Source organism: Pseudomonas sp. Gutcm_11s (genome assembly GCF_028649395.1).
In the GTDB taxonomy this organism is placed as follows: Bacteria; Pseudomonadota; Gammaproteobacteria; order Pseudomonadales; family Pseudomonadaceae; genus Aquipseudomonas.
Map to the genome: position 1 here is coordinate 72,493 of NZ_JAQSUW010000009.1, position 57,671 is coordinate 130,163.

Annotated in this window: 45 protein-coding genes and 2 pseudogenes (2 of these 47 only partly in view); 14 read left to right on the forward strand and 33 right to left on the reverse strand. The window is 66.5% G+C overall.

Going from position 1 to position 57,671, the window contains the following annotated elements:
- From atzF to PTT45_RS02990, 3 genes are all read right to left on the reverse strand, one after another.
- Positions 1-1,701: the 5' portion of an allophanate hydrolase gene (gene atzF, locus PTT45_RS02980; protein WP_273811456.1), read on the reverse strand. It extends 96 nt beyond the left edge of the window; the window shows 1,701 of its 1,797 coding nt (coding positions 1-1,701); it begins with the start codon at positions 1,699-1,701; its stop codon lies off the left edge, out of view.
- Positions 1,702-1,858: 157 nt separating this feature from the next.
- Positions 1,859-2,455 carry a MarC family protein gene (locus PTT45_RS02985; RefSeq protein ID WP_273811457.1) on the reverse strand — a complete coding sequence of 199 codons (597 nt, stop codon included), beginning with the start codon at positions 2,453-2,455 and terminating at the stop codon, positions 1,859-1,861.
- A 65-nt stretch (positions 2,456-2,520) separates the two neighbouring features.
- Complete coding sequence (locus PTT45_RS02990) at positions 2,521-5,289, reverse strand: response regulator (protein WP_443218143.1); 2,769 nt, start codon at positions 5,287-5,289, stop codon at positions 2,521-2,523.
- Between the two features lie 319 nt (positions 5,290-5,608).
- On the opposite strand from PTT45_RS02990, the gene PTT45_RS02995 reads away from it, so the two are divergent.
- Entirely contained in the window at positions 5,609-7,285 is a 1,677-nt protein-coding gene (locus PTT45_RS02995; RefSeq protein ID WP_273811458.1) for an MFS transporter, read from the forward strand.
- Positions 7,286-7,343: 58 nt separating this feature from the next.
- Here PTT45_RS02995 and purD read toward each other — a convergent pair whose 3' ends face one another.
- The 12 genes and pseudogenes from purD to PTT45_RS03055 form a co-directional block, all read right to left on the reverse strand.
- Positions 7,344-8,636: a phosphoribosylamine--glycine ligase gene (gene purD, locus PTT45_RS03000; protein WP_273811459.1), complete on the reverse strand. Its 1,293-nt coding sequence runs from the start codon at positions 8,634-8,636 to the stop codon at positions 7,344-7,346.
- A 266-nt stretch (positions 8,637-8,902) separates the two neighbouring features.
- Positions 8,903-10,510 (reverse strand): bifunctional phosphoribosylaminoimidazolecarboxamide formyltransferase/IMP cyclohydrolase, encoded by a 1,608-nt coding sequence (gene purH, locus PTT45_RS03005; RefSeq protein ID WP_273811460.1) that lies wholly within the window; start codon positions 10,508-10,510, stop codon positions 8,903-8,905.
- 86 nt (positions 10,511-10,596) lie between these two features.
- The gene (gene fis, locus PTT45_RS03010; RefSeq protein WP_043307105.1) at positions 10,597-10,932 is read right to left on the reverse strand and encodes a DNA-binding transcriptional regulator Fis; all 336 of its coding nucleotides are present in this window, start codon (positions 10,930-10,932) and stop codon (positions 10,597-10,599) included.
- Positions 10,929-11,927: a tRNA dihydrouridine synthase DusB gene (gene dusB, locus PTT45_RS03015; RefSeq protein ID WP_273811461.1), complete on the reverse strand. Its 999-nt coding sequence runs from the start codon at positions 11,925-11,927 to the stop codon at positions 10,929-10,931. The genes fis and dusB overlap by 4 nt, the downstream gene beginning before the upstream one ends.
- Positions 11,928-12,139: 212 nt before the next feature.
- Positions 12,140-13,495 carry a DUF3426 domain-containing protein gene (locus tag PTT45_RS03020; RefSeq protein ID WP_273811462.1) on the reverse strand — a complete coding sequence of 452 codons (1,356 nt, stop codon included), beginning with the start codon at positions 13,493-13,495 and terminating at the stop codon, positions 12,140-12,142.
- A gap of 64 nt (positions 13,496-13,559) precedes the next feature.
- A complete protein-coding gene (gene prmA / locus PTT45_RS03025; protein WP_273811463.1) occupies positions 13,560-14,438 on the reverse strand; it encodes a 50S ribosomal protein L11 methyltransferase in 879 nt (292 codons plus the stop codon).
- Positions 14,439-14,572: 134 nt separating this feature from the next.
- Complete coding sequence (gene accC, locus PTT45_RS03030) at positions 14,573-15,928, reverse strand: acetyl-CoA carboxylase biotin carboxylase subunit (protein ID WP_273811464.1); 1,356 nt, start codon at positions 15,926-15,928, stop codon at positions 14,573-14,575.
- 16 nt (positions 15,929-15,944) lie between these two features.
- A complete protein-coding gene (accB, locus tag PTT45_RS03035; protein WP_043307100.1) occupies positions 15,945-16,403 on the reverse strand; it encodes an acetyl-CoA carboxylase biotin carboxyl carrier protein in 459 nt (152 codons plus the stop codon).
- Positions 16,404-16,428: 25 nt separating this feature from the next.
- A complete protein-coding gene (aroQ, locus tag PTT45_RS03040) occupies positions 16,429-16,872 on the reverse strand; it encodes a type II 3-dehydroquinate dehydratase (RefSeq protein ID WP_273811465.1) in 444 nt (147 codons plus the stop codon).
- Positions 16,873-16,994: 122 nt separating this feature from the next.
- Positions 16,995-18,794, reverse strand: a complete 1,800-nt coding sequence (locus tag PTT45_RS03045) for a protein-disulfide reductase DsbD (RefSeq protein ID WP_273811466.1) — start codon at positions 18,792-18,794, stop codon at positions 16,995-16,997.
- 120 nt (positions 18,795-18,914) lie between these two features.
- Positions 18,915-19,424 (reverse strand): annotated as a pseudogene (locus PTT45_RS22280) (methyl-accepting chemotaxis protein); the annotation flags it as partial.
- 1,534 nt (positions 19,425-20,958) lie between these two features.
- Entirely contained in the window at positions 20,959-22,590 is a 1,632-nt protein-coding gene (locus tag PTT45_RS03055) for a PleD family two-component system response regulator (protein ID WP_273811468.1), read from the reverse strand.
- 230 nt (positions 22,591-22,820) lie between these two features.
- Here PTT45_RS03055 and PTT45_RS03060 point away from each other — a divergent pair, with 230 nt between their 5' ends.
- The 4 genes from PTT45_RS03060 to speA all read left to right on the forward strand — a co-directional run bounded on the left by PTT45_RS03060 (position 22,821) and on the right by speA (position 27,138).
- Positions 22,821-23,891 carry a DUF2333 family protein gene (locus tag PTT45_RS03060; protein WP_273811469.1) on the forward strand — a complete coding sequence of 357 codons (1,071 nt, stop codon included), beginning with the start codon at positions 22,821-22,823 and terminating at the stop codon, positions 23,889-23,891.
- Entirely contained in the window at positions 23,891-24,424 is a 534-nt protein-coding gene (locus tag PTT45_RS03065; RefSeq protein WP_273811470.1) for an NUDIX hydrolase, read from the forward strand. Before PTT45_RS03060 ends, PTT45_RS03065 begins: the two co-directional genes overlap by 1 nt.
- A 310-nt stretch (positions 24,425-24,734) precedes the next feature.
- Positions 24,735-25,106, forward strand: coding sequence for a translation initiation factor Sui1 (locus tag PTT45_RS03070; protein ID WP_043307094.1), 372 nt, complete (start codon positions 24,735-24,737; stop codon positions 25,104-25,106).
- A gap of 118 nt (positions 25,107-25,224) precedes the next feature.
- Complete coding sequence (gene speA / locus PTT45_RS03075) at positions 25,225-27,138, forward strand: arginine decarboxylase (RefSeq protein WP_273811471.1); 1,914 nt, start codon at positions 25,225-25,227, stop codon at positions 27,136-27,138.
- 56 nt (positions 27,139-27,194) lie between these two features.
- Here speA and PTT45_RS03080 read toward each other — a convergent pair whose 3' ends face one another.
- Entirely contained in the window at positions 27,195-27,650 is a 456-nt protein-coding gene (locus tag PTT45_RS03080) for a DUF2214 family protein (protein WP_273811472.1), read from the reverse strand.
- A gap of 570 nt (positions 27,651-28,220) precedes the next feature.
- Here PTT45_RS03080 and PTT45_RS22285 point away from each other — a divergent pair.
- Positions 28,221-29,237, forward strand: a pseudogene (locus tag PTT45_RS22285) (cache domain-containing protein); the annotation flags it as partial.
- Between the two features lie 138 nt (positions 29,238-29,375).
- On the forward strand, positions 29,376-30,104 hold the full coding sequence (locus PTT45_RS22290) for a methyl-accepting chemotaxis protein (RefSeq protein ID WP_443218148.1): 729 nt from the start codon (positions 29,376-29,378) through the stop codon (positions 30,102-30,104).
- Positions 30,105-30,133: 29 nt separating this feature from the next.
- Here the strand turns inward: PTT45_RS22290 and PTT45_RS03090 are convergent, their stop codons facing one another.
- The 9 genes from PTT45_RS03090 to ada form a co-directional block, all read right to left on the reverse strand.
- Entirely contained in the window at positions 30,134-31,168 is a 1,035-nt protein-coding gene (locus PTT45_RS03090; protein WP_273811474.1) for a sensor domain-containing diguanylate cyclase, read from the reverse strand.
- An 11-nt stretch (positions 31,169-31,179) separates the two neighbouring features.
- Positions 31,180-32,526: an MATE family efflux transporter gene (locus tag PTT45_RS03095; RefSeq protein WP_273811475.1), complete on the reverse strand. Its 1,347-nt coding sequence runs from the start codon at positions 32,524-32,526 to the stop codon at positions 31,180-31,182.
- A 74-nt stretch (positions 32,527-32,600) separates the two neighbouring features.
- Complete coding sequence (locus PTT45_RS03100) at positions 32,601-33,728, reverse strand: GGDEF domain-containing protein (RefSeq protein WP_273811476.1); 1,128 nt, start codon at positions 33,726-33,728, stop codon at positions 32,601-32,603.
- 84 nt (positions 33,729-33,812) lie between these two features.
- Positions 33,813-34,256: a DMT family transporter gene (locus PTT45_RS03105; RefSeq protein ID WP_273811477.1), complete on the reverse strand. Its 444-nt coding sequence runs from the start codon at positions 34,254-34,256 to the stop codon at positions 33,813-33,815.
- Between the two features lie 155 nt (positions 34,257-34,411).
- Positions 34,412-34,975 (reverse strand): DUF4136 domain-containing protein, encoded by a 564-nt coding sequence (locus tag PTT45_RS03110; protein WP_273811478.1) that lies wholly within the window; start codon positions 34,973-34,975, stop codon positions 34,412-34,414.
- 64 nt (positions 34,976-35,039) lie between these two features.
- Positions 35,040-35,633, reverse strand: coding sequence for a DUF4136 domain-containing protein (locus PTT45_RS03115; protein WP_273811479.1), 594 nt, complete (start codon positions 35,631-35,633; stop codon positions 35,040-35,042).
- A 54-nt stretch (positions 35,634-35,687) separates the two neighbouring features.
- A complete protein-coding gene (locus tag PTT45_RS03120) occupies positions 35,688-36,437 on the reverse strand; it encodes a methyltransferase domain-containing protein (protein WP_273811480.1) in 750 nt (249 codons plus the stop codon).
- Positions 36,434-36,736, reverse strand: coding sequence for a nucleotide pyrophosphohydrolase (locus tag PTT45_RS03125; protein ID WP_273811481.1), 303 nt, complete (start codon positions 36,734-36,736; stop codon positions 36,434-36,436). The genes PTT45_RS03120 and PTT45_RS03125 overlap by 4 nt, the downstream gene beginning before the upstream one ends.
- Positions 36,737-36,791: 55 nt before the next feature.
- A complete protein-coding gene (ada, locus tag PTT45_RS03130; protein WP_273811482.1) occupies positions 36,792-37,826 on the reverse strand; it encodes a bifunctional DNA-binding transcriptional regulator/O6-methylguanine-DNA methyltransferase Ada in 1,035 nt (344 codons plus the stop codon).
- Positions 37,827-37,942: 116 nt separating this feature from the next.
- Here ada and PTT45_RS03135 point away from each other — a divergent pair, with 116 nt between their 5' ends.
- Entirely contained in the window at positions 37,943-41,434 is a 3,492-nt protein-coding gene (locus PTT45_RS03135) for a response regulator (protein WP_273811483.1), read from the forward strand.
- Positions 41,435-41,447: 13 nt separating this feature from the next.
- Positions 41,448-42,632: a response regulator gene (locus PTT45_RS03140; protein ID WP_273811484.1), complete on the forward strand. Its 1,185-nt coding sequence runs from the start codon at positions 41,448-41,450 to the stop codon at positions 42,630-42,632.
- A 40-nt stretch (positions 42,633-42,672) separates the two neighbouring features.
- Here the strand turns inward: PTT45_RS03140 and PTT45_RS03145 are convergent, their stop codons facing one another.
- The 3 genes from PTT45_RS03145 to PTT45_RS03155 form a co-directional block, all read right to left on the reverse strand.
- Positions 42,673-45,318: a bifunctional diguanylate cyclase/phosphodiesterase gene (locus PTT45_RS03145; RefSeq protein ID WP_273811485.1), complete on the reverse strand. Its 2,646-nt coding sequence runs from the start codon at positions 45,316-45,318 to the stop codon at positions 42,673-42,675.
- A 77-nt stretch (positions 45,319-45,395) separates the two neighbouring features.
- The gene (locus PTT45_RS03150; protein WP_273811486.1) at positions 45,396-45,680 is read right to left on the reverse strand and encodes a DUF2218 domain-containing protein; all 285 of its coding nucleotides are present in this window, start codon (positions 45,678-45,680) and stop codon (positions 45,396-45,398) included.
- A 47-nt stretch (positions 45,681-45,727) separates the two neighbouring features.
- Positions 45,728-46,369: an NAD(P)-dependent oxidoreductase gene (locus tag PTT45_RS03155; RefSeq protein WP_273811487.1), complete on the reverse strand. Its 642-nt coding sequence runs from the start codon at positions 46,367-46,369 to the stop codon at positions 45,728-45,730.
- Positions 46,370-46,470: 101 nt separating this feature from the next.
- Here PTT45_RS03155 and PTT45_RS03160 point away from each other — a divergent pair, with 101 nt between their 5' ends.
- Both PTT45_RS03160 and PTT45_RS03165 read left to right on the forward strand, forming a co-directional pair.
- Positions 46,471-47,358 (forward strand): LysR family transcriptional regulator, encoded by an 888-nt coding sequence (locus PTT45_RS03160; protein WP_273811488.1) that lies wholly within the window; start codon positions 46,471-46,473, stop codon positions 47,356-47,358.
- 56 nt (positions 47,359-47,414) lie between these two features.
- Complete coding sequence (locus PTT45_RS03165) at positions 47,415-48,302, forward strand: PA4780 family RIO1-like protein kinase (RefSeq protein ID WP_273811489.1); 888 nt, start codon at positions 47,415-47,417, stop codon at positions 48,300-48,302.
- 57 nt (positions 48,303-48,359) lie between these two features.
- On the opposite strand, the gene PTT45_RS03170 is transcribed toward PTT45_RS03165, so the two are convergent.
- From PTT45_RS03170 to PTT45_RS03185, 4 genes are all read right to left on the reverse strand, one after another.
- The gene (locus PTT45_RS03170; RefSeq protein ID WP_273811490.1) at positions 48,360-50,723 is read right to left on the reverse strand and encodes a TonB-dependent siderophore receptor; all 2,364 of its coding nucleotides are present in this window, start codon (positions 50,721-50,723) and stop codon (positions 48,360-48,362) included.
- 107 nt (positions 50,724-50,830) lie between these two features.
- A complete protein-coding gene (locus tag PTT45_RS03175) occupies positions 50,831-51,778 on the reverse strand; it encodes a FecR family protein (protein ID WP_273811491.1) in 948 nt (315 codons plus the stop codon).
- Between the two features lie 54 nt (positions 51,779-51,832).
- Entirely contained in the window at positions 51,833-52,312 is a 480-nt protein-coding gene (locus PTT45_RS03180) for an RNA polymerase sigma factor (RefSeq protein WP_273811492.1), read from the reverse strand.
- A gap of 155 nt (positions 52,313-52,467) precedes the next feature.
- The gene (locus PTT45_RS03185; protein ID WP_273811493.1) at positions 52,468-53,391 is read right to left on the reverse strand and encodes a LysR family transcriptional regulator; all 924 of its coding nucleotides are present in this window, start codon (positions 53,389-53,391) and stop codon (positions 52,468-52,470) included.
- 117 nt (positions 53,392-53,508) lie between these two features.
- On the opposite strand from PTT45_RS03185, the gene PTT45_RS03190 reads away from it, so the two are divergent.
- The 3 genes from PTT45_RS03190 (at position 53,509) to PTT45_RS03200 (ending at position 57,415) form a co-directional block, all read left to right on the forward strand.
- Positions 53,509-54,267, forward strand: a complete 759-nt coding sequence (locus PTT45_RS03190) for an SDR family NAD(P)-dependent oxidoreductase (protein WP_273811494.1) — start codon at positions 53,509-53,511, stop codon at positions 54,265-54,267.
- Between the two features lie 218 nt (positions 54,268-54,485).
- A complete protein-coding gene (gene bfr / locus PTT45_RS03195) occupies positions 54,486-54,950 on the forward strand; it encodes a bacterioferritin (RefSeq protein WP_273811495.1) in 465 nt (154 codons plus the stop codon).
- 278 nt (positions 54,951-55,228) lie between these two features.
- Entirely contained in the window at positions 55,229-57,415 is a 2,187-nt protein-coding gene (locus PTT45_RS03200; protein ID WP_273811496.1) for a TonB-dependent siderophore receptor, read from the forward strand.
- Positions 57,416-57,502: 87 nt separating this feature from the next.
- Here the strand turns inward: PTT45_RS03200 and cueR are convergent, their stop codons facing one another.
- A protein-coding gene (cueR, locus tag PTT45_RS03205; protein WP_273811497.1) for a Cu(I)-responsive transcriptional regulator crosses the window boundary here: on the reverse strand, positions 57,503-57,671 show its final stretch. 257 nt of this gene lie beyond the right edge of the window; the window shows 169 of its 426 coding nt (coding positions 258-426); the start codon falls outside the window, past its right edge — the gene reads right to left on this strand; it ends in the stop codon at positions 57,503-57,505.

Genomic DNA, 57,671 nt, shown 5'->3' on the forward strand with positions numbered 1-57,671 from the left:
GACCCAGCGCCCGTCGGCCAGCTGCAGGTTGCCGATGCCCAGTGGCGGCGGGATCTCGGCGACGAGCTCGCCGAAGCGCGCCTGCGGCACGTCCCATAGCTCGACGATGATCTGCGCGCCATCCTCGGCGACCCGCGCCAGCCCCGGCTTGGGCGGCACGGTGCCGGGCAGGGCGTAGAGCCGGTAGTCGGCCGAACTGGTGGTCTGCTCGACCAGCACCGCGTCGCGGGTGGCGAGCTGGAAGTTCAGCGGCATGCCGGTGAGGTGCGCACCGACCACGGCCACGCGGATGCAGCCCGGCGCCTGGGGCGCTGCGGCTTGGGCCGGCAGCGGCCGGCCGGTGGCGCCCAGCGGCAGAGCGAGGAGCTCCTGCCAGCGCCGGCCGAGCGCGGCCAGGGCCTGGTCGTGCCAGGCCGGGGCGATCAGGGTGATGCCGGCCGGCAGGCCGTCTTCGCGGAAGCCGGCGGGCAGGGCCAGGGCGGAGAGGTCGGCGAGGTTGGTGAAGTTGGTGTAGGTGCCGAACTGGCTGTTGAACAGCACCGGCTCGGCTTCCATCTCGGCCAGGGTGCGAATGGTCGGCGAGGTCGGCACCAGCAGGGCGTCGAAGCCGGCCAGGGCCTCGTTGATGGTGCGGCTCAGCTCGGCGCGGATGTACTCGGCCTTGTAGGCGTCGCAGGCGCTGTACTTGTAGCCGTTCTCGACGATGCCGCGTACCACCGGGTTGATGTGCGCCGCGTCGACGTCTTCCACCGCCACCGTACGCTCGGCGACCCAGGAGCCGTAGTAGAGCTGCTCGGCCAGTTGCTGGAAGGGCGTGAAGTCGATCTCCACCAGCTCGGCGCCCAGCTCGCGCAGCTTGCCCAGCGCCTGCTCGAAGACCAGCTGGTTCTGCGCATCGCCGAAGAACTCGGGCGTGGCCGGCACGGCCAGGCGAGGTTTGGCCGGCATGCCGACCTTGGCGCTGACCGGGTTCTTGCGACTGTAGGCGTCGCTGGCATCGAAGCCGCCGGCGATGTTGGCCACGGCCTGGGCGTCGGCCACGGTCAGGGCGAATACCGAGATGCAATCCAGGGTGCGGCAGGCCGGGACCAGGCCGCTGTTGGACAGCCAACCCTTGGTCGGCTTGAGCCCGACGATGTTGTTGAAACCGGCCGGCACGCGGCCGGAGCCGGCGGTGTCGGTGCCCAGGGCGAACACCACCAGGCCGCGCGCCACGCTGCTGGCCGAGCCCGAGCTGGAGCCGCCGCTGACATAGTCCGCATTGAAGCTGTTGGGCACTGCGCCATAGGGCGAGCGGGTGCCGACCAGGCCGGTGGCGAACTGGTCGAGGTTGGTCTTGCTGATCAGGATGGCGCCGGCGGCGCGCAGCTTGGCGACCACCGTGGCGTCGTGCTCGGCGACGTAGGCGAACTCGGGGCAGGCGGCGGTGGTGGGCCAGCCGGCGGCATCGATGTTGTCCTTGATGGCGAAGGGCACGCCATACAGCGGCAGCTTGTTCAGGTCACCGCCGGCGGCGGCCAGGCGCTCGGCCAGCTGGTCGAGCTGCGCCTGCAGCTGGGCCGGGGTGGCCAGGCTGATCCAGGCCGGATCGTCGCTGCTCAGTTCGGCGAGGAGCTCGGCGAGCGCCTCGGGTTGCAGGTTGTCGGTGCGATAGGCCGCTTGCCATTCGCCCAGGGTCCAGCCGAATCCGCGATGGGACATCTTCCTAGATTCCTTCTTGTATCCAAGTTGATGTCCGAGAAGCGAAAGCTATGCCATGTTCGTAAGTGGCTGACGTGGAAGGATTTGTTGCGAGGGGAAGGTGGGGCGGCGAGGGCGAGCTGCCCCGTTTGGGGGCCGCGCGCCCGGCGCTGGTGCGTCAGGGGCGCAGGTAGCCCTGGACGCCGGTGAAGATGATTTGCGCGGCCAGGGCGCAGACGAACAGGCCCATCAGGCGGCTGAGGATCTGCAGGCCCTGCTGGCCGAGCAGGCGTTCGACCCGGTCGGACAGGTAGAGCACGATGCCGACCGTGGCACTGGCGATGCCGATGGCGAGGATGGCTGCCACCTTGTCATCCCATTCCGGCTGGCTGATGCCCATCACCAGTAGCGCACCGATGGTGCCGGGGCCGACGGTGAGCGGGATGGTCAGCGGCACGATGGTGACGTCCTGCTGCACATTGTCGGCCTGCACCGCCGACTTGCCCTGGGCCATGCCCAGCGCCGAGATGAACAGTACCGAGCCTGCGCCGATGCGGAAGGCGTCGGCGGTGATGCCGAAGATTTCGAAGATGGTCTGGCCGAACAGGTACAGCAGCACGCTGGCGATCAGGGTGCCGAAGGCTACTTTCCACGCCAGCTTCTTGCGCTCCTTGACGCTGTAGCCCGGCGTCAGGCCGATGAAGCACGACAGCACGAAGAACGGGCTGTAGAGGACCAGCATCTTCAGATAAACGGTGAACAGCAGCGACAGCATGGACAGGGCTCTTCAGGGGCAGACGGGCACAGCATAGAAGGCGATGGTCGGCCACCGCCAGCCTATCAGGAGGGCAGGGCGTCGCGCTGGCGGCGGTCGCGCTCTGAGACCCAGTGGGCGACCAGTTCGCGCAGCTGCGACATTTCCACCGGCTTGGACATGTGCCCGTCCATGCCGACCTGGCGCGCACGCTCCTTGTGTTCGGCGAGGATATGCGCGGTCAGCGCCACCACTGGCGTGCGGCTGCGGCGCTCGCGCTGTTCCCACTCGCGCAGGCGTTCGGTGGCGGAGAAACCATCGAGCACCGGCATCTCGCAGTCCATCAGCACCAGGTCGTACTGCTGCTCCTGCATCGCACGCAGGGCTTCCTCGCCGTTGCTGGCGGTGTCCGGGCGCAGGTTGAGCTTGTTGAGCATGCCGCGGATCACCTTGGTGGAGATGCTGTTGTCCTCGGCGACCAGGATGCGGAAGTCTTCCGGCACCTGCAGGGTGCTGGTGTCGACGTGCGGCAGCTGTGGCACGCCGGCCTGGCGCTGGGCCAGTTCGTCGGCCAGGGTGGTCTTCAGCGTGTAGCCGGCCACCGGCTTGGCCAGGATGCGCTTGATCCCGGCGTTGCGCGCGATGATCTTGCTCGGCGCGTTGCTGATGCCGGTGAGCATGATCAGCAGGATGTCGTGGTTGAGGTTGGGGTCTTCCTTGATCTTGGCCGCCAGCTGCATGCCGGTCATGCCGGGCATCTCCTGGTCGAGCAGGACAGCGTCGAAGAACTCGCGCAGGTGCGCCTTGGTGCGCAGCAGGGCCAGAGCTTCCTTGCCGGAGGCCACCACGCTGACCTGCAGGCCCCAGGCGGTACATTGCTGCTGCAGTACCTTGCGGCAGGTCTCGTTGTCGTCCACCACCAGCAGGCGTGCGCCCTGCAGCGGGCCGTCGAGGTCGGCGGTGGGCTGCTCCAGGCGCTGCGGGTCAAGCGGCAGGGTCAACCACAGGGTGCTACCCGCATTGTTGCCGCTCTGCACGCCGAACTCGCCTTCCATCAGACGCACCAGCTGGCGCGCGATGATCAGGCCGAGGCGACCGCCGAGCTTGCTGGCGCTGAGGAAGTCGCTGCTGTGCAGCTGGGTGTTGAGCAGAGCGTCGCGCTCGCTGGCCTCCAGCGGGCGGCCGCTGTCCTGCACGGCGATGCGCAGGCGCGGCTCGTTGCCCTCGGTGTCCAGCGCCGCCACCAGCAGGATCTCGCCCTCGTCGGTCTGGCGGAAGGCGTTGTCGAGCAGGCTCATGAGAATCTGCCGCAGGCGCGTCGGGTCGCCGCTGATCACCCGCGGGACCTGCGGCTGGGTGAAGCTGATCAGCTCGACCTGCTGCTGCTCGGCCTTGGCGCGGAAGATGTCCAGGCAGTCGTCGATCAGCGCGTTGAGGTCGAACTGCACGTCGTCCAGTTCGATCTGCCCCGACTCCAGCTTGGAGATGTCGAGAATCTCGTTGATCAGCGTGAGCAGCTCGTTGCCGGAGCTGTGGATGGTCTGCACGTAGTCGCGCTGCTTGGCCGACAGCGGCGTGCCCAGCAGCAGCTCGGTCATGCCCAGCACGCCGTTCATGGGCGTGCGGATCTCGTGGCTGATCTTGGCCAGGAACTCGGCCTTGGTCTTCATCTCGGCGCTGGTGGCCGCCTCGCTGGTGCGCTGCGACAGGGTCTCGTTCTGGATCTGCCGCTGGCGCTCGGCCAGGGCGATGCTGAGGATCAGGCCGGCGACCATGGCCACGCTGAACAGGCTGAGCACCAGCCAGCCGGGGTTGAGCTGGTCGAAGCCGAACAGCACCGGACCGAGGGTGGCGAAGCCCAGGCAGAACACGACCAGGCCGGCGAAGACCAGGCGGGCCGGTTGGTAGCCGGCGCGCCAGTGGATGAAGGCCACAGCCGGCACGGTGACGATGGCCAGCACCATCAGGCCGTAGACCAGCCAGCTCTGCCAGAACAGACCGGTGAAGGCGATCATGGCGGCCGCTGCGGCGATCAGGACGAACTCGGCGTGCAGGATGTGGCGCAGCGGGCTGAGCTCGGCGGCGGTGCCGGTGAAGAAACAGCGGGTGTAACCGAGCAGGCACAGGGCCGCGCCGAATGCCGACAGGTCGGCGACCAGCGACTGGTTGTAGTTCTGCTCCGGCAGCAGCAGGGCGAGCAGGCCGATATTGGCCGTGGCGCACAGGGCCAGGGAGACATGCATGCCGGCCAGCCAGAGGTTGCTGGCAGCGGGCGAGTAGGCGGTGCGCAGCAGGTTGAACAGGGCCAGCAGGAGCAGGCCGCCGAGCAGGGCGCCGAACAGGTAGGCGGGTTTCTCCTGGGCTACCAGTTCCGACTCGTCCATTACCTTGAACCACATCATCAGCGCGTGGTTGGAGGTCATGCGCAGGTAGGCGGTGCGCGGCAGGTTGTCGTTGGGCAGGTTGAACAGGTAGGCGCGCGACGGCAGCGGACGCGAGCTCAGGGTCAGCGCTTCGCCGGTGCGTTGCTGCTGCTCGACCACGCCATCCTTGACCAGGTAGAAGTCCAGGTACTGCACGCGCGGAGCGAACAGCCACAACCAGTGGGGCGAGGCGAGGGCGCGGGTGTCGACTTTCAGCCAGATGGCCTGGGGAGAAGCGGGGAGGGTGAAGGCGAGGCGGTCGAGCGGCTGGAAGCGCGAACTCTGCGCCTGGACGTCCTTGAAGGTCAGCTGTGCCGACTTGTCCAGCAGGATCGACCAGCTCTCTGTGGTGCTTTCCTGTGGCGCAGCCGAGACCGTCAGAGCCATGAACAGGCTGACGATGAGTCCTGTGGCGATCCAGAGCCGGCGCACGATGGAATCCCTTCTTCGATAGATTTCCGGATTATAGCTACGGGCCGTGGACAAAAGGCACCCATGGCCGCCTCGTGAACGGGAGCTTTACCGCATATTTACTCGCTTTGCGCCATCAATCGACACAGGTTGGCCGCCGTGGCAGGCGGGCGCTTGGCAGATGCGGAACCGATTTCCCCCGGAATTTCAAGCCTGTCAGACTAAAGTCTAATGTCGCTTCGGGTGTGCGCGACTAGCCTTGCCTGCAGAACAATCACAAGAAAGACGTCCGCAAGAGGGCGATTCCGCCTTTGTCGACGGATGTCAGGAGGCGGCACCCATGAGTGTGGCAACTGCAGACTCCGGCCATGCACCGGCTGGTCCCATGACCTCGGAGGAGCGGAAAGTCATTTTCGCCTCCTCCCTTGGCACCGTGTTCGAATGGTACGACTTCTACCTGTACGGTTCGCTCTCGGCCATCATCGCGGCGCAGTTCTTCTCGGGGGTTAACCCGACCGCAGCCTTCATCTTCGCGCTCATGGCCTTCGCCGCCGGCTTCGCGGTGCGCCCGTTCGGCGCCATCGTGTTCGGTCGTCTCGGCGATCTGGTCGGGCGCAAATACACCTTCCTCATCACCATCCTGATCATGGGCCTGTCGACCTTCATCGTCGGCATCCTGCCTTCCTATGCCTCGTGGGGCATCGCGGCGCCGGTGATTCTCATCGTGCTACGGCTGTTCCAGGGCCTGGCGCTGGGTGGTGAGTACGGCGGCGCGGCGACCTATGTGGCCGAGCATGCGCCGCACGGCCGACGCGGCTTCTACACCTCGTGGATCCAGACCACCGCGACGCTGGGCCTGTTCCTCTCGCTGCTGGTGATCCTTGGTACCCGTACCTGGCTCGGCGAGGAGGAGTTCGCCGCTTGGGGATGGCGCATCCCGTTCCTGCTGTCGATCGTCCTGCTCGGCATCTCGGTGTGGATCCGCCTGACCCTCAGCGAGAGCCCGGCCTTCAAGAAGATGAAGGAGGAGGGTAAGACCTCCAAGGCGCCGCTGACCGAGGCCTTCGGCCGCTGGGAGAATGCCAAGGTGGCACTGGTCGCCCTGTTCGGCGGCACCGCCGGCCAGGCGGTGGTCTGGTACACAGGGCAGTTCTACGCGCTGTTCTTCCTGACCCAGACGCTCAAGGTGGAGGCCGCCACGGCGAATATCCTGATCGCCCTGTCGCTGCTGATCGGCACGCCGTTCTTCATCTTCTTCGGCTGGCTGTCGGACAAGATAGGGCGCAAGCCGATCATCCTCGGCGGTTGCTTGGTGGCGGCGCTGACCTACTTCCCGCTGTTCGGCCTGATCACCCACTACGCCAACCCGGCGCTGGAGCAGGCGCAGAACTCGGCGCCGGTCACCGTGGTGGCGGACCCGAACGAGTGCTCGTTCCAGTTCAACCCGGTGGGCACCGCGAAGTTCGTCAGCTCCTGTGATATCGCCAAGGGCTTCCTCGCCCGCAACTCGGTGAACTACTCCAACGAGGAGGCGCCGGCCGGCACTCCGGCGAGCATCCGTATCGGTGACCAGACCATCGCCTCGTTCTCCGGCGCCGGCATGCCGGCCGACCAGTTCAAGGCCGAGTCCGATGCCTTCAACCTGAAGATGACCGAGGTGATCCGCAGCCACGGCTACCCGGCCAAGGCCGATCCGGAGCAGGTCAACACACCGATGGTGGTGCTGCTGCTGACCATCCTGGTGCTGTTCGTGACCATGGTCTACGGGCCCATTGCGGCACTGCTGGTCGAGCTGTTCCCGACGCGCATCCGCTACACGGCGATGTCGCTGCCCTACCACATTGGCAACGGCTGGTTCGGCGGCTTCCTGCCGACCACCGCCTTCGCCATGGTCGCCGCCACCGGCAACATCTACTACGGGCTGTGGTACCCGATCGTGGTGGCGGTGATGACTTTCATCATCGGCCTGTTCCTGATGCCGGAGACCAAGGATCGCGATCTGCGCAACTGGCACTGATCGCCATGCAGAAATGAAAAGGCCCCGCAAAGCGGGGCCTTTTTCTATCGGCTGATAATCAACCTTCGCCGTTTTCGCGGGCGATGGCGCGGTAGCCGATATCCTTGCGGTAGAAGCTGCCGTTCCAGCGAATCTTCTCGGCCAGGCGGTAAGCCTGCTGCTGGGCATCGGAGACGCTCTTGCCGATGGCAGTGGCGCACAGAACGCGGCCGCCGGCGGTGACGACTTCACCGGCGGCGTTCAGTGCGGTGCCGGCGTGGAACACCTTGCCGTCGATCTTGGCGGCAGCGTCCAGGCCTTCGATCACGTCGCCCTTGGCGTAGTCGGCCGGGTAGCCGCCGGCGGCGATCACCACACCCACGGTCGGACGCGGGTCCCAGGTGGCTTCGACCTTGTCCAGCGCCTTGGCCAGCGCGGCTTCGACCAGCAGCACCAGGGAGCTTTCCAGACGGACCATGATCGGCTGGGTTTCCGGGTCGCCGAAGCGGCAGTTGAACTCGATGACCTTGGGCTTGCCTGCCTTGTCGATCATCAGCCCGGCGTAGAGGAAGCCGGTGTAGACGTTGCCTTCGGCAGCCATGCCGCGCACGGTCGGGTAGATCACTTCGTCCATCACGCGCTTGTGCACGTCGGCGGTGACCACCGGAGCCGGCGAGTAGGCGCCCATGCCGCCGGTGTTCGGGCCGGTGTCGGCGTCGCCAACACGCTTGTGGTCCTGGCTGGTGGCCATCGGCAGCACGTTCTCGCCGTCGACCATGACGATGAAGGAAGCTTCTTCGCCGTCGAGGAACTCTTCGATCACCACGCGCGCGCCGGCGTCGCCGAAGGCGTTGCCCGACAGCATGTCGCGCACGGCTTCTTCGGCTTCGGCCAGGGTCATGGCGACGATTACGCCTTTACCGGCGGCCAGGCCGTCGGCCTTGACCACGATCGGTGCGCCTTTCTCACGCAGGTAGGCCAAGGCTGGCTCGACTTCGGTGAAGTTCTGGTAGTCGGCGGTAGGGATGTTGTGGCGCGCCAGGAAGTCCTTGGTGAAGGCCTTGGAGCCTTCCAGCTGGGCGGCAGCGGCGGTGGGGCCGAAGATGTCCAGCTTGCGGGTGCGGAACAGGTCGACCACGCCCTTCACCAGCGGTGCTTCCGGGCCGACGATGGTCAGCTGCACGTTCTTCTCGGCGAAGTCGGCCAGCTGCTCGATGGCCAGTACGTCGATGGCGACGTTCTCGCACTTGGCTTCGGTGGCGGTGCCGGCGTTGCCCGGGGCGACGAAGACTTTCTCGACGCGCTTGTCCTGCGCCACTTTCCAGGCCAGGGCGTGTTCACGACCGCCGCTGCCGATGATCAATACGTTCATGTTTCAAGCCTCATGTTGATCGTTCCCACGCTCTGCGTGGGAACGGAGCTGTGGACGCTCGGCGTCCGCGGCATGGGACGCCGAGCGTCCCGGGCTGCATTCCCACGCGGAGCGTGGGAACGATCAGTAAAACTTGGCAGGCAGGTCGCAATGAAGCCGGTAGATGCAAGCCGCCTTGGGTTTCGACAAGCGGAGTTGCCTAGTGGCAATGAGCATTGGCGGAACCTAAGGCAACACAGCAGATGCCGGTTTCAGTGCGGCCGAAATCAATGCCTAAAATGGCGCATGCCGGTGAACACCATCGCGATGTTAGCCTCGTCGGCTGCAGCGATGACTTCCGCATCGCGCATCGAGCCGCCCGGCTGGATCACCGCGGTGATGCCGACCTTGGCCGCATTGTCCAGGCCGTCGCGGAACGGGAAGAAGGCGTCGGAGGCCATTACCGAACCGGCAACCTGCAGGCCGGCGTGCTCGGCCTTGATCGCGGCGATGCGCGCAGAGTTGACGCGGCTCATCTGGCCGGCGCCGACACCGATGGTCTGGCGGCCCTTGGCATAGACGATGGCGTTGGATTTGACGAACTTGGCCACTTTCCAGGCGAACACCAGGTCATGGATTTCTTGCTCGGTCGGCGCGCGCTTGGTCACCACTTTCAGCTCTTCGGCGGTGATCATGCCGATGTCGCGGCTCTGGACCAGCAGGCCACCATTGACGCGCTTGAAGTCCCAGCCGGCGGCACGTTCGGCCGGCCACTCGCCGCACTCGAGCAGACGCACGTTGGCTTTGGCGGCGACCACGTCGCGGGCGGCCTGGGAGATTTTCGGGGCGATGATCACTTCGACGAACTGGCGCTCGACGATGGCTTTCGCGGTCTCGCCGTCCAGCTCGCGGTTGAAGGCGATGATGCCGCCGAAGGCCGACTCGGTGTCGGTGGCGTAGGCCAGGTCATAGGCCTTGCGGATGCCGCCTTCGGCGTCGGTGGCTACGGCCACGCCGCACGGGTTGGCGTGCTTGACGATGACGCAGGCCGGCTTGACGAAGCTCTTCACGCACTCCAGCGCGGCGTCGGTGTCGGCCACGTTGTTGAACGACAGTTCCTTGCCCTGCAGCTGGATGGCGGTGGCGACGCTGGCCTCGCCCTTCTGTGCTTCCACGTAGAACGCCGCGCTCTGGTGCGGGTTCTCGCCGTAGCGCATTTCCTGGGCCTTGATGAACTGGCTATTGAAGGTGCGCGGGAAGGAGCCACGATCTTCGGTCGACAGGGTGTCGCGCGCCTGGTCGATGGTGCCCAGGTAGTTGGCGATCATGCCGTCGTAGGCGCTGGTGTGCTCGAAGGCCTTGAGGGCCAGGTCGAAGCGCTGGGCGTAGGTCAGGCCGCCGGCTTTCAGACCTTCGACGATGCTGGCGTAGTCGCCGGCGTTGACCACGATGGCCACGTCCTTATGGTTCTTCGCGGCGGAGCGGACCATGGTCGGGCCGCCGATGTCGATGTTCTCGATGGCGTCGGCCAGGTCACAGCCGGGCTTGGCCACGGTGGCGGCGAAGGGGTAGAGGTTGACCGCGACCAGGTCGATCGGTTTGATGCCGTGCTGCTCCATCACCGCGCCGTCGAGGGCGCGACGGCCGAGGATGCCGCCGTGGATCTTCGGGTGCAGGGTCTTGACGCGACCGTCCATCATTTCCGGGAAGCCGGTGTAGTCGGCCACTTCCACGGCCGCGACGCCGTTGTCCTTGAGCAGCTTGTAGGTGCCGCCGGTGGAGAGGATTTCCACGCCCAGGCTGACGAGCTCACGGGCGAACTCGAGGATGCCGGTCTTGTCGGAGACGCTGATCAGGGCGCGGCGAACGGGGAGGCGGGTGGTCTGGTCGGTCATTGCAAAGTCCATCGGAGCTGGAGATTCAGTAAAAAAGGCGACCCCTTTTTTGTATTGAGGGCCGCCCTTTTCCATGTGTTCGAGACTTACAGCAGATCGTATTGCTTGAGCTTCTTGCGCAGGGTGCCGCGGTTCAGGCCGAGCAGCTCGGAGGCCTTGGTCTGGTTGCCCTTGACGTAGTTCATCACGGTTTCCAGCAGCGGCGCTTCGACCTCGGTCAAGACCAGGTTGTAGACGTCGGTGACGTCGGCCCCTTCGAGATGGGCGAAGTAGTTGTGCAGAGCCTTCTCCACGCTGTCGCGCAGGGTCTGGCCCTGCTCGAACGGAGTGTTCAGGTGCTGCTTCAGGTTGGCGTTGTCGCTCACGGGTACTGCCCCATCAAAAACTGATTGCTCAAAAAAAGGCTCGGTCATCCTCGTCATGCGGCCACCCCTTCTCCTTTGTTGTTCTGTTCGGCGAAGAACTGCCGAACGGCGGTGCGCTGTGCGTCCGTACTTTCCAGACGATTGAACTCGGCGCGGAACTCGCGGGCGCCGGGTAGAGTTGCCAGGTACCAGCCGACATGCTTGCGGGCGATGCGTACGCCCATCAGGTCGCCATAGAAGGCGTGCAAGGCGGCCAGGTGCTCCAGCAGGATCCGTTCTACTTCGTATAGTGTTGGTGCCGGCAGCTCCGTGCCGGTCGCCAGGTAATGAGCGATCTCGCGGAAGATCCACGGCCGCCCTTGCGCCGCACGGCCGATCAGCAGGGCGTCGACACCGGTGGCGTCGAGCACGGCCTTGGCCTTGTGCGGTGAATCGATGTCGCCATTGGCGAACACCGGAATGGAGATCGCCTGCTTGATGGCCGCGATGGTGTCGTACTCGGCTTCGCCGGTGTACAGGTCGGCGCGGGTGCGGCCGTGCACGGCGAGGGCGGCGATGCCGGCCTGTTCGGCGATCTTGGCCACGGTGATGCCGTTCTTGTTCGCGCGATCCCAGCCGGTGCGGATCTTCAGGGTCACTGGCACGTCGACGGCCTTGACCACGGCGTCGAGGATCGCCGTCACCAGCTCTTCATCTTTCATCAGCGCGGAGCCGGCGGCCTTGTTACAGACCTTCTTGGCCGGGCAGCCCATGTTGATGTCGATGATTTGCGCGCCCAGTTCGACATTGCGACGGGCGGCTTCGGCCAGCATCTCGGGGTCGCCACCGGCGATCTGCACCGAGCGTGGCTCGGGATCACCCTCGTGGATCAGGCGCAGCCGCGACTTGCGGCTGTTCCACAGGCGCACGTCGCTGGTGACCATCTCGGAGACGACCATCCCGGCGCCCAGGTGCCGGCACAGCTGCCGGAACGGCTGATCGGTGACGCCCGCCATGGGGGCGAGGATCAGCTGGTTGGGCAGTGTGTAAGGGCCGATGCGTACCACCGACATGGTCATCCCTGTTGTCTCGAGGGTCGTTTCGGGCAATGGCGTAGCCTGCCAAAGTGCGGAACGGCGATCGGGGGAGTGCGAAAAAGGGAGGGCATGATACCCGCTCTCGGTGACCGGATAAAGGCTGTTTTGAACAAATTATGAGCAGCCATCGGGTTATTGCCGTTGGCTAGGTGGCGCGCTGCAAGTGCCGGAAATCCGGCACTTGCAGGCTATTCCGGGGAGTAGAAGCTGAGGCTGTAGTTGACCGCCCGGTCGCCCGGATCCTTGATCTCCAGGGAGATGTGGATCGGCGTCTGCGGTGGCATTTCGGCCTGGCCGGCCAGCTCGCCACTGAGGTATTCGCTGGGGCGGAAACGGCTGCTGGCGATCAGCTGGCCGTTGAGGTCGGCGAAGCGCAGTTCCAGCAGCGGGAAGGGCTGGGCGAACTGGGCGCGGTTGTAGAGGATGGCGTCGACCATCAGCGCATCCATGTATTGCGGATGGCTGCGCACCACCAGGTTGGTGCTGCGTACCTGGGCGATGTCGACCTTGGACGGCAGGGTGCAGCCGATTTCCGGGCAGAGGGTCTCGAACCAGGGGCGGTACTGGTCCTGGCGCGCCAGTTCCTCGAAGTGGTAGGCCACGTACTGGGTGGCCAGTGCGCCGGCGGCGATCAGGTTCAGCAGGCCCCAGCCGATCCAGCGGCCCCAGGGTTTCTTCGGCTGTTGCCAGTCCAGTTGCAGCGGGTCGTCATTGAGGTCGAGCAGGCCGTTGTCGCGCAGGGCCGGCTCGCTGCGCGCGGGCTTGGCGGTGGCTGGCGCCGGTGCCGGCTCGGCGGCGATGCGGTAGTCGCCATCGCCGATTTCCTCGGCATCGTCCTCGTCATGGGCATCCAGGTCGCCGAGGGACGGCTCGTCGCGCTCGCGCGGCGCTTCCGCGACAGGCTTGGCGATGGGCGCCGGCACTGTCTCTTCGGGCTTGGTCGCTGCGAGCTGGGGCTCGGGCTGCGGCTCGACGACAGGGCGGGCGATGACGGCAGGGGCCGGCTTGCGCGGCGGCTCTTCCTTGATCAGCGATTCGGCCCAGCTCTCGTCGTGGCGGTTGTCTTCGTCATCGTCGTGCGGCAGGTGCTCGGCGGGCTTGGCGCCGCTGTCCATGGCGAGGAACTCGCGGGACAGCTGCATCTCCTGCTCTTCCAGCTTGGCCAGCTCCTCGTCCAGGTCGAGGCTGTCGAGGTCGAGGTCGTCGTGAATCCACAGGGTGTCGACGGACTTCTTGTCCGGCGTTGCGGCGGGGCGCGGCGCGGCAGTTGGCTGCGCCTGAGCGGTCGGCGCTGGTGCCGTGGGCTGCACAGGGGCGACAGGCTTGGCTGTCGCCGGAGCTGCCGGCTTGGCGGGGATAGGTGCAGGCGTTGGCGCGGCAGGCTTGCTGGCGCGGTTCTGATCCACCAGCAGCTGTTGGGCGGCGTTGAACACGCGCATGCAGGCGCCGCAGCGGACCGCGCCATGGGCTGCGCCCAGCTGCGCACGACTGATGCGGAAGCTGGTACGGCAGTGGGGGCATTGGGTGACGAAGCTGTCGGTCATGCGGCGGTCCGTGCGAAGCAGGGCGCTAGTTTACCCAAGCTGGGGCCTGGGAATACAAGCGCTGCTAGCGCTTTACCCCGCTGATGCGTACCCAGCCGTCCTTGATCGCGGTCGGGTCGAGGTCGAAGGCGCCTTCATAGGCGGCGCGGACTTCCTCTGCCTGCTCGGCGAGGATGCCGGACAGCGCCAGGCGGCCACCGGCCTGGACCAGCGCGGTGATCTGCGGCGCCAGCGATACCAGCGGGCCGGCCAGGATGTTGGCCACCACTACCTCTGCCGGCTGTTGCGGCATGTCGGCGGGCAGGTAGACCGGGAAGCGCGCCGGATCGATGCCGTTGCGCCCGGCATTGTCGCGCGAGGCTTCCAGGGCCTGCGGGTCGATATCGGTGCCGATGGCCCGCGGTGCGCCGAGCAGCAGGGCGGCGATGGCCAGGATGCCCGAGCCGCAGCCGAAGTCGATCACGTTGCAGCCTGCCAGCTCCTGGCCGTCCAGCCATTCCAGGCACAGCGCGGTGGTCGGGTGGGTGCCGGTACCGAAGGCCAGGCCCGGGTCGAGCAGCAGGTTGACCGCCTCCGGCTCCGGCGCGGCGTGCCAGCTCGGCACGATCCACAGGCGGCGGCCGAAACGCATGGGCTGGAAGTTGTCCATCCAGCTGCGTTCCCAGTCCTGGTCGGCGATGTGCTCGATCTCGTGGGTCGGCAGATCGCCACCGGTGAGCAGCTGCAGGTGTGCCACCAGGTTGGCCGGGTCGGTGTCGGCCTCGAACAGGGCCAGCAGGTGGGTGTTGGACCACAGCGGGGTGGTGCCCAGGTCCGGCTCGAAGATCGGCTGATCCTCGGCATCCATGAAGGTTACCGACACGGCGCCGACGCCGAGCAGGGCGTCCTCGTAGGTCTCCGCCTGTTCCGGGGTGATGGCGAGACGGACTTGTAACCAGGGCATGGCGAACCTCGTGTGCGGTGCAGCAGGATGGTGCGATTTGGGCGCGCAGCTTACTTGAGGGGGCGACGCCCCGCCAGTTCAGGCGCCGAAACGACAAAGGCCGCCCGAAGGCGGCCTTTGTTTGGCTGGACGGCTCAGTGCTTGTCCATGCCCAGCTTCTTCTCGAGGTAGTGGATGTTCACTCCACCCTTGAGGAAGCCCTTGTCGCGGGTGAGGTCGCGGTGCAGCGGGATGTTGGTCTTGATCCCGTCGACCACGATCTCTTCCAGGGCGTTGCGCATGCGCGCCATGGCTTCGTCGCGGGTACGACCGTAGCTGATCAGCTTGCCGATCAGCGAGTCGTAGTTCGGCGGAACCGAGTAGCCGCTGTACAGGTGCGAGTCGACGCGGATGCCGTTGCCGCCCGGGGCATGGAAGTGCTTCACCTTGCCGGGGCAGGGCATGAAGTTGTCCGGGTCTTCGGCGTTGATCCGGCACTCTAGGGAGTGGCCGAGGATCTTCACGTCTTCCTGCTTGATCGACAGCTTGTTGCCCGCGGCGATGCTGAGCATCTCCTTGACGATGTCGACGCCGGTGACCATTTCGGTGACCGGGTGCTCGACCTGTACGCGGGTGTTCATCTCGATGAAGTAGAAGCGACCGTCTTCATAGAGGAACTCGAAGGTGCCGGCGCCGCGGTAACCGATCTCGACGCAGGCATCGACGCAGCGTTGCAGGACTTCGGCGCGGGCCTTCTCGTCGAGCAGCGGGGCAGGGGCTTCTTCCAGAACCTTCTGGTGACGACGCTGCAGCGAGCAGTCGCGGTCGTACAGATGGATGGCGTTGCCCTGGCCGTCGGACAGCACCTGGACTTCAACGTGGCGCGGGTTGCCGAGGAATTTTTCCAGATAGACCATCGGGTTGCCGAACGCAGCACCGGCTTCGGTGCGGGTCAGCTTGGCCGACTTGATCAGGTCTTCTTCCTTGTGCACCACGCGCATGCCGCGACCACCGCCGCCGCCAGCGGCCTTGATGATCACCGGGTAGCCGACTTCGCGGGCGATGCGCAGGGCTTCATCCTCGTCTTCCGGCAGCGGGCCGGCGGAACCGGGAACCACCGGTACGCCGGACTTGATCATGGCGTCCTTGGCGGAAACCTTGTCGCCCATCAGGCGGATCACGTCGGCGGTCGGGCCGATGAAGGCGAAGCCGGATTTCTCCACCTGCTCGGCGAAGTCGGCGTTTTCGGCGAGGAAGCCGTAGCCCGGGTGAATCGCAGTGGCGCCGGTGACTTCGGCGGCGCTGATGATCGCCGGGATGCTCAGGTAGGACTGCGCGCCCGGCGCCGGGCCGATGCACACGGTCTCGTCGGCCAGCCCCAGGTGCATCAGGTCGCGGTCGGCGGTGGAGTAGACCGCTACCGTCTTGATGCCCATTTCCTTGCAGGCGCGCAGGATGCGCAGGGCGATTTCGCCACGGTTGGCGATCAGGACTTTTTCCAGCTTCTGCATTACGGGCTCCCCGTCATCAGACGATGGTGAACAGGGGCTGGTCGTACTCAACCGGCTGGCCGTTTTCGACGAGGATCGATTCGATCACGCCGCTGGCCTCGGCCTCGATGTGGTTCATCATCTTCATGGCTTCGACGATGCACAGGATGTCGCCTTTCTTCACGGTCTGCCCGACTTCGGCGAAGTTCGCGGAGGTTGGCGAGGCGGCGCGGTAGAAGGTGCCGACCATCGGCGAGCGAACCACGTGGCCGTTCAGCTTGGCGGCGGCCGGGGCACCGGCTTCGGCCGGAGCGGCGGCTGCGACAGGTGCTGCGGCCGGAGCCGGCGCTGCTGCGTATACCGGTTGCGGGGCGTAGGCCGGCTGCTTGCTGTGGCGGCTGATGCGCACGGACTCTTCGCCCTCGCGGATCTCCAGCTCGTCGATACCGGACTCTTCCAGCAGCTCGATCAGTTTTTTGACTTTACGGATATCCATAGTTTTGCAACTCCCAAGGGTGAGGTCAGGGGCGTTCTAATTGTTCCAGGGCGGCCTCCAGGGCCAGTCGGTAGCCGCTGGCGCCAAGGCCGCAGATCACTCCCACCGCTACGTCGGAGAAGTAGGAGTGATGGCGGAAAGGTTCGCGTTTGTGCACGTTGGACAGGTGCACTTCGATGAATGGGATGCTCACCGCCAGCAATGCGTCACGTAATGCGACGCTGGTGTGAGTAAAAGCCGCCGGATTGATCAGGATGAAGTCGACTCCTTCACCTTTCGCCGCATGAATCCGGTCGATCAGCTCGTACTCGGCGTTGCTCTGCAGATACATCAGGTGATGGCCGGCGGCACGGGCGTGCTGCTCCAGGTCCTGGTTGATCTCGGCCAGGGTCGTGGCGCCGTATTTGTCGGGCTCGCGGGTGCCCAGCAGATTGAGGTTGGGGCCGTGCAGCACCAGGAGAGTGGCCATGGGCGCTTCCTTGTTGTTCTGACCTTGGAATGGCCGGGACTATGCCGAAAGCGCTGCGGGCTGTCCAGTTGCCGGGAGTAGCCGGCAAGATGGACGAAATTTACGGCAGAAATATGACGAGGTCAGTTCTGGCGGGAGGCGGCGCGGGTCAGGCGTTCGGCGAAGTCGGCGGCGCTGATTTCACCTACGACACGCAAATCCGACCATTCGTCACCCTTTTTGCCGAAGAACAGGATCGCCGGCGGGCCGAACAGCTGGTAGCGGTCGAGCAGGGTGCGTTGCTCCGGGTTGCTCTCGGTGATGTCGAAGCGGATCAGCCGATAGCCGCCCAGCTGCGCGGTTACGGCAGGCGCGGTCAGCACTTCGCGCTCGATCACCTTGCAGCTGATGCACCAGTCGGCGTACCAGTCCAGCAGCAGCGGCTGGCCGGTGCTCTTGGCCTCGGCGAGCGCGGCGTCCAGTTCGGCCGGGGTGGTGATGGTCTGCCATTCGCTGTGTGCGACTCTGGCTTGCGCGCTTACGACGGCGGCCTCGGCGCGACCCAGCGGGCGCAGGGGATCGCTCGCCCCCTGCAGGGCACCGACCCAGGCGACCACCGCATAGACCAGCAATGGCAACCCCAGCAACTGGGCGAATTTCTGGTGATGGGTCTTCGGCGTCAGCTCCAGTACGCCGAGCCACAGGGCGATGCCGGCGGCCAGCAGGCCCCACAGCGCCAGGCTGACCGATCCCGGTACGACGCGCTCCAGCAGCCAGATCGCGACCGCCAGCAGCAGGGCGCCGAACAGATTGCGCACGCCGATCATCCAGTTGCCGGATTTCGGCAGCAGGGCGCCGCCGCCAACGGCGAAGAGTACCAGTGGCGCGCCCATGCCCAGGCCCAGGGCGAGCAGCTTGAGGCCGCCGCCGAGGGCGTCGCCGCTGGCGCTGATGTACAGCAGTGCGCCGGCCAGCGGTGCCGACACGCAGGGCGACACCAGCAGGCTGGAGAGCACGCCGAGGGCGGCGGCGCTGAGCACGGTGCCGCCGTTCAGGCGCTGGCTCAGGCGCTGCAGCGGGCCGTCGATGGCGGCCGGCAGGCGCAGTTCGAGGAAGCCCAGGCTGGCGGCGCCGAACAGGGCGAAGAAGATGGCGAAGGGCACCAGTACCCAGGGCGACTGCAGGCGCGCCTGCAGGTTGAGCTCGGCGCCGAACAGGCCCATCAGCGCGCCGAGGATGGCGAAGCTGATCGCCATCGGCAGCACGTAGGCCAGCGACAGCACCAGGCTGCGCGCGCCGCCTGGCCGGCCGCGCAGGACCACGCCGGTGAGGATCGGCAGCATCGGCAGCACGCAGGGTGTGAAGGTCAGGGCCAGGCCGCCGAGGAAGAACAGCGCCAGTTCCTTCCAGGTCCAGCCGCTTTGCGCCGGGGTGCCAGTGGATGTCTCTGCGGGCTTGGTGGTCTGCGCGGCGCCCTTGCCGTCGACCTCGATGCGCTCGTTCTCCGGCGGGTAGCACAGGCCCTTGTCGGCGCAGCCCTGGTAGCTGACGTGCACGGTGAAGGGCAGGTCGATGGGGTTGTCGATCGGTAGCGTTACGTCGGTGATGCCGTAGTACACCTCGACATCGCCGAAGTATTCGTCGTGCTTGGGCTCGCCGGCCGGCAGCACGGCCTCGCCCTTGGCCAGGTCGCTGGGTTCGATGCGGAACTGGAAGCGGTGGCGGTAGAGGTAGTAGCCCTCGGCGTTGACGAAACGCAGCTTCACCGACTTGGCGTCGCTGCTCACCAGGCTCAGGCGGAAGGCCTCGCGCACCGGCAGGAAGTCGCCGCTGTTGTTCAGCGTGGAGTCCTCGATCACGCCGCGTGGCTTGGGGTCATCGAACAGTCCGGCCAGGGCCGGCAGGGTGAACAGCAGCAGGAACAGAGGCAGCAGACGGCGCATGGCGGGCTCGCACGAGAGACGTGGCGGCATCATACCCAAGTCGGGCGAGCGACCCTAGGCGACGCAACGGCGCAGTGCATGAGCGGATATTGCCGATGACGGACGGCTGCGCCGCCTGGCCTACACGCGGAAGGCCTGCACCGCCGTGTGCAGGCGGCCACCCAGTTGCAGCAGCTGTTCGCCCTGGGCGCGGCCCTCGCCGATGCGGGTCAGGTTATCGCCGCCCAGGTGATGGATGCGTTCGCTGCGGTCACGAATCTCGCTGGCGGCGCCGCCCTGCTGGGCGGTGGCCTCGGCAATGCGCTCGGCCATGCTGGCGATGGTGCGGATGGCGCCGACCACTTCGTCGAGGGCGCCGTCGGCCTGTTCGGCCTGGCCAGCGGTGGCTTCGGCATGCTCGACCTGGGCACGCATCGCCGATACCGACTGCTGGGCGGCCTGTTGCAGGCGCGCAATCAGTTGCTGGATTTCCTCGGTGGCGCCGCTGGTGCGCTGGGCCAGCGAACGCACCTCGTCGGCCACCACGGCGAAGCCACGGCCGGCTTCCCCGGCGCGGGCGGCCTCGATGGCGGCATTGAGCGCGAGCAGGTTGGTCTGTTCGGCCACGCCGCGGATCACTGTCAGCACCGAACCGATGGTGGCGGTCTCGGCGGCCAGCTGTTCGATGGATTGGGCGTTGCCTTGCACCTCGCCGACCAGCGCATGCAGACCGGTGAGGCTCTGCTCGATCACTCGCTGGCCCTGTTCCACCGCCTGGCTGGCGGCGCGGCTGGCCTCGGCGGCCTGGCTGGCGTCGTCGGCGACCTGGGCGATGGTGCCTTCCAGTTCGCCCAGCGCATCGCGGATCTGCGCCGTGTCGGTGAGCTGGCGCTCGGCGCCACCGTGCAGGCCCTGGCTCAGCTCGGCCAGGGTGCGGCTGCTGCCCGCCACCTCGCCAGCGTGTTGGTGGATGGTGCCGACCAGCTCGACCAGGTAGCGACGCAGGTGATTGAGCGATTCCTCGATGTCGCGCAGTTCGCGGGTGTTCGAGTCCAGGCGCACGTCGCCGGAGAAGTCACCGGCGGCCCAGGTGGAGAGCTCCGGGGCGAGGCGGCCGAGCAGGTTGCTCAGACGGCGCTGGATGCGATCCAGGCCAAGGGCGATGAGCAGGATCACGCCGATCACCAGGCCCTGGCCCAGGCGTACCTCGCCCTGGATGCGACCGTGCTCGGCGCGCACCTGCGGCTCCAGCGCGGCCAGTGCCTGTTGCAGGTCGTCGATGCGTGCGCTGCTGGCGCTGGCCAGTTCCGCGCGCTGACGGATCAGCGCCTGGGTGCGTTGCAGTTCGGCGGGGTAGCGTTTGATCAGGCTGCTCAGCTCGCGCTTGAGAGCGATGCCCTTGTCCTCGGCCTGTTCCTGTTCGCCATCGCTGGCCAGGCCGAGCATGGCGGCGAAGCTGTCGCCGGAGTCGCTGCTGTCGGCCACGCCGAGCAGCGGCAGGCTGTCCAGCGCGCTGGCGTTCTGATTCAGCGCGGCCAGTTCGCGTTCGACGTCGGCGGCTAGTTCTTCGCGGCCGCTGGTCACCAGCTTGCCGCGGGCGTGGCCGAGGCGGGTCAGGTGCTGGGCGGAGAGGAACAGGGGCTTGGCGTAGAGAGCGGCCTGCGCGTTGCCACTGTCCTCGGCGTATTTGTTCAGCTGGTCGAGGGCGCCGCCGATCTCGCGCTCGGCCTGCAGCAGCAGGCCCTGGGGATCGCCGGCGAGCTTGCCAGCCGCCAGCAGGTCGCCGGCGACGAACTGGTTCAGCTCGGTCAGGCTCGGGCGCAAGTCATCGGCCAGCTCCGGCGGCAGCTCGGCGAGCTGGCTTTCCAGTTGTTCGATGGCTTGCTGGGCCTGCTTGTGGCGCAGGGCGTCGCCGCTGCCGAGGTAGGCCTGGACGTTGTCCGCGACCTGCTGCTGGAACTGCTGGGACAGGCCCAGGTAACGCTGCATCAGCAGGTAGGGGCGCTCCAGGGCGCCCTCCGACCACCAGAGCGTGGCACCGAGGGCAACGCAGGCGGCTACCAGGAGCGCGGTGGAGAGGTTGGTGAGCTGCTTGAGACGCATGTTCGGGCACCAGAAAACGACTGAGGTGGTGCCCGAAAGGTTATTGCGGTTTGGTTACAGCCTGATGACTGCGTGAAGCGCATCACGCTTCGCCGCGGTACACCTCGACCTTGTTGCGCCCGCCGCGCTTGGCGACGTAGAGCGCTTCGTCGGCCTGCTTGGACAGGCTGTTGCTGTCCATGCCCTCGGTCATTTCGGCGATGCCGCAGCTGAAGGTGCAGGACAGGTCATGCGGTTGCGCCGGGTAGTGGATCTCGGCGAAGCGCCGACGGATCTCGTCGAGCACCTTGGCCGCGGTGGCGGCATCGGTGTCCGGCAGAACCACGGCGAATTCCTCGCCACCGTAGCGGCCGATGTGGTCGGTCTTGCGCAGGCGCTGCTTGAGGAACAGCGCCAGGCTCTTGATCACCCGGTCGCCCATGGGGTGGCCGTAGGTGTCGTTGACCTTCTTGAAGTGATCGATGTCGAGCATGGCGAAGGTCAGCGGCTGACCATCGCGACGGGCGCGGAAGCGCGCGTCTTCCAGCAGCTGCAGGGTGTGGGTGTGATTGAACAGCCCGGTGAGGCTGTCGCGCACCATGCGTGCCTTGAGGTTGCGTGCCCGCGCCGCGCGGTTGCGCACGGTGGCGATCAGGTGGCGCGGCTTGATCGGCTTGGTCAGGAAGTCGTCGCCGCCCTCGCTCATGGCGTCGAGCTGCTTGTCCAGGTCGTCTTCGGCGGACAGGTAGATGATCGGCACACTGACGTAGCGGTCGTTGTGGCGGATCACCTTGGCCAGCTCGGTGCCGTTGCAGTCCGGCATGTACATGTCGAGGATGATCAGTTCCGGCTGGAACTCGGCCAGTTCGGCCATCGCCTGGATCGGCTCGGTCAGGGTGCGGGTGACGATGCCGGCGCTGTTCAGCACGCGCTCGGTGTGCGTGGCCTGGGCCCGCGAGTCGTCGACGATCAGTACCTTGTAGGGCTCGTAGTGGACCACGTTGGTCAGCACTTCGATGCGCTCGATCAGGCCGGAGGCGTCCAGGGTGCCGGTGAAGAACTCCTGGCCACCGGCGCGCACGGCTGCCAGTCGGGTCGGGGTGTCCACGTCCTCGTGGCTGAAGAACAGCAGCGGCAGCTTGTGCTCCAGACCCTGCTGGGCCTCGCTGGCCAGCACCAGGCCCTGGCCGGGGCCGGCGAAGTCGACTTCCATCAGAATGGCCGAGGGATGGCGCTCGGCCATGGCGGCGCGGAACGCGGCGGCGCTGTCCAGCTGCTGGGCGCTGAGGCCGAAGAACTCCAGTTGCTGGGCCAGGCGCTCGGCGCGCTCGAGGTCCTGCAGGGCCAGGTACACCGGCTTGCGCAGTGGCGGCAGGTAGGTCTGTTCGTATTGATCGCCGTGGCGCAGGCCGGTGCGCGACAGGCGCTGCATCAGCTGGTTGAGCTCGGTGATCAGGGCGCTGGTCAGGCGGCCGCGGTTGGCTTCCACCGCCTCCAGGCAATGGCCGATGGAGCGGGCCAGTTGCACGTGCAGGTCCTGTTCGAAGCGTTCGGCATAGCGCAGCAGGCCGAGGTTGGCCTCGACCAGTTCGGCCATCACGCTGTTGCCCCATTCTTCCTGCTGCAGGCGCTGCCACACTTCCAGCACCTGGCGCGCCTGGTGAATGACGCGCTTGGCGAAGTGTTGCTTGAGCCGATCGCGGCTGGGGTCTTCTTGCTCGTTCATGACTGGCATCGGATCGTTATGCAGCCTTGCGGGCTGAATGATGGCTTGATGCTACCACTGGTAATAACCCTAGAGACAACCTTCGGTCATTTGACGCCAAATTTCCAGCTTTTGGCCGAATCGGCATCATCGCTGCTGATCTGTGGCTGCCTCACCTGTGCGCTTCACTTATAGTGCAAGTCAACGATCCGCCGCGGATGAGGTCGGATCAAGCGAACACGCAAGCAAGGACCATGATCATGCTGGACTGGAAGAATCGCGCGGGAGAGCCGCGCGGCAATGCCGATGACTCGCTGGATAGTGTGCGCAGCTACTTCGGTGGCGGCTGGGTTGGCAAGACGCTGGGCACCCTGCTGGGCCTCTATCTGCTGGGCGCCATGCTGGTGGGCTGGTACTGGAGCCAGGAGCCGGGGCTGTTCCCCGTGCAGCAGCGCGCCCAGGCCGCGGCGGAGCAGGCGCAGCGTAAGCTGGTCAGCGGCTACACCACGGTGGAGACCCTCAAGCAGGTATCCGAGACCCTGCTGAACAAGCCCGGCGGCTACCTCTCGAACGACATCGCCCCGCCCGGCCTGTGGCTGGACAACATGCCGAGCTGGGAGTACGGCGTGCTGGTGCAGGTGCGCGACCTGTCGCGTGCGCTGCGCAAGGACTTCGCCCGCTCGCAGTCGCAGTCCACCGAAGACCCGGACCTGGCCAAGGCCGAGCCGCGCTTCAACTTCGACAACAAGAGCTGGGCCCTGCCGGCGTCCGAGTCGGAGTATGCCGAGGGCATCAAGTCGCTGGATCGCTACCTGGCCAACCTGAGCAACCCCACCCAGCAGCGCACCCAGTTCTATGCGCGTGCCGACAACCTCAACAACTGGCTGGGCGATGTCGCCACGCGCCTGGGCTCGCTGTCCCAGCGCCTGTCTGCCAGCGTCGGCCGGGTGCGCCTGAACACCGATGCCGAGCCGAACCAGCCGGTGCCGACCGGTGAGGTGGTGGCGGTGCGCGAGGAGGAGGTGAAGACCCCCTGGCTGCAGATCGACAACGTTTTCTACGAGGCCCGTGGCCAGGCCTGGGCGCTGTCGCACATCCTGCGCGCCATCGAGGTGGACTTCGCCGACGTGCTGGCGAAGAAGAACGCCACCGTCAGCGTGCGCCAGATCATCCGTGAGCTGGAGGCCGCTCAGGAAACCCTGTGGAGCCCGATGGTGCTCAACGGCAGCGGCTATGGCGTGCTGGCCAACCACTCGCTGGTGATGGCCAACTACATCTCCCGCGCCAACGCCGCGATCATCGACCTGCGCACCCTGCTGAGCCAGGGCTGATGGCCATCTCCGAGCGCGAGGCGGTGCACCGCGCCGCCTCCGACGCCGAGCGAGTGGCCTGGGTCGACGAGCAGGACCAACTGCTCGGCGGCCTGGTGCGGGCCGAATTGCGCGAGCGTGGCCTGATCGGCCGCGGCACCTTCATCCTGCTGTTCAATTCGCGTGGCGAGCTGTGCGTGCACCGTCGCACCTTGAGCAAGGCCATCTACCCCGGCTACTGGGATGTGGCGGCCGGCGGCATGGTGGGTGAGGGCGAGAGCTACGCCGAGTCCGCCGCCCGCGAGCTGCATGAAGAGCTGGGCATCGTTGGCGTGGCATTGCGCGAGCATGGCCGCTTCTATTTCGACGAACCCGGCAATCGCCTGTGGGGCGCGGTGTTCTCCGCCGTGTCCGATGCACCGCTGGTGCTGCAGCCGGAGGAAGTGATGGAGGCGCACTTCATCGCGCCGAGCCAGGCTCTCAGCGATGCCCTGGAGAAACCGTTCTGCCCGGACTCCCTGCGCGCCTTGCAGTTGTACCTGGCCAGCCTCTGAGCCGAGCGCAAGGAAGTCTCGCCGGCACCTTGGTTTGCTCTACTGTCTTCGGCGAGCACACCCCCTGCAAGCCGCGCAGGGCTTGGTTTTGTGCAGTATTTCCCGTCGCGCTGTGCATGATGCCGCACGAGGTCGCCAATCCGTCGATCAATGGCGCAATTTCGCACTTAGCAACCCGGCCTTTTGCCCTTACACTGCGCCACCTTCAAAGCCAGGCGCCATGCCTGGTTGCGCTGCCCCTGCCTGAGTGGGGCTTCGCGGTCGGCTTTAGCCGGCCAGTCGCTATCCTGACCCCTATGAGGAAAAGCCGGTGGTCAAGAAAGCTTCGTCGTTCTCCGCGCTGAGCGGTCTCGTCTATTCCACCGATGCCGGTCGGCACTGCCCCGACTGTGGCCAGCCCGTGGCTGCCTGTATCTGCAAGCAGAGCCAGATTCCCGAAGGCGACGGCATCGCCCGCGTGCGCCGCGAGACCAAGGGCCGTGGCGGCAAGACCGTCACCACCGTCACCGGCGTGCCCCTGGCCGAAGCCGAGCTGAAAGAGCTGGCCAGCGCGCTGAAGAAGCGTTGCGGCTGCGGCGGCGGGCTCAAGGACGGGGTCATCGAGATTCAGGGCGACATGGTCGAGCTGCTCCTCGAAGAGTTGAGCAAGCGCGGCTTCAAGGCCAAGAAGTCCGGCGGCTGACGCGCCACTTCCTAAACTTCCATGCAGGAGGGGGAGTCCACTCTCCTGCAACCTTCATATTCGTACCGTACAAGAGCTGCCGGGCGGCAGCCCTTTTTCTTGCCTACAGGAGATCTCGATGGCCGCAAGACGCACCCGCAAAGACGATGGCAGCCAATGGACAGTCGCGGACAGCCGCAGCGTATATGGCATTCGCCACTGGGGCGCCGGCTTCTTCTCGATCAATGATGCCGGTCGGGTGGAAGTGCGCCCGAACGGCCCGGACAGCGCGCCCATCGACCTCTACGCGCAGCTCGACGGCCTGCGCGGCAGCGGCCTGTCGCTGCCGCTGCTGGTGCGCTTCCCGGACATCCTGCAATACCGCGTACGCCAGCTGACCGGTGCCTTCGACGCCGCCATCGAGCGCCTCGAATACGGCAGCCGCTACACCGCCCTGTACCCGATCAAGGTCAACCAGCAGGAAGCGGTGGTGGAGAACATCATCGCCACCCAGGACGTCTCCATCGGCCTGGAAGCCGGCTCCAAGCCCGAGCTGATGGCCGTGCTGGCGCTGGCGCCGAAGGGAGGCACCATCGTCTGCAACGGCTACAAGGACCGCGAGTTCATCCGCCTGGCGCTGATGGGGCAGAAGCTCGGTCACAACGTGTTCATCGTGATCGAGAAGGAATCCGAGGTGCAGTTCGTCATCGAGGAGGCGGCCAAGCTCAAGGTCACTCCGCAGGTCGGTCTGCGCGTGCGCCTGTCCTCGCTGGCGTCCTCCAAGTGGGCCGACACCGGCGGCGAGAAGTCCAAGTTCGGCCTGTCCGCCGCGCAGATTCTCTCGGTGGTCGATCGCTTCAAGGCGGCCAAGCTGGAGCAGGGCATCCGTCTGCTGCACTTCCACATGGGTTCGCAGATCGCCAACATCGCTGACTACCGCAAAGGCTTCCGCGAAGCCATCCGTTACTACGGCGAGCTGCGCGGCCTGGGCCTGCCGGTCGATCACATCGACGTCGGCGGCGGCCTCGGCGTGGACTACGACGGCACCCACTCGCGCAACGCCAGCTCGATCAACTACGACATGGAGGACTACGCCTCCACCGTGGTCGACATGCTCAAGGAGTTCTGCGACCGCCAGGACATCCCGCATCCGCACATCTTCTCCGAGAGCGGCCGGGCCATGACCGCGCACCACGCCGTGCTGGTGGTGCAGGTGACCGACGTCGAGCGCCACAACGACGACGTGCCGGAGATCGACAAGTCCGTCGAACAGCCGGAAGTGCTGCAGAACCTCATCGAGCTGCTGGCCGACAGTGACCCGGAAATGGTCGCCGAGACATACTGGCGCGCGACCCACTACATCGAGGAAGTGGCCGCACAGTATTCCGCTGGCAAGCTCAACCTGACCGAGAAAGCCCTGGCCGAACAGTGCTACTTCGCCATCTGCCGTCGCCTGCACAACCAGCTCAAGGCCCGTCAGCGCTCGCACCGCGCGGTGCTCGACGAGCTCAACGACAAGCTGGCGGACAAGTACATCTGCAACTTCTCGGTGTTCCAGAGCCTGCCGGATACCTGGGCCATCGGCCAGATCCTGCCGATCCTGCCGCTGACCCGCCTGGAAGAAGAGCCGCTGCGCCGCGCGGTGCTGCAGGACCTGACCTGCGACTCCGACGGCAAGATCCGCCAGTACGTCGACGAGCAGTCGATCGAGACCAGCCTGCCAGTGCACGAAGTGCGCGAGGGCGAGGACTACGTGCTCGGCGTGTTCCTGGTCGGCGCCTACCAGGAAATCCTCGGTGACATGCACAACCTGTTCGGCGACACCGACTCGGTGAACATCTACCAGCGCCCGGACGGCAGCGTGGCCCACGCCGGCATCGAGACCCACGACACCATCGAGGACATGCTGCGCTACGTGCACCTGTCGCCCGAGGAACTGATGACCTACTACCGCGACAAGGTGGCCGGCGCCAAACTCTCGGCCAACGAACGCGCGCAGTACCTCGACGCCCTGCGCCTGGGTCTGACCCGTTCGTCCTACCTGGCGACCTGATAGGTCTGCACCATGAAAAAGCCCGGCCAGTGCCGGGCTTTTTTCTGCGCGTCGTTCTAGACGAAGAAGCCCGCGCCGCGCGCCATCAGGCTGGCGAGGAAGGGCAGGCAGACCAGGATCAGCAGCTCCAGGCGGATCACCATGATCGTGCGCCGGGCCTGGGCCGGGCTGATCGTCGGTGCCTTGCCGGCCAGCAGGTCATTGCGCCAGCCGAAGAAGGTCAGGGTCGGCAGGATCGACAGCAGGCCGACCAGGATGAACAGGCTGACCTTGGCGTGGAACACCCAGTTGTGCAGGTAGTAATCCAGGCCCTTGCCGTACCAGATCACCCGCGCCGCGCCGGTGACCAGCACCAGGCCGGCGGCAACCCCGTAGATCATGTCGATGCGCAGCAGGCGCCGCGCCGTGGCGTGGTCGAGATCGGCACGAAACAGCACGTGCTCGCAGGTGAGCAGGGCGAACAATACGAAGATCGACAGGTAGTGCAGGCTGGCGGCAATGGCGTCGGCCATGGTGGTTTCCTCGATCAGGCGATGCAGGTCGGCTGCCTGCTTGGATGGTGGTGGCTGCGGTCGCCGATCCCCTCAGGACGTGCCGCGGCTGCCAGCCACTGTAGCCCAGCATAGGGCGCTCGCTAGTCGCGCAGATCATGCTCCTGCCGTTTTGCCGGATAACCTCTCGTGGTCGCTAGTCGATGCGCGGCGCTTTTGCGGGGCGGCGAGGTTGGCGCTTCCGCAGTGCTCGGGTGCGGAGCATGACCGTTCATCGCTTTGCCGGGCTGCCGCTTCATTCCCGGCTGGCCCGGGCCGATGAACAGGTGAAGGCGCGCGGGTGGAAATGCACGAAGTGTGTGCATTGGTGTGTGATTTTGTGACTTATCTGTTTCTGTTTTGGTCGCAATCTTCGCTCGGATTTGCCGCGTGGCCTCTAGGGCGGGGCTCTGTTGTGGTGGCGTGATCCTTGCTCGATATCGCTCTGGCCGTTTTCTGGCCGTATCCAACAAGCGGCGTCCACGTCGCGAATCGTGAGGGTGAAGCATGCAGTTCTGGCAACGCAGTATCGGCCGGCAGTTGATTCTGAGCATGGGGGCGGCGCTGCTGGTCAGCGTGCTGGTGGTGATTTTCATCTACTCCGGCGTCGCCAACCGGCAGGTCGAGCGGTACCTGGTCAACGGCGAGCTGCCGGCGCGGGTGGAGGCGGTGCGCAATGATCTGGAGCGCGTGCTGGCCACGCCGCTAGAGCAGGCCCGCGCCATCGCCGGCAACAGCCTGGTGGCGGACTGGATGGCGGGTGGCGAAGACCCGGCCCAGCTCGAGGCCATGCAGCGCTACCTGCAGCAGGAGAAGATCGCCGGCAAGACGCTCACCACCTTCCTCGTGGCCCTGGAGACAGGCCACTACCTCACCGATCAGGGCCTCGATCGCACGCTGACGCGCTCCCCGGAGAACGCCTGGTTCTACAGCTTCATCGATGGCGGCAAGCAGCGCGCGCTGGATATCGACATCGATACCACTACCAAGGTACCGACCCTGTTCATCAACCAGCGCATTGCCGCCAACGGCAAGACGCTTGGTGTCGGCGGGCTGGGCCTGGGGCTGAGCGCGATGTCCGACCTGGTCCGCGGCTTCCGCCTCGGCGAGGCCGGGCGCATCTACCTGGTGGATGCCGCCGGCAAGGTCAAGATCCATCCCGACGCGGCGCTCAGTGACCAGGCCAGCCTGGCGCAGCTGGTCGGCGATGCGGCGTCGGGCCAGCTGACGGCGCAGTCCGGCAAGGTGGTTTCCTTCGATCGCGAGGGCGAGCAGTTCTTCGCCATGGCCCTGCCACTGCAGTCGGTCGACTGGCAGCTGGTGGCCGAGATACCCGAGGAGCAGGTCTATGGCGAGGCGCGGCGTGCCCTGCTCACCAGCGCCCTGACCGGCCTGTTGGTGGTGGTGCTGAGCCTGGGCCTGGTGGTCATGCTGGCGCGTGGCCTGGTGCGGCCGATCCAGCGCGTCACCGAGGCGCTGGTGGAAATCGGCGGCGGTGGCGGCGACCTGACCCGGCGCCTGGACGAGTCGCGCCGTGACGAGCTGGGTGATCTGGCGCGCGGCTTCAACCGCTTCCTCGAGGGCCAGCGCCAACTGATCGGCGAGGTGCTGGAAACCAGCGAGCGCCTGCGCGACTCAGTGGGGCAGGTGGCCAAGGTGGTCGACAACACCGCTCAGCGGTCCGACCGCCAACAGGAGATGACCAACATGGTCGCCACGGCGGTACACGAGATGGGCCTGACCGTGCAGGAGATCGCGCGCAACGCCGGCTCGGCGGCGGAGGTCTCGCAGAGTGCACGCGGCCAGGCGACCGCTGCGCGGCGCGAGGTCAGCGGCTCCATCGCGCATATCCAGAGCATGTCCGGCGAGATCGGCGAAGCTGCCAGCGCAGTCGGCGAACTGGCCGCCGAGGTGGCGTCCATCGACCAGGTGCTGGCAGTGATTCGCGGCATCGCCGAGCAGACCAACCTGCTCGCGCTCAACGCCGCCATCGAGGCGGCGCGGGCCGGCGAGATGGGCCGTGGTTTTGCCGTGGTCGCCGACGAGGTGCGCACCCTGGCCAGCCGCACGCAGAATTCGACGGCGGAAATCCAGCAGATGATCCTGCGCTTGAAGCAGGGCGCCGATACTGCGGTCAGCTCGATGCAGGCCGGCCAGCAGGCCACCGGCGTTGGTGTGCAGGCGAGTGAGAGCACCGGGCGTGCGCTGGAGGAGATCGCCGAGCAGGTCGAACGCCTCAGCGACATGAACCATCAGGTCGCTGCTGCCACCGAGGAGCAGAGCTCGGTGACCGAGGAGATCAACCGCAACGTGCAGGGCATCGCCGACCTGGCGTTGCAGACCGCCAGCGAGGTGCAGAGCTGCAACGAGGATTGCCGGACCCTGCACCGCCTGGCCGAAGACCTCAGCCGGCAGATGGGCCGCTTCCGCCTGTGAGGCGTTAGTGGTGGCGCTGCGGCGACGCCCTAGAAGGCGTCGTCGGTGTGCACCGCGCGGTTGTAGCCCAGCTGCTTGGCGCGATACAGCGCGCGGGAGGCGCGTTCCAGCACCTGAGTCTGGTTCTCGCCAGGCAGCAACAGCGCGCTGCCGAGGCTGAGGCTCAGGGCCAGCGACTGCCCGGCGGCGGTCACCGGCGCGTCGGCGATGGTCTTGCGCATGCGTTCGGTAACGTGCCCCAGTTCGCTGGCATCGTGCACCGCCAGCACGGCGATGAACTCCTCACCGCCCAGGCGCACCAGCAGGTCGTCCGGGCGCAGCGCCGCGCTCAGGCGCCGCGAGCACTCCCACAGGGCCTGGTCGGCACCGGCGGCGCTGCTGCGGTCCTTGACCGTGTCGAAGTGGTCGAGCTCGGCGTAGATCACCCCCAGGCGCAGGCCGGCATCGCGCGCGCTGTTCTGCTCGCGGCTGAAGAACTGCAGCAGGGCGGCGCGATTCCACAGCTGGGTCAGCGGGTCGATCAGCGCCTTGCGCTGCTCGCGGTCCACCGCCTCGCGCAGCTTGTGGGTCTCGCGGCTCATGCTGCGTAGCTGCAGGTAGCCTTCGACCAGTGTGCCCAGGTCGCGCAGGCGCAGGCGTTCCTGCGCGGTCAGTACGCGTGGCTCGGGATGCAGCATGCACAGCGTGCCGATCGGCTGGTCGTTATTGAACAGTGGCTGGCCGGCATAGAAGCGGATGAAGGGCGGGCCGGTGACCACCGGGTTGTCGGAGAAGCGCGGGTCCTGCCTCGCGTCCTCCACCACCAGCGGGCTGCGCGCCGCCACGGCGTGGCCGCAGAAGGAGATGTCGCGCGGGGTTTCGGCCACGTCCAGGCCGACACGTGCCTTGAACCACTGGCGATCACGATCCACCAGGCTGATCAGCACCGTCTCCACTTCGAACAGCTCGCGGGTCAGGCGCACCAGGGTGTCCAGGTACAGCTCGGCGGGGGTGTCGAGCAGCTCCAGGTTGTCCAGCACCTGCTGGCGCTGGGATTCGTCGATGGGGCAGGGGGCAGGCAGCATGGTCATCTCCCTCAATGGCCGGCGCTGAGCCAGGCATCTTTCAGTTGCAGCCGCCGGGCCTGGATGGCCAGGCTCAGGCCGCGCATCAGCATGAAGCATAGAAAGGCCAGCCACAGACCGTGGTTACCCAGGCCGCGCAGCAACCAGCCGACGAGCAGACCCAGGGCCACGCTGAGCAGCATGGCGTTGCGCATTTCCCGCGCCCGCGTGGCACCGATGAACAGGCCGTCGAGCAGGTAGCTCCATACCGCAATCAGCGGCAGTAGAGCCAGGTACGGTAGATAAGGGTAGGCGGCGCCGCGCACTTCGGCGATGTCGCTCTGCAGGTCGACGAACAGTTGGCCGCCGAGCAGGAACAGCACGGCGAACAGCAGGCTGCCGAGCAGTGACCAGCCACCGGCCACCACCAGCGAGCGACGCAGGCCGAGGCGGTCCCTGGCGCCGATGGCATGCCCGCACAGGGCCTCGACCGCATGAGCCAGGCCGTCCAGGGCGAAGGCGGCGAGCAGCAGGCCATTGAGCAGCAGGGCGTTGGCCGCCACGGTGGCATCGCCCAGGCGCGTGCCCTGCACGGTGATGAGGAAGAACACCAGGTGCAGCGCCAGGGTGCGAATGAGGATGTCGCGATTCACCGCCAGCAGCGCGCTCCAGCTGCGCCGCTGGTGCAAGGCGGCCATGTCGATCTGCCCGGGGTGGCGGCCGAGGGTGCGCCAGGCCAGCAGCAGGCCGAGCAGGGCGCCGCACCATTCGGCGATGACCGAGGCGCGTGCCGAGCCGAGCACGCCCCAGTCCAGGCCAAGGACGAACCACAGGTTGAGCGCGACGTTGAGCAGGTTGGTGGTCAGCATCACCGCCAGCGCGCCACGGGCGTTCTGCGTGCCCAGCAGCCAGCCGACCAGCGCCGCGCCGGCCAGGGTCGCTGGCAGGCCGAACAGGCGGGCGTGGAAGAATTCGCGGGTCAGAGCATCGAGCTGCGCCGAGGGCTGCATCAGCTGCAGCGCCAGGTCGCTCAGGGGGATCGCCAGCAGGCCGACCAGCAGCGCGATCAACCCGGCCAGCGCCAGGCTCTGCAGCAGCACCTGGCGCAGCGCGCCGCCATCGCCGCGCCCGGTGGCCTGGGCGGCGAAACCGGTGGCGCTCATGCGCAGGATGCCGAACACCCCCACCAGCATCGCGTAAAGGCTGCCGCCCACCACCACCGCGCCGAGCTGCTGGGTGTGCGGCAGGTGGCCGATCACCGCGGCATCCACCAGCGCCACCAGCGGCACCGAGAGGTTGGAGAGGATCATCGGCGCGGCCAGCGCCCAGACCCGACGGTGGGTCGGCGCGTGTCGCCAGGCGTCGAGCAGTGCGGACATGGGGGCTCCCGGAAAAGGCCGCAGTATAGGCCGGCTCTAGCCGTCAGCAGCACACTGCGCCACGTGGGCGGACGTCAGGGAGTGGACAGCACCAGGCGGTCGCGGCCCTCGGCCTTGGCCCGGTAGAGGGCATCGTCGACCCGCTTGAAGAAGGCTTCGGCGCTCTCGCCCTGCACGGCGTCGAGACTGCCGACGCCTAGGCTGCTGGTCAGCGGCAGCGTCTGCCCGGGCAGGGAAAAGCCCTGCTCGGCCAGCTTCTGGCGGAAGTGCTCGGCCAGGTCGCGTGCTTGTTCCAGCGGCGTGTTCGGCATCAGCACGCCGAACTCCTCGCCGCCCAGGCGCAGCAGGGCATCGCTGTCGCGACGGAACACCTGGCGCATGCGTTCGGCGAAGGCGCTCAGGCAGGCGTCGCCGGTGCTGTGGCCATGCTCGTCGTTGACGCGCTTGAAGAAGTCGATGTCCAGCAACACCAGCGACAGCGGAGTGCGCTGGCGGCGGGCCTCGGCGACCATGGCCGGGAACAGGTTGTTGAACTGCAGGCGATTGCCCAGCTGGGTCAGGCTGTCGGTGCGGCTGAGCTGGTCGTAGCGCTCGCGCTGGTCGACCAGTTGCTGCTCCATGACCAGGGTGCCGTGGTATTCGCGGTGGCTGCGGTTGAGGGCGAGCAGCAGGTAGCTGAGGTAGAACGCCAGGGTTACCGCCAGCGCCTCCTGCGCCGGCCACTGCCAGCCCAGCACGGCCAGGCCTGGCAGGTAGAGCAGGAGAATGGCGCTGACGCAGCGGCGCTTGCGCATCGAGAAGTTGAACGCCATGGCCGTGCTGAAGGCCACGGTGCTGAGGGTGGCGATCAGCCGTGACGGCTCGAGCTCCGGGCGCAGCAGGGCCCAGGCGTGGGCCAGGCCCCAGCCCAGGCTGGTGGCGAGGATCAGCAGCCAGTGGCGGTCGATCCAGCGATGCAGGGCGGCGTCATTTTCCTCGCTGGGCAGGCGATGCAGCCAGCGCAGCAGCATCATGGCCGTGAAGAACAGGGTGCCCAGGATGCCCAGCACCGGCATCGCGCCGGGCGCCGCGGAAAAACCCCAGGTCAGCAGCCAGGCGAGCAGGTAGTAGATGCCGCCCAGGCGGGTACGGACATGGGTGTCCTGGCTTTCCCGAAGAAGGGTGAAGGTGGTGTGGGGGGAGAATTGCGGGTCGGTGGCCATGTGCTGATGTGATCACAAATACGGCGTATCAACATCATAGGCTTGCCACCGAGCCATGCAAGGCAAAGTGCCAGTATTTCGTCGTCAGCCGCGGCGGATCATCCAGATGCCGCCGACGATCAGCACCAGCCCGGCAATCTTGCCGGCGGTGATCGGTGCCTCGCGGAAGCCCGCCCAGCCGTTGTGATCGAGCAGTACCGCCATGCCCAGCTGGCCGGCCAGTACCAGCACCATGAACAGCAGGGCGCCGATGCGCGGCCCGGCAAAGGCGGCGACGGCAATGAAGAATGCGCCGAGCAGGCCGCCACTCCAGTGCCACCAGTTCAGCTCGCGCAGCGCGGCCATGCTGGGCACGCCGCGGTTGAGCAGGACCAGCGCGAGCAGCGCGGCGCTGCCGACCAGGAAGGAGATCAGCGCGGCGGTCAGGGTGTTGGGGACGTGTCGGGCCAGTTGGCCATTGATGCCGGCCTGCAGCGGCAGCATGGCGCCAGCGACCAGGGCCATGGCTAGGAGCCACCAGTTGGACATGGAGTTCTCCATGGAAGAGGGGCCGGTCATTATGCGTACTTTTGACCGGTGAGTCAGCTTAAGCCGGTAGACGGCCATTTAGCATGATTGCCAGCCCGCGAGCGGGCTGGCGTGGCGGGCACGCCAGACTTGATGGTTGCTCAGTGCGGGATGGCTCAGTGTGGCGGGTACTGCGCCAGCACCTTGCTCACGGTTTCGCGAATCGCCGCCTCGCGCTCGGTCGGGCCCGGCGGCGACTGGCGCATGACCTGTTCGGCACTGCCGCGCCAGACCAGCTTGCCGTCCTTGCCGTCGAACAGGTCGACCTGGATGGTGGCCACCTTGTAGTCCACGGTGCGGGTCTCGGTGTACGCCGGGCCGCCCCAGTAGCCACCCCAATATCCGCCCCAGTAGCCACCGCCATAGTTGGTGCTGACCTGGTCCTGGCGCTCGTCGACGATCAGCCAGGCCTGCACCTTGAGGTCGCCGGCGCTGCCGGCCTGGGCCGGGCGCAGGCCGCGCTGGTCGAGTTGCTGGCCGATGGCGGCACGGATGCGCTGCTCGGTCAGGTCGCTCTTGATCCGTGGATCGTCCGGGCTGTACTGCAGGGCCGGCTCCTGCCAGGCCCAGCTGCGGTAGCTGGCGAAATCGCGGCTGGCGTCGAAATCACGTTCGACGCGGGGGCTCTGGCAGGCTGCCAGCAACAGCAGAAACGGGACCAGCAACAGGCGGGACAACATGGTGAAAACCTCCGTGGCAGAGCCTTTATCCAACTCCAGTTCGTAGCGTTCGGCAAGCGCCGGATCAGTTCGGCGGGTAGGCCGCCAGAGCATCTTCCACGGCGCGGCGCAGGGCATCGCTGCGCTCGCTCTGGCTGCCCTGGTTGCGCGCCTCGGCGCTGCCGCTCCACACCGGCTGGCCGCTGGCGCCGTCGTACAGTTCGATCTGCACCACCGCGACCTCCACTTCATAGGTGCGTACCAGCGGCACGCTGCCGTACATGCCGTAGTGGTCGCCCCAGGGGCCGTTGCCGTAGTAGCCGCCGTAGTCGTCGCGTACCTGGTACTGGCGGCGCTCCAGGCTCACCGCGGCGCTCACCTGCAGGTCGGCGGCCTTGCTCCCGTGCGCAGGGCGCAGGCCGCGTTGGTCCAGGCCGCCACCGACGGTTTCGGCGACCAGCGCGCCATCGGCCCAGGCGCTGCCAGCCGGTTGTTCGCGCCAGGACCAGTCGCGATAGCGGGCGAAGTCGCGCGGCGTGGCCGGGTAGGCGCTGCGGTCGAAATGATTGGCGGCATTGGCCGGCGCCGGCGGCAGCGACTTGCCGTCGGCGAGATAGGGGTTGCTGCTTTGGCAGGCGCCCAGCAGGAGCAGGGCGGGCAGGAGCGAAAGGCGTTTCATGACAGTCCGTGGAATGCGTTCGGCATTCACCTCAGCGTAGCTCGAATAGGCAGTTTAGAGCGGCCGGCAGACCCAGTGCAGATAACGGCCGAGGCCGGCGAAAGTCGGGTGGCGGCGGTTCGCCAGTTCCATCTCCAACAGGTCGGCCAGTTCGGCCTTGGCCTGGAACTCGCTCGGCATGTAGTCGTGGAATACACGCACGCCACTCTGGCTTTCGACCTGCCAGTGGCCGTCGAGTTGCGCCGCCAGTTCGCGTGGGTCGAGCGGTTTCTGCGGCGTCAGGCTCTGGCCCTCGCCGGCGAAGCGCTCCTTGCGCAGCTTGCGGAAGTGGCCCTTGAGCAGGTTGCGGTAGACCAGCGCATCCTTGTTGTAGAAGGCCAGCGACAGCCAGCCGCCGGGGGCGACCAGTTGGTGCAGCACCGGCAGGATGGCGTGGGGCTCGGCCAGCCACTCCAGCACCGCGTGGCACAGCACCAGATCGTAGGGTTCGGTGAGCTGGCCGAGCAGGTCCTGCCAGGGTGCCTGGATGAACTGCGCTTCCACGCCTGCCTCGGCGAAGCGCTGGCGTGCGCCTTCCAGCATCGGTTCGGCCGGCTCGGCCAGGGTCACGCTGTGGCCGCGCTGGGCCAGCCACAGGCTCATGTGGCCGAGGCCGGCGCCGACATCGAGCACGCGCAGCGGGCGTTCGGGCAGCGCCTCCTTGAGATCGGCCTGCAGCACGGCCAGGCGGATGGCACCCTTGGCGCCGCCGTAGATCTTCTCGGCGAAGCGGGTCGCCAGTTCGTCGAAGTGTCTGTCGCTCACTTGAAGCGCCTCTCGCTGTCGGCCAGCTTGGCGCGCACCGCCTGTTCCATGTCGATGCCGGCCTCGGCGCACAGCAGCAGGAGGTAGAGCACGATGTCGCCGACTTCCTGGCCAGCATGTTCCAGCTGCTCGGCGGAGAGTTGGCGCGACTCGTCCTCGGTCTGCCACTGGAAGATTTCCACCAGCTCGGCCATCTCCACGCTGGCGGCCATGGCCAGGTTCTTCGGGCTGTGGAAACGGCGCCAATCGTTGTGGTCGCGAATGGCGTGCAGGCGTTGGGTGAGTTCAGCGATATCCATGGGCTCTCCTTCAGGCCGCATAGCTTCGGCCCGAAGCTCGCGCCCCGCAAGCCCGTTACTCGATGAGCGCGCCTTCCTTCTCCAGCAGCGCCTGCTTGCGTGGCACGCCCCAGCGATAACCGGTAAGCGCGCCGTTGGCGCCGATCACCCGGTGGCACGGCACCAGCAGGCCCAGCGGGTTGCTGGCGCAGGCGCGGGCCACGGCACGAGCGTGGCTGCCGATCTGCTCGGCCAGCTCGCCGTAGCGCCGCGTCTGCCCCGGCGGAATCTCACGTAGGGCTTGCCAGACCTGTTGCTGGAAGGCGGTGCCGCGCATGTCCAGCGGCAGGTGGGCGGCGCGCGCCGGCTCCTCGATCTGCACCACCACCTCGCGCAGCCAGTCGCGCAGGCCGCGCTGGTCACGGCGCAGTTCGGCGGCGGCGAAGCGTTGCTGCAGTTCGGCCTCCAGCTCGCACTCGTCGTCGCCGAACAGCACGGCGCAGGCGCCCTTGTCGCTGGTGGCGAGCAGCAGCAGGCCGAGCGGGCAGAGGGTGATGGCGTAGCGCAGCACTTCGCCTGCGCCCTTCTGCCGGCGCTGCGCCGGGCTCAGGGCGGAGGTCTCCTCGTACAGGGCGCGGGTGCCGGAATAGCCGGCGTCCAGCGCGGCCTGCAGCACCGATGGCGCGCCGGGCAGGGTGGCTTCGAGGCGCTGGCGGCGATGGGCGTCGAACCAGGCTCTCGGGCTCATCCCGGTGCGTGCCTTGAAGGCGCGCGCCAGGTGCGAGGCGGACAGGCCGATGCGCGCCGCCAACTGCTCCAGCGTCGGCGGCTGCTCGCTGTTCTCCAGCAGGCGGCAGGCGGAGATGACCAGCTCGTCCAGTTGCTCGGCCGGGCTCTTGCCCTGCGGCGTGCAGCGCCGGCATGGGCGGAAGCCGGCTGCCTCGGCACTGGCTGGGTCGACATGGAAACTGACGTTGTCGCGCCGGGGGCGCCGTGCCGGGCAACTGGGCCGGCAGTAGATGCCGGTGCTGCGCACGGCGAACACGAAGCGCCCGTCCTGCGTTGCGTCGCGGTCGCACAAGGCCTGCCAGCATTGGTTCTGATCGAGCATGACGATCTCCCGAATTCCGTTGTGGCGATTGTCGATCCGCCGCCGCTGGCTGCCAATCCGTATCTGACTTTCAAAGCCTATGCTGAGGGTGCCCCCGTTCCGCAAGGAAGCCGTCCATGTCGCGCCTGTGCTGCCTGCTCCTGTTCTGCCTGTTGCCGGCCGCTGCCTCCGCGGCGCTGCAACTGGACGAGCACGAACGTACCTGGCTGAGCGAACACCCGGTGCTGCGCGTGGGCATCGAGCGCAGCGGCTGGCCGCCGTTCGATGTGATCGACGAGCAGGGCCGCCACCGCGGGCTCAGCGGCGACTACCTGAGCCTGCTCGCCCAGCGCCTCGGCGTGCGTCTGGAGCCGGTGCTGCTGGACGACTGGAACGCGGCGCTGGCCGCCCTGCGCGACGGCCATGTCGACCTGCTGCCGTCGGTGGCGCGCACGCCGGAGCGCGAGGCGACGATGGCCTTCAGCGAGCCTTATCTGGTCAGCAGCAGCCTGATCTTCACCCGCGAGGATGTCGACGTGCAGCGCATCGGCGGCCTGGCCGGGAAGCAGGTGGCCATTGAGCGCGGCTACGTGCTGCAACAGGGCCTGCGCGAGGCAGTGCCGGACGTGCGGATCATCGAGGTGCGCGACACCGAGGCGGCGCTGCGTGCCGTGTCGTCCGGGCGCGCCGATGCCTATGTCGGTGACATGATCGTCGCTAGCTACCTGATCCGCCAGCTCAACCTGACCAACCTGGAACTGCGCGGCGAGACCGGGTTGTCCAGCAGCGAATTCCGCTTCGCTACCCAGCGCGACAACGCCCAGCTGGTGGCCCTGCTGGACAAGGCGCTGGCCAGCCTCGGCGACGAGGAACAGGAGGCGATCAAGGAGCGCTGGCTGCCGCCGCTGACCGCCTTCAACCTGCGCCGCCTGCTGCAGGTGGGTTGGCCCTACCTGCTCGGCCTGGTCGCGCTGATCGCCTTCGTGCTGGTGTGGAATCGCCGCCTGGCGATACAGATCACCGAACGCCAGCGTGCCGAGGCCGAGGCCGAGCGCCAGCGCAGCACCCTGGATGCGCTGATCAACGCGATTCCCGACCCGATCTGGTTCAAGGACACCGAGGGCCGCTACGTCGGGGTCAACCAGGCCTGCGCCGAGCTGTTCGGCCGGCCGCGCGGCGACATGCGCGGGCTGCGTGACGAGGACCTGCTGCATCCGGACTGGGCGGCGACCCGCACCGAACACGACCTGACCGCGCTGAACTGGCCCGGCCCCTACGAGAGCGAGGGCTGGTCGCTGTACCCGGATGGCCGGCGCGCGGTGTTCGACACCCTGCGTACCACCTTCCATGACGACCAGGGCCGGCTGCTCGGCCTGGTCGGCGTGAGCCGCGACATCACCGTGCGCAAGCAGACCGAGGCGGAACTGGCCAAGGCCAAGGAGCTGGCCGAGGAGGCGGCGCGGCTGAAGTCGGACTTCCTGGCCAACATGAGCCACGAGATCCGCACGCCGATGAACGCCATCATCGGCATGTCGCACCTGGCCATGAAGACCGACCTCGACCCGCGCCAGCGCGACTACCTGAACAAGATCCAGCAGGCCGGCCAGCACCTGCTGGGGATCATCAACGACATCCTCGACTTCTCCAAGATCGAGGCCGGCAAGCTGACCATCGAGCACATCGAGTTCGACCTGCAGCAGGTGCTGGAGAACGTCGCCGGGCTGATCGGCGACAAGGTCGGCGGCAAGGGCCTGGAGCTGGTGTTCAACCTCGACCCCGAGCTGCCGCAGCATCTGGTGGGCGACCCGCTACGCCTGGGGCAGATTCTGATCAACTACGCCAACAACGCGGTGAAGTTCACCGAGCGTGGCGAGATCGAGGTCATCCTGCGTGGCGAGGGCCATGGTCCGCATGGCCTGCAGCTGTACATGGGGGTGCGCGATACCGGCATCGGCCTGACCCACGAACAGCAGGAGCGGCTGTTCGAGTCGTTCCAGCAGGCGGACAGCTCGACCACCCGCAAGTACGGCGGCACCGGCCTCGGCCTGGCCATCTGCAAGAGCCTGGCGGAGGCCATGGGTGGCACAGTCGGGGTGGATAGCGAGGCAGGCCACGGCAGCCTGTTCTGGTGCCGGCTGCCGCTGGGTGTGGCCGTGGAGCAGGGACCGCACCTGCTGGCCCAGGCCGACCTGCGTGGGCGCCGCGTGCTGGTGGTCGACGACAACGAGAGTGCCCGCCAGGTGATGCGCGGCATGCTGGAGAGCATGAGCTTTCGCAGCGAGGCGGTGGACTCCGGCCCGGCCGCCTTGCAGCGGGTGCAGGAAGCGGCGCTGCGCCGCGAGCCATTCGAACTGGTGGTGCTGGATTGGCAGATGCCGGTCATGGACGGCCTGGAGTGCGCCCAGCGCATCCGCGCGCTGAATCTCGAGCCACCACCACATCTGCTGATGGCCACCGCCTACAGCCGCGAGGAGGTGCTTCAGGGTGCCGAGCGGGTGGGCATCGAGGAGGTGCTGCTCAAGCCGCTCAATCCCTCGCTGCTGTTCGACGCGGTGATCCGCAGCCTGGGCGGCGATGCCGGCGCGCAGGGCTTGGCCCGCCTGCCGGTGGGCGAGGTGGTGCCGGACTTCAGCGGCCAGCGGGTGTTGCTGGTGGAAGACAACGAGCTGAACCGGGAGGTGGCCTGCGGCCTGCTGCAGGAGAGCGGCCTGCAGATCGACGAGGCGGTGCACGGACAGATCGCCCTCGACCTGCTGCACGCCCATCCTGACGGCCATTACGCCCTGGTGCTGATGGACATGCAGATGCCGGTGCTGGATGGCATCGCCACCACCGAGGCGTTGCGCCGCGAGCCGCGCTTCGCCGCCCTGCCGATAGTGGCGATGACCGCCAACGCCATGCCGGCCGACCGTGAGCGCTGCCTGGCCGCGGGTATGAACGATCACCTGAGCAAACCGATCGAGCCGAGCGAGCTGTGGAGCACCCTGGGGCGCTGGCTGCAGGCGCGCGGCGAGGTGGTCGACGGTGCGGCGCGGCAACCGCTGCCGGAGTGGTCGCTACCTGGGGTGGACCTGGCCAGTGGCTTGCGCCGGGTGCTCGGCAAACCGGACCTGTACCGGCGCCTGCTGGACAAGTTCGCCCTCAGCCAGGCGGATTTCACCAGCCGTCTGCGCGCGGCCCTGGCTGCCGGTGAGCAGGAGAGTGCCGAACGCGAGGCGCACAGCCTCAAGGGGCTGGCCGGCAACCTGGGCGCGGTCGACCTGGCGACCCAGGCGGCGGCCGTGGAGAGCGCGATCAAGGATGCCCGTCACGACGAGCTGGAGACCCTGCTGGCCGAGTTGGAGGCTAGCCTCTCCGGGTTGATCGAGGCGATTGCGGCGCTCGCGCCGATGGCCGTGCCGGCGACCGTCGACGAGGCCCAGCTGCAGCCGCTCTGCCGGCAGCTGATGCACCTGTTCGACGACGACGATCCGCGTGCGGGAAAGATCTTCGAGGAGCATGCCGACCTGCTGCGCAGCGCCTTTAATGAGGAGTACGCCATGCTGGCGGCGGCGGTGCACGGCTTCGACTTCGAACGGGCCCAGGCGCTGCTGCGCCAGGCCGCGCAACGACAAGGGATAACCTGCTAACGGGGGAAGGATGATGACGGAGATGCTCGATCGGCCCGACCAGCCGCTGGTGCTGCTGGTGGACGACACGCCGGAGAACCTCACGCTGATGAGCGAGCTGCTGGCCGACAGCTATCGGGTCAAGGTCGCCAACAACGGCGCCAAGGCCCTGCGCATCGCCGCCGGCGAGCTGCCGCCGGACCTGATCCTGCTCGACATCATGATGCCGGAGATGGATGGCTACGAGGTCTGCCGCCGGCTCAAGGCCGACCCGGCTACCGCCGAGATACCGGTGATCTTCCTCACTGCCAAGACCGAGGTGGCCGACGAGCAGCAGGGCTTCGATCTGGGCGCGGTGGACTACATCACCAAGCCGATCAGCCCTCCAATCGTCCTGGCACGGGTCCGCGCCCAGCTGCAGCTCAAGGCCAGTGCCGACTTCCTGCGCGACAAGAGCGAATACCTGGAATGGGAGGTGCGCCGCCGCACCCGCGATATCCAGTTGCTGCAGGAGGTGACCATCGAGGCCATGGCCGGTCTTGCGGCCATGCGCGACAACCCCTGCGGCAAGCACCTGCAGCGCATCGAGCGCTACATGCTGGAGCTGAGTACCACGCTGGCGCGGCAGCAGCCGCTGCTGGCCGGCGAGCTGGGCGAGAAGCGCATCGCCCAGCTGGGCAAGTCGGCGCTGTTGCATGGCATCGGCAAACTGGTGCTGCCCGATCGCATCCTGCTCAGTCCGGTACCGCTGCAGGGCGAGGACCTCAAGCTGCTGCACAGCCACACGGTTGCCGGCCGCGACGCGCTGCTGGCGGCCGAGGCCAAGCTGGGCAACGTCCCGGACTTCCTGCGCGATGCCCGCGACATCGTCTACAGCCAGCACGAGCAGTGGGACGGCGGCGGTTATCCGCAGGGCCTGCGCGGCGAGCAGGCGCCGCTGGCCGCGCGGCTGATGGCGGTGGTCGGCTGCTACGAGGAGCTGACCAGCCGGCACACCTACCGGCAGTCGCTGGCGCATGCCGAGGCGCTGGCGCAGATCAGCGCCGCCAGCGGCACGCGCTTCGATCCCTCGGTGGTGCTGGCCCTGATCGAGGCTGCCGAGCGTTTCGCGCAGATCGCCCATGAGCAGGCCGACGACGCCGCTGCGGTGCAGTACGAGCTGCAGCGGCTGGAGGAGTCACTGGGCGAGAGCATCGAGCTGACCCTGCCGCCGAGCTGATCGCCCGCGCGGGGAGTGCTGGAGCTGCGGGTGGGGTGGCTCAGGTCGGCAAGCGGGTGCTGCGCCAGTGCTCCAGATCGCCGGCCGGCATCGGTCGGCCGAAGTGGTAGCCCTGGGCTATGTCGCAGCCCTGGCGGGTGAGCGCGGCGGCGGTGTCCTCGTCCTCCACCCCTTCGGCGACCACCTGCATGGCGAAGTTGTGCGCCAGGGCCAGGGTCGACTGCACGATCACCGCGTCGGAGGCGTTCTCGGTCATGGCCGAGACGAAGGTGCGGTCGATCTTCAGCACTTGCACCGGCAGGCGCTTGAGGTAGGCCAGCGAGGAATAGCCGGTACCGAAGTCGTCGATCGACAGGTTCACCCCCAGCTCGCGGATCGCCTGCAGGCTGCGCAGGGCCAGCTCCGGATCTTCCATCAGGGTGCCCTCGGTCACTTCCAGCTCGAGCAGTTCGGCGGCCACCCGGTGGTGGGCGAGCAGCTCGGCGAGCTCCGGCAGGAAGTGCGGGTTGAGCAGGTTGTGGGTGCTGATGTTGACCGCCAGGCAGGTGCCCAGTCCCTGGTCCTGCCACTGCCGTAGCTGGCGCAGGGCCTCGTTCAGCACCCAGCGGGTCAGCGGGTGGATCAGCTCTGTACTCTCGGCCAGGGGGATGAAGTCGCCCGGCGGAATCATGCCCTTTTCCGGATGCTGCCAGCGCAGCAGCGCCTCGAAGCCGACCACCTGGCGGTCGCTCAGGCGGATCTTCGGCTGGTAGTAGAGCTGCAGGCCGCCCTCGCGGATCGCCCGCCCCAATTGGGTGTGCAGGGCCAGGCGCTCGGGCGTGTAGTTGTCGGTGCTGCGTTGGTACAGGGCGTATTCGCGGCGCTCGCGCTTGGCCTGGTACATGGCGATGTCGGCGCAGCGCAGCAGGTCGCTGGCGCTCATGCCGTGCTCGGGGAACATGGCGATGCCGATGCTGGCCGTCAGCTCCAGGTGGATGCCGTCGACCAGCAGCGGCCGGGCGATGACCTGGGCGACGCCGCTGCACAGGCCATGCAGCGCCGCCTGGTCGATCAGGTGCGCGGAGACGATGGCCATCTCGTCGCCGCCCAGCCGCGCCACGCAGGCATTCTGCTCCGCCAGCCACTCCTGCAGGCGCTCACCCAGTTCGGTCAGCACACGGTCGCCGTGCTGATGGCCGAGGGTGTCGTTGACCTCCTTGAAGCGGTTCATGTCGAGCAGCAGCACGGCGAAGTGCTGCCCCTTGTCCAAGGCGGCGCGTTCGTCGATATGGCGCACCAGCCAGTAGCGGTTGGGCAGTTGCGTGAGGCTGTCGTGGGTGGCGAGGAATTCCTGCTCGGCCAGGTAGCGCTTGCGCTCGGTGATGTCGTGCAGCACGCCCAGCAGCAGGGTTTCGCCACGCCAGTGGAACTGCGAGACGCGCAGCTCGCAGTCGAAGTGGCCGGCGCTGTCCTGGCGCAGGAAGCGCCATTCGAACTGCTGGTCCTCGCCCTCCAGCGCGGCGTGGCGCATCAGGTTGGCGGCGACCACCGACAGGCGCCCGTCCAGCTGCCGTTCCGGGGCCATCAGGGCCGGCTTGCGGCCGCGCAGCTGCTCGGCGCCCTCCAGGCCGAACAGGCGTGCGGAGACCGGGTTGGCGGTGAGGATGGTGCCTTCGCGGTCGACCAGCAGCAGGCCGTCGTTCACGTCGGTGAACAGGCGGCGGTAGAACTCTTCGTCCTGGCTCACCTGGCCGATCAGGCGCCGCAGCTGCAGGGCGGCGAGCCCCAGCAACAGCAGGCTGGCGGCCAGCAGCACCAGGGTCAGCCCCGAGCGGCGCAGCCACGGGCCGTGGAAGCTGCTGCGGGTCTCGCCGATCACCGCGTACAGGGGGAAGCGTGGCGACGGGGTGAGCACGTAGTAGGTGGGCACGCCGGCCAGACTGTCGGCTTCGACGAAGCTCGCCGTCGAACGGGTGCCCAGCTGGCGCAGCGGCGACTGTTCCGGCAGCTCGCGGTTGGTGTAGGTCTCCGGCTGCGGCATGCGGTAGAGGATCGTGCCCCAGGCGGAGATAAGGCCGCCGTTCATCTCCTGCTCCAGGCCCAGGCGCTCGAGCAGGTAGCCAAAGCGCTCGGTGGGTATCAGGGCGCCCAGCTGCAATGGCTGCTCGGAGCCGGTCTGTGGGGAAATCATCAGCGGCAGCAGGAAGCCATCGCGATCTGGGTTGCGCAGGGGCGGGTAGAGCGGCTCTTCATGCACGCCCTCGGTCAGCGCGGCGAGCTGGCGCTTCAGCGTCGGGTTGTGCACGGCGCGGCCGGCCGCATCGACGATGAATATCTGTCCGTCGATGAGGGCGAACAGGTGGCTGGAGACCGGGTCGTAGCGCATCGCATCCTGCAGCACCTGGAGGATGCGGTCGCGCTCCTGGCTGGTCACCCGTGGCTCGTTGAGCTCCTCGAAGGAGACTCGCACGCTCTCGTAACTCTGTTGCAGCAGGGCGCTGGTATAGCCCTCCAGCGCCCGTGACAGCGCCATCATGTTGTGGCGATGCTGGTCCGTGCTGGCCTGGTAGTCGCGCAGGATGCTCCAGCCGCTGAAGCCCACGGCGAGCAGTAGCGCCAGGGCCATGCTGACAAAGAAACTCAGGCCGATGCGCCGCCGGCGCAGGCCATGCTGAGGATGCAACTGCAGCTGGAAACTGTTCGGCATGGCGATACTGCGGCCGGGTAGGGAGACTCCAGCATAGGCGATGGCATCCTGCTATCGCCAGATAAATGAATACAGGTTCAGCGCCAGTCCAGCTGCAAGGCTGCCTGCCAGGCGAAACGCTCGAAGTGGCTGGCGACCACGCCCTGCAGTTTCTCCAGATCGGTGCTGTTGCTGCTTTCCACGCGCAGGGTCAGGCCCTGTTCGTCGGCCTGCAGCAGGCTCAGGCCGAAGGCGAATTCGATGCGCCCCTGCTGCTCGTCGAAGCTGACCGGAATCTTGTGGGCGAAGTGCTTGCACAGGCGGCTGATATAGCGCGCCGGGGTGTCGGTGGTGACGTGGGCGGATGCGGTGAAGGTGCTCATGCGATCTCCATAAGGAAGCAGCGCCCCGGTTGCGGGGCGCGAGGGGCTCAGTAGGCGACGGTGAAACGCTGACGGATATGCTGCGGCCGCTCGGTTTCATCGAGCAGGGCCACGGCGAGGTCGGCGACCGAGATATGGCCGGGCGCATCGCCGTTCATCAGCAGCTGTTCGCCGCCGAGGCGGAACTGGCCGGTGCGAGGGCCGGGCTGCAGCAGCGCAGCGGGGGAGAGGAAGGTCCAGTCGAGGTCCTGTTCGTCGCGCAGCTGGTTGAGGGCCTGGCGCGCGCCTTCGGCGCCCTCCTTGTACTCGGCGGGGAAGTCCGGCGTGTCGATCAGTTGCAGGCCCGGCGCCACGTACAGGCTGCCAGCGCCGCCGACCACCAGCAGGCGCCGGACTCCGGCGGCCTTGCTCGCGGCATTGATGGCCGAGGAGCCAGCGATGAACTGCGCGCGGATATCGGCCTCGCCCCAGCCGGGGTTGAAGGCGCTGAGAACGGCGTTGTGACCGCGCAGCTGCTCGGTGAGGCCGGCGACATCGTGCACGTCGGCGCGCAGGCCGGTCAGGTGCTCGTGGCTCGGCAGTTTCTCCGGGTGGCGGACCAGGGCGGTGACCTGGTGGCCACGGTTCAGGGCTTCTTCCAGCAGGGCGGCGCCGACGTAGCCGGTGGCGCCGATCAGGGCGAGTTTCATTGCGGTGTCCTCGGTGTGTTTGCGTGGGACACATAATCGCTTCTGGATAAATGAGGGAAAAAGACGCCTAATCCGCTTTAACAATTAAGCGGAGCTTAATAATGGAGCAGCTCAAGCGCATGGCCCTGTTTGCCTCCGTGGTGGAAAAGGGGTCCATGGTCGCGGCCGCCGAGGCGCTGGGCATGACCGCCTCGGCGGTCAGCCAGCAGATTCGCAAGCTGGAGGAGAGCACCCAGGTCAGCCTGTTGCACCGCACCACGCGCAAGCTGACCCTGACCGAGGCGGGCGCGCAGCTGTACCAGAGCTGCCGGCAGATCGTGCAGCTGGCCGAGCAGGCCGAGCAGCGCCTGGCCGAACTGCGCGATGCACCGGTGGGCGAGTTGCGCATCGCCGCGCCCGTGGGCTTCTCCGGGCACCTGGTGACCAGCGCCCTGGCGCCGCTGTTGAGCGCTCACCCGCAACTGAGCCTGCGGCTGTTCTTTCAGGACGAGCAGATCGACCTGGTCGAGCAGCGTATCGACCTGGCCATCCGTGTCGGCAGCCAGGAGGATTCCAGCCTGGTGGCGCGTTACATCGGCGACTGGCCGATGCTGCTGTGCGCGGCGCCGGCCTACCTGGCGCGCTGCGGCGCCATCGATGGCCCGGAGCAGCTGAGCAGCCTGGACTGGCTGAGCCTGGGCCACGAGCGTGGCAGCCAGCTGGCGCTGCGCGGGCCGGATGGCACGGTCCAGCGCCTGCGGGTGGAGGGGCGGGTGGTGTGCAACAACATCCTTTCGGTGCGCCAGTTCACCCTGGCCGGCATGGGCCTGTCGCTACAGCCGGAGCCGGAGATCCGCGATCTGCTGGCGCGCGGCGAGCTGCTCAGGGTGCTGCCGCAGTGGCAGCCGGCGGCCATCGGCCTGTATCTGGTCACGCCACGGCGTGACGCCCAGCCGGCCAAGGTGCGCTACGCCATCGACGCGTTGCGTCGCGCCCTGCTGGCGGGCTAGCCGCGGATTACGTATAACGCCAGCAGAACCACCACATTGGAGCCCCCTCGTTCACGATGAAAACCCCGAAACGCCTGGAACCCCTGCTCGAAGACGGTCTGATCGACGAGGTAGTGCGGCCACTGATGAGTGGCAAGGAAGCCTCGGTCTATGTGGTGCGCTGCGCCGGCGAGTTGCGCTGCGCCAAGGTCTATAAGGAGGCCAACAAACGTGGCTTCCGCCAGGCGGCCGAGTACCAGGAGGGGCGCAAGACGCGCAACAGCCGTGATGCCCGGGCCATGGCCAAGGGCAGCAAGTACGGCCGCAAGGAGCAGGAGGACGCCTGGCAGAACGCCGAGGTTGCTGCGCTATTCCGTCTCGCCGCCGCCGGTGTACGAGTGCCCAAGCCCTACGACTTCCTCGACGGCGTGCTGCTGATGGAGATGGTCAATGACGGCTACGGCGATGCGGCGCCGCGCCTCAATGACGTCGACCTGCTGCCCGAGGACGCCCGCGAGTTCCACGCCTTCATGATTGGCGAGATCGTCAAGATGCTCTGCGCCGGCCTGGTGCACGGCGACCTCTCGGAATTCAACGTGCTGCTCGACCCCTACGGCCCGGTGATCATTGACCTGCCGCAAGCGGTGGATGCCGCCGCCAACAACCACGCTTTCAGCATGCTCGAGCGCGACGTGCGCAACATGGCCGAGTACTTCGGCCAGTTCGCCCCGGAGCTGCTGGAGACCCGCTATGCCAAGGAAATGTGGGCGCTCTTCGAGGAAGGCAAGCTGACCCCGGAGACCCAGCTCAGCGGCCAGTTCGCCGAGCCGGAGGAACAGGCCGATGTTGGCGCGGTGATGCGCGAGATCAAGGCCGCCCTGGCCGAACAGGCCCGCCGCGAGGCGGCACGCAACGCCGAGGATGCACCGAGCGACGAGCCGCCACCACCGCCCTGGGCGCAGTGACGACCCAATGAAAAACGCCCGCTGCTGCGGGCGTTTTCTTTTGTGTGGCGCTCGTGCCTACCAGCGGTAGGCGACGCCGGCGGTGATCTGCCGCTCGGCGCCGTAGAAGGCGGCGTAGGTGTAGCTCAGGTAGTCCTCGTCGGTGAGGTTGGTGACGTTGAGGGTCATGTCCCAGGGGCCGACCTCGTAGCCGAGCATGGCGTCGACCAGGGTGTAGGACGGCGCGACGATGTCGGTGTTGAACAGGCCGGGGACCTCGTCGACGTAGCGCACGCCGGCGCCGGCGCGCAGCTGGCCACTGCCGATCTGGCCGAAGCGATAGTCGCCCCACACCGAGAACATGTTGCGCGGCATGCCGCCGTTCTTCTGGCCCTCGGTGCCGGTGTTGCTCTTGGTCACCTCGGCTTCGGTGTAGGCGTAGGAGGCGGTCAGGCTGAGGTCGGCGCCGATGTCGGTCTTGGCCTCCAGCTCCAGGCCGCGGGCGCGGATTTCACCGGTCTGCACCTGGTAGTTGGTATCCACCGGGTCGGTGGTCAGCACGTTGCTCTGGGTCAGCTGGTAGATGGCGGCCGAGTACAGCGAGTTGCTGCCCGGAGGCTGGTAGCGAATGCCCAGTTCGTACTGCTCGCCTTCGGTCGGGTCGAAGTCCTGGCTGCTGCGATCACGCCCGCTCTGCGGCTCGAAGGACTCGCTGTAGCTGATGAAGGGCGCCAGGCCGTTGTCGGCCAGATAGACCAGACCGGCGCGCTTGGTGAAGGCATCGCTGTCCTGGTCGCTCTTGCTGTCGATGAAGATCGCGTCTTCCTTCTGCTTGGCCCAGTCCTGGCGGCCGCCGAGCAGCAGCACCCACTTCTCGTCGAACTTGATCTGGTCCTGCAGGTAGACCCCGGTCTGCTCGGTGGAGCTGGTATAGCTTGCGAAAACGGCCGGTTCGGCGGGGCCGAAGGTGCCGCCGTAGACCGGGTCGAAGATGTTCAGTGGGGTCAGGTCGCGGTTGTAGCGCTCGGTGCGCAGGTGGCGGTCGCCGTAGTCCAGGCCGCCGAGCAGCACGTGATCGACGCGCTCGCCGTGCAGGCGATATTCGAGCTGGGTGTCGACCACGAAGTTGCGCGAGTCATCGACGCGATCCTGCGCGCCGCGGGCCACGGTGGTCATCTGCGGGTCGATGAAGCCATCGATCCACACCGAGGGCATCTCGTTCTCCGACTCGAAGTAGCGCAGGTTCTGGCGTAGCTTGAGGTTGTCGCTGAAGGCGTGCTCGAAGCGATAGCCGAGGTCCCAGGCGGTTATCTCGGCCTTGTCGTAGCCCGGCTCACCGAGGAAGGTGTGGCGTGAGATATGACCGTTGGGGTTGGGCAGCACGGTGCCCTCGGCTGGCAGGCCGTAGACGTAGGCGGTGCGGCTCTTCTGGTAGGTGGCCAGCAGGGTCAGGCTGGTGGCCTCGGTGGGCTGCCAGGTGATCGACGGAGCGATGAAGGTACGGTCATCCGGTACGTGGTCGACCGTGGTGTCGCTCTTGCGCTCCAGTGCGGTGAAGCGATAGCTCAGGGTGTCGGTCAGTGCGCCGCCATGGTCGGTGGCCAGCTGGTGGCGGTCATTGCTGCCGGTCTCGGCTCTTATCTCGTGCAGCTCCTCGCGGGTCGGCAGCTTGCTCACCACGTTGATGATACCGCCGGGTGCCGCCTGGCCGAACAGCACCGAGGAAGCGCCGCGCAGCACTTCCACGCGCTCCATGCCGTACGGCTCCTGGGAGCCGTCGTAGATGTTGCTCATGTAGCGCATGCCGTCGCGGTAGGTGCTGCCATTGATCTGGAAGCCGCGCAGGATGAAGCCGTCGGTGGTGCGGTCGTCGGCCTCGGTGGCGATTACCCCGGCGGTGTAGCCGAGGGCGTCGCGCAGGTTCTGGGCGTGGATGTCGGTGATCTGGTCGCGGGTCACCACGGAGATCGACTGCGGCGTCTCGATGATCGGCGTGTCGGTCTTGGTGCCGGTCGTGGCGGCCTTGGCCACGTAGCCCTGCACCGGGTCGGCGGCCGACGGGGCACCGCTGGCCTGGATGTCGGTCGTTGGCAGTTCGATCGCCGAGCCGTCGACGCGCTGCAGGGTGAGGGCGCCTTGCGCGTTGTGGCGGATGCTCAAGCCGCTGCCCTGCAGCAGCAACTGCAGCGCTTGCTCGGCGCTGTATTGGCCACGTACTGCCGGGGCAGGAGCGGATAGCGATTCGTCCGCGGCGCGCAGCACGGCGATGCCGGTGGTGGCGGTGAACTCGCCGAGGGCATCGAGCAGTGGCTGGGCGGCGATATCGAACTGGTACTGGCGTTGCTCGGCGCCGGCTTCGGCGGCCTGGGCATGCAGCGGGGCAATGGCGGCGAGCAGGGCGCCGGCCAGCAGCGTGCGGGCCAGGCGGTGGCGATGAGTCATGCGGTTCTCCCCAAGGATGGCAAATGCGAACTATTCGCTGCCGATACAACGGACGAGCCGCATGCTTCCCTCATCAGTCAGGCGAAGTTTTTTTCGCCGGGTGCTGCTCAGCGGTGCAGCACTACCGCCAGGCCGGGCAGTCGGGTGCTCTTCAGGCCCAGTTCTGCACTTATCGCGGCCAGCAGCGCTTGCGGGTTGTTGCTCGGGAAAGTGCCGGACAGGCGCCGCTCACGCAGTTGCCGATCCAGCAGCACGACGGGCGGATGGTCCATGCGCTGCAAGCTGTCGAGCACCTCGCCGAGGCTGGCGCGATCAAAGATCAGCAGGCCGCGACGCCAGGCCAGGGCACGTTCGCCATCCACCGTGCGCGGGCCCTGCAGGCCGTCCGCATCGAGGCTGGCCTGCTGGTCGGGCGTGAGCTGCAGGTGAGCGCCGCTGGCGGTACGCACCTCGACCCGGCCACGGCTGACGGTGACCTGCTCGCTCGCGCCGCTGGCGTCCACGGCGAAGGCGGTACCCAGCACTCGCGTGGTCAGCTTGCGGCTCTCGACCACGAACGGGCGGCCGGCATCGTGTTGCACATCGAACCAGGCGCGGCCACGCAGCAGGGTGACCCGGCGTTCGCCGGCGCTGAAGTGCAGGTCCATGGCGCTGTCGGCATCCAGCAGCACCTGGCTGCCATCGGCCAGCGTCAGTTGCTGCTGGCTGCCGGGGGCGCTGGCATGGTCCGCGGTGTAGCGCTGCATCACGCCCGGGTCGCGCCAGAACAGCGTGGCGACGGCCAGGCCGAGGATGCAGGCTGCGCTGAGCATGGGCCCGCGTAGCCATTGTGGCGTTGGCTTGCGTCGATGCCAGCCGGTGCTGGCCAACCGCTGAGCCGGGGCCGCGAGCTTCTTCCACAGCAACTCGACAGCATGGAAGGCTTCGGCGTTGGCCGGATCGCTGTCCAGCCAGCGGCGAAAATCGATGCGCTCGCTGGCCGGCAGCTGTGGGTTCTGCAGGCGCACGTACCAGTGGGTCGCCGCTTCCTGACGCTGTTGTTCGGACGAATTCACTCTGCTTGCGCTCCACTCGGCGGGAGGGTTGCCAATACAACGTGCGACACGGGCTCAGTCCTCAATCCGCTGGCAATGCTGGAGGACACGAATCATGTCCTTTTCCACGGTGCTCAGGGAGACGCCGAGGCGTTCGGCAATGCTCGCATAGGGCATGCCGTCGACACGACTGAGCAGGAACACCTGCTGGCTGCGACGTGGCAGACCACGCAGGCGTTGCAGCAGGAGTTCCAGTTCCTGGCGGGCCTCGGCCTGCTGCTGCAGATCGAGTGCCTGTTCCTCTTCGTCGGCTTGCTGGCAGGCATGGCGCTGGCGCACCTGGCGGGCACGCAGATGATCCAGGGCCAGGTTCTGCGCGGTACGGAACAACAGGCCGCGGTCGCTTTCGCCGAGCTGGCGGTCCCAGAGTCGCAGGAAGGTGTCCTGGGCCAGGTCCTCGGCCGTGCTGCGGTCGCCGACGATGCGGCGGATCAGCTGCAGCACGCGGCTCTGCTCGCGCAGGTAGAGGGAAAGGAAGGGCGACGACTTGCTCATGGGCTTAGGCGGCGGCGGGGTGGCTGGTTTGAGGTGAGAGACTAATACGCCTGAGATTTATTCTCAATTATGTGTTTGCCAGCGATTGGCTCTCGTGCGCCATGGCCCCGCCGCTCGCGGGGGCTTGGGTCCGCTATTTCTCGTGGTAGTCGCTATCAGCCTCGTGGTGGGTGCTCCGTGTCGGCGAGGTAGTCGCGCACCAGGCGGCCCAGCCAATCCATGAACACCTGCACGCGCTTCGACAGGTTGCGTCGGTGCGGGTAGAGCAGCGATACCGGCATGGGAGCGGCGCGGTATGCGGGGAGGATATCTACCAGGCGGCCGTCGTCCAGGTAGTGGCGGATGCCGGCGAGCGGTACCTGGATGATGCCGAGCCCGGCCAGGCAGGCCTGGGTATAGGCATCGGTGCTGTTCACCGTCAGCGCACCCGGCATGTCGAGGACGCGCGTCGCGCCGTCCTGCACATATTCCCAGCCAATCGGCTTCATGCCCAGGGTCGGCACGTAATGCACCAGGCGATGCTGGTCCAGGTCGGCGAGGCTGTGGGGTGTACCGAAGCGCTGCAGGTAGTCGGGGCTGGCGCAGTTGATCTGCACCATCTCCCCCAGTGGGCGGGCAATCAGCCCGGCGTCGGCCAGGCTGCCGACACGCACCACGCAGTCGAAGCCTTCGCGCACCAGGTCGACGCGATGGTCGGTGCAGCTCAGCTCCAGTTGCAGTTGCGGGTGTTCGGCGAGGAAGGCTGGCAGGTGCGGCAGCACCAGGTTGCGCGCCAGGGCCTGGCCCATGTCCACCCGCAGGCGACCGCGCAGCTGTGCGGCATCGTGCTGGAACAGCGAGGCGAGTTCGTCGGCGTCGGCCAGCAGGTCCTTGCAGCGTTCGTAGCAGGCCTGGCCGTCCTGGGTCAGCTGCACGCGCCGGGTGGTGCGGTGCAGCAGGCGCGTGCCCAGCTGGTTCTCCAGCTGTTGTACCAGCAACGACACACTGGCCTTGGGCTGCCCCAGGCTCTCGGCAGCACGAGTGAAGCTGGCCAGCTCGGCGACCCGGACAAACGCGAGCATGGCGTGCAGTCGGTCCATGAGATTCTCATTGTCTGATTCTGCTAGACAGTCTAAACAGATTTGCCTGATTTATCGGTATCAAGGCAATCAATAACCTTGCCTCGTCAGTTAGCCACCCACGACGAGGTAGACCAGATGAACAACTCCATCACCCTGATCACCGGTGCCAGCCGCGGCCTGGGCAAGAACGCTGCCCTGCACCTGGCCCGCCATGGTCATGACCTGATCCTCACCTACAACAGCGGCCAGGCCGAGGCCGAAGCTCTGGTGGCGGAGATTCGTGCTCTCGGCCGCAAGGCGGTAGCCCTGCAACTGGATGTGAGCCGCAGTGCCGGCTTTGCCGATTTCGCCGAGCGTGTGCGCCAGGCGCTGGCGGTGACCTGGCAGCGCGACAGTTTCGATGCCCTGGTGAACAACGCCGGCATCGGTATCCACGTGCCGTTCGCCGAGACCAGCGAGGAGCAGTTCGACCAGTTGCTGAACATCCATCTCAAGGGCACTTTCTTCCTCACCCAGAGGCTGCTGCCTCTGCTGGCCGATGGTGGGCGTATTCTCAATGTCTCCACCGGTCTTGCGCGCTTCTCCCTGCCGGGCTACGCCGCCTATGCGGCGATGAAGGGTGGCATCGAGGTGCTGACTCGCTACCTGGCCAAGGAGCTGGGGCCGCGCGGCATTCGCGCCAACGTGATCGCTCCCGGCGCCATCGAGACCGACTTCGGCGGCGGCGTGGTGCGCGACAACTCCGAGCTGAATGCGGCCATCGCCGGGCAGACTGCGTTGGGCCGGGTCGGCCTGCCGGATGACATCGGCAATGCCATCGCCATGCTGTTGTCGAGCGAGGCAGGATGGGTCAATGCGCAGCGCGTGGAAGTGTCCGGCGGCATGTTCCTCTAAGCCGAAAATCAGGCTCCGATTCAGCTCGAGTCGGGGCCTGTTTGCGAGGCCGATTCAAAGTCATTTTCATTATCCTTAGAATTGGCTGGAGCCCAGCAAGCATGCGGCTTTGCGCTAATGCGAATCGCTCCGTTCGGCCTTGTGAATTGCGACTTGACCAATGTCTTTTTACGGTCGAAGCTGCCGCATTGAACGAGCTATTTTCTGGGGAGCCATTGATGAAAGGCGCGAGTGAAGTCGTCGATTATCTGAAGGATTTGCTGCGTGGTGAGCTGGCCGCGCGCGACCAATATTTCCTGCATTCGCGGATGTATCAGGACTGGGGCTTCGAGAAGCTCTACGAGCGAATCAACCACGAGATGGAGGAAGAAACTCAGCACGCCGACGCCTTGCTGCAGCGCATCCTGTTCCTCGAAGGCTCGCCGAACATGACGGCGAAGAAGATCCACCCCGGCGCCACCGTGCCGGAGATGCTGAAGAGCGATCTCAAGCTGGAGTACGAAGTGCGTGCGGCCCTGGCCAAGGGCATCGAGCTGTGCGAGAAGCACGGCGACTACAAGAGCCGCGACATCCTGGTACTGCAGCTCAACGATACCGAAGAAGATCATGCCTACTGGCTGGAGCAGCAGCTCGGCCTGATCGAGCGCATCGGTCTGCAGAACTACCTGCAATCCCAAGCCTGAGCAGGTAGCTGCAAACAAAAAAGGGAGCCTGGTGCTCCCTTTTTTCATGCCCGTATTTTCTGCTGCGACGACTAAACAGAGCTGCCCTGTGTGGCTGATGCTCGGCAGTTTTCTGGCGCCGTCAGGTTAACTGCAAAAATATTTCAAATAGACTTGATTCTCAAATAGCTTCCTTACAGAATTTACGTAGCATCTGCTAATGATTCTCTAAAACATTATAATTCTCCGGAAGCATCACTATGACTCTTGCAATGTCCTCGCGTCGTCAAGGCGCTGTCGTGGGCGCACCTCTGGCTATCCGCCCCCTGGCGATGGCTGTGCACCTGCTCGCAGCCGGCATCGCCTTCGCGTCTCCCTTCGCCATGGCGGAGCAGACCGAAGCGGAGAAGGCCGTCACTCTGGACGCCGCCTCCATTGTCGACTCCGCCGAAGCTGAGGATGACTCGGTTACCGAGGGCACGCAGTCCTACACCACCCGTGCGGCCAACACCGCGACTCCGCTGAAGATGTCGCTGCGCGAAACCCCACAGTCGGTCACCGTGGTCACCCAGCAGCGCATGGAAGACCAAGACCTGCAGACCATCACCGATGTGGTCAACAACACCACCGGTATCTCGATGAACCGCTACGAGACCAGTCGCGGTCAGATCAACGCCCGTGGTTTCGAGCTCAATTCGCTGATGATTGATGGCGTCCCCACCATCTGGGAACAGCCGTGGAGCTCGGGTGAGATCTTCGGCAGCCTGGCCATGTACGACCGCGTCGAAGTGGTCCGTGGTGCCAACGGCCTGATGACCGGTGCCGGCGATCCCTCCGCGTCCCTCAACATGGTGCGTAAGCGTGCCAGCAGCCGCGAGCTGAAGGGGTCGGTAGAGGCCAGCGCAGGCACCTGGGATACCTACGGCACCTTGGGCGACGTATCCATGGCGCTGAACGAGGAGGGTACCGTACGTGCCCGCCTGGTCGGCGAGACCAACCAAGGCGACAGCTGGATCGACATGAACTCGAACGAGCGCCAGACCTACTACGGCACCATGGATATCGACCTGACGCCCGATACCACCCTGTGGTTCGGCCTGAGCCGCCAGGAGAACAAGACCGACTCGCCGATGTGGGGCGGGCTGCCAGTCTGGTATGCCGATGGCAGCCGCACCCACTGGAGCCGTTCCAAGACTACCTCCGCCGACTGGAGCAAGTGGGACAGCAGCTACGAGACCTACTTCGTCAACCTGGACCATACCTTCGCCAATGACTGGCAGGTCAACCTCAGCTACAACCGTGGCGAGCGCAAGGCCGATTCTTCCCTCCTGTACCTCTCCGGCAACCCGGGCAAGAACGGCTCCAGCGGCATGTCCTCGTTCCCGGCGACTTACAAGACCGAGACCACCCAGGACGACTATAGCCTCCGCTTGAGCGGTCCGTTCGCACTGTTGGGACGTGATCATGATCTGGCCTTCGGCTATATCCACAGTGATCAGGACTTCGACGCCGATCAGGTTCCGGCCTTGACCGGCATGGGCGGCATCCCGAACTTCGACGACTACAACGGCGACTTCCCCGAGCCGGTTTGGGGCGCACGCACCGACTATGGCTCTTCGGAGCTTGAGCAGCGTGGTGTCTATGCGGCGACCCGTTTGAACGTGACTGATGAGCTCAAGGTGATCCTGGGTGCACGCCAAACCGACTATGAGAAGAATGGTGAAGAGTCGGGCACCGAGAGCCGTCTGAAGGACCGTGAAGTCACTCCCTATGCCGGCGTGGTCTACGACCTGACCGAGAGCCTTTCGGCCTACGGCAGCTACACCAACATCTTCCTGCCCCAGGCCAGGCGCGATGCCAGCGGCCAGCAGCTCGACCCAATCATCGGCGACAGCTCGGAGCTGGGTCTGAAGGGCGAGTGGTTCGGTGGCAGGCTGAATGCTTCGGCCGCTGTTTTCCAGATCAAACAAAATGGTCTGGGTGTGGCGACCGGTGAGCGATTCCCCGAAACCTTCGAGAATATTTACGAAGCAGCCGATGTCGAGAGCAAAGGTTTCGAGCTTGAGGTATCGGGTGAACTGGTGCCCGGTTGGAATGTGTCTGCCGGCTACACTCAGTTCCGTGTCGAGGATGAGGATGGCCATGACGCCAATACTCTCTACCCGACCAAGCTGCTGCGTACCTTCACCACCTACCGTGTGCCTGGCATCTTCAATGACAAGCTGACCATCGGTGGCGGTGTGAACTGGCAGGACAGCATCTACACCTATGCCACCAACCCGGCCGGCAACGCCGAGAAGATCGAGCAGGACGCCTACGCTCTGGTCAACCTGATGGCGCGCTACGAGATCACCGAGAACCTCTCGGCTCAGCTGAACGCCAACAACGTGACCGATGAGAAGTACTTCGACATCTTCGATGCCTACGGCGCCCTGACCTACGGTGCTCCGCGCAGCCTCACCGCTTCCGCGAAGTACAGCTTCTAAGTCAACGCCTCGTGAGGCGGCAGGCCTGGCCTGTTGCCTCGCTCAGCACAACGCCGGCCCCTGTGGCCGGCGTTGTGCTTTCTGCCTTCAGCGTTTTGCAGTGCAGCCACTGTTGCAGTCGTGATTACCTGATTCCAGATCGCGCAGGATCGGGCAATCCGGTCGGTGGTCGCCCTGGCAGTGCTGCACCAGTTCACCCAGGGTGTCGCGCAGGGTGGTCAGTTCGGCGATCTTGCGGTTCAGCTCCTCGACATGG

Excerpts from the sequence above, each read along its gene's own strand:
- PTT45_RS02985 (WP_273811457.1), bottom strand. The coding sequence starts at position 2,455 with ATGCTGTCGCTGCTGTTCACCGTTTATCTGAAGATGCTGGTCCTCTAC.
- PTT45_RS02995 (WP_273811458.1), top strand. The coding sequence starts at position 5,609 with ATGAGTGTGGCAACTGCAGACTCCGGCCATGCACCGGCTGGTCCCATG.
- purD (WP_273811459.1), bottom strand. The coding sequence starts at position 8,636 with ATGAACGTATTGATCATCGGCAGCGGCGGTCGTGAACACGCCCTGGCC.
- purH (WP_273811460.1), bottom strand. The coding sequence starts at position 10,510 with ATGACCGACCAGACCACCCGCCTCCCCGTTCGCCGCGCCCTGATCAGC.
- fis (WP_043307105.1), bottom strand. The coding sequence starts at position 10,932 with ATGACGAGGATGACCGAGCCTTTTTTTGAGCAATCAGTTTTTGATGGG.
- dusB (WP_273811461.1), bottom strand. The coding sequence starts at position 11,927 with ATGTCGGTGGTACGCATCGGCCCTTACACACTGCCCAACCAGCTGATC.
- PTT45_RS03020 (WP_273811462.1), bottom strand. The coding sequence starts at position 13,495 with ATGACCGACAGCTTCGTCACCCAATGCCCCCACTGCCGTACCAGCTTC.
- prmA (WP_273811463.1), bottom strand. The coding sequence starts at position 14,438 with ATGCCCTGGTTACAAGTCCGTCTCGCCATCACCCCGGAACAGGCGGAG.
- accC (WP_273811464.1), bottom strand. The coding sequence starts at position 15,928 with ATGCAGAAGCTGGAAAAAGTCCTGATCGCCAACCGTGGCGAAATCGCC.
- accB (WP_043307100.1), bottom strand. The coding sequence starts at position 16,403 with ATGGATATCCGTAAAGTCAAAAAACTGATCGAGCTGCTGGAAGAGTCC.
- aroQ (WP_273811465.1), bottom strand. The coding sequence starts at position 16,872 with ATGGCCACTCTCCTGGTGCTGCACGGCCCCAACCTCAATCTGCTGGGC.
- PTT45_RS03045 (WP_273811466.1), bottom strand. The coding sequence starts at position 18,794 with ATGCGCCGTCTGCTGCCTCTGTTCCTGCTGCTGTTCACCCTGCCGGCC.
- PTT45_RS03055 (WP_273811468.1), bottom strand. The coding sequence starts at position 22,590 with ATGCCAGTCATGAACGAGCAAGAAGACCCCAGCCGCGATCGGCTCAAG.
- PTT45_RS03060 (WP_273811469.1), top strand. The coding sequence starts at position 22,821 with ATGCTGGACTGGAAGAATCGCGCGGGAGAGCCGCGCGGCAATGCCGAT.
- PTT45_RS03065 (WP_273811470.1), top strand. The coding sequence starts at position 23,891 with ATGGCCATCTCCGAGCGCGAGGCGGTGCACCGCGCCGCCTCCGACGCC.
- speA (WP_273811471.1), top strand. The coding sequence starts at position 25,225 with ATGGCCGCAAGACGCACCCGCAAAGACGATGGCAGCCAATGGACAGTC.
- PTT45_RS03080 (WP_273811472.1), bottom strand. The coding sequence starts at position 27,650 with ATGGCCGACGCCATTGCCGCCAGCCTGCACTACCTGTCGATCTTCGTA.
- PTT45_RS22290 (WP_443218148.1), top strand. The coding sequence starts at position 29,376 with ATGGTCGCCACGGCGGTACACGAGATGGGCCTGACCGTGCAGGAGATC.
- PTT45_RS03090 (WP_273811474.1), bottom strand. The coding sequence starts at position 31,168 with ATGCTGCCTGCCCCCTGCCCCATCGACGAATCCCAGCGCCAGCAGGTG.
- PTT45_RS03095 (WP_273811475.1), bottom strand. The coding sequence starts at position 32,526 with ATGTCCGCACTGCTCGACGCCTGGCGACACGCGCCGACCCACCGTCGG.
- PTT45_RS03100 (WP_273811476.1), bottom strand. The coding sequence starts at position 33,728 with ATGGCCACCGACCCGCAATTCTCCCCCCACACCACCTTCACCCTTCTT.
- PTT45_RS03105 (WP_273811477.1), bottom strand. The coding sequence starts at position 34,256 with ATGTCCAACTGGTGGCTCCTAGCCATGGCCCTGGTCGCTGGCGCCATG.
- PTT45_RS03110 (WP_273811478.1), bottom strand. The coding sequence starts at position 34,975 with ATGTTGTCCCGCCTGTTGCTGGTCCCGTTTCTGCTGTTGCTGGCAGCC.
- PTT45_RS03115 (WP_273811479.1), bottom strand. The coding sequence starts at position 35,633 with ATGAAACGCCTTTCGCTCCTGCCCGCCCTGCTCCTGCTGGGCGCCTGC.
- PTT45_RS03125 (WP_273811481.1), bottom strand. The coding sequence starts at position 36,736 with ATGGATATCGCTGAACTCACCCAACGCCTGCACGCCATTCGCGACCAC.
- ada (WP_273811482.1), bottom strand. The coding sequence starts at position 37,826 with ATGCTCGATCAGAACCAATGCTGGCAGGCCTTGTGCGACCGCGACGCA.
- PTT45_RS03135 (WP_273811483.1), top strand. The coding sequence starts at position 37,943 with ATGTCGCGCCTGTGCTGCCTGCTCCTGTTCTGCCTGTTGCCGGCCGCT.
- PTT45_RS03140 (WP_273811484.1), top strand. The coding sequence starts at position 41,448 with ATGACGGAGATGCTCGATCGGCCCGACCAGCCGCTGGTGCTGCTGGTG.
- PTT45_RS03145 (WP_273811485.1), bottom strand. The coding sequence starts at position 45,318 with ATGCCGAACAGTTTCCAGCTGCAGTTGCATCCTCAGCATGGCCTGCGC.
- PTT45_RS03150 (WP_273811486.1), bottom strand. The coding sequence starts at position 45,680 with ATGAGCACCTTCACCGCATCCGCCCACGTCACCACCGACACCCCGGCG.
- PTT45_RS03155 (WP_273811487.1), bottom strand. The coding sequence starts at position 46,369 with ATGAAACTCGCCCTGATCGGCGCCACCGGCTACGTCGGCGCCGCCCTG.
- PTT45_RS03160 (WP_273811488.1), top strand. The coding sequence starts at position 46,471 with ATGGAGCAGCTCAAGCGCATGGCCCTGTTTGCCTCCGTGGTGGAAAAG.
- PTT45_RS03165 (WP_273811489.1), top strand. The coding sequence starts at position 47,415 with ATGAAAACCCCGAAACGCCTGGAACCCCTGCTCGAAGACGGTCTGATC.
- PTT45_RS03170 (WP_273811490.1), bottom strand. The coding sequence starts at position 50,723 with ATGACTCATCGCCACCGCCTGGCCCGCACGCTGCTGGCCGGCGCCCTG.
- PTT45_RS03180 (WP_273811492.1), bottom strand. The coding sequence starts at position 52,312 with ATGAGCAAGTCGTCGCCCTTCCTTTCCCTCTACCTGCGCGAGCAGAGC.
- PTT45_RS03185 (WP_273811493.1), bottom strand. The coding sequence starts at position 53,391 with ATGGACCGACTGCACGCCATGCTCGCGTTTGTCCGGGTCGCCGAGCTG.
- PTT45_RS03190 (WP_273811494.1), top strand. The coding sequence starts at position 53,509 with ATGAACAACTCCATCACCCTGATCACCGGTGCCAGCCGCGGCCTGGGC.
- bfr (WP_273811495.1), top strand. The coding sequence starts at position 54,486 with ATGAAAGGCGCGAGTGAAGTCGTCGATTATCTGAAGGATTTGCTGCGT.